Source organism: Cupriavidus sp. 05N39 (assembly GCF_056397325.1).
Window position 1 is genome coordinate 56,339 of sequence record NZ_JBFTNE010000007.1, and the last position, 56,307, is coordinate 112,645.

The 56,307-nt window shown below is 64.5% G+C and carries 56 protein-coding genes and 2 tRNA genes (1 of these 58 running past the window's edge); 37 read left to right on the plus strand and 21 right to left on the minus strand.

What is annotated here, in order from left to right:
• Both AC1DN0_RS05360 and serA read left to right on the plus strand, forming a co-directional pair.
• Positions 1–314, plus strand: the 3' end of a protein-coding gene (locus AC1DN0_RS05360) for a S1C family serine protease (RefSeq protein ID WP_441626674.1). The gene continues 946 nt to the left of window position 1, outside the view; only the last 314 of its 1,260 coding nucleotides appear in the window; its start codon lies off the left edge, out of view; the stop codon is at positions 312–314.
• A 229-nt stretch (positions 315–543) separates the two neighbouring features.
• Positions 544–1,755, plus strand: coding sequence for a phosphoglycerate dehydrogenase (serA, locus tag AC1DN0_RS05365; protein WP_477145585.1), 1,212 nt, complete (start codon positions 544–546; stop codon positions 1,753–1,755).
• Between the two features lie 29 nt (positions 1,756–1,784).
• Here the strand turns inward: serA and AC1DN0_RS05370 are convergent, their stop codons facing one another.
• On the minus strand, positions 1,785–2,051 hold the full coding sequence (locus AC1DN0_RS05370; RefSeq protein ID WP_441626778.1) for an H-NS family nucleoid-associated regulatory protein: 267 nt from the start codon (positions 2,049–2,051) through the stop codon (positions 1,785–1,787).
• Here AC1DN0_RS05370 and AC1DN0_RS05375 point away from each other — a divergent pair.
• The 5 genes from AC1DN0_RS05375 (at position 1,933) to AC1DN0_RS05395 (ending at position 5,931) form a co-directional block, all read left to right on the plus strand.
• Complete coding sequence (locus tag AC1DN0_RS05375; protein WP_441626780.1) at positions 1,933–2,616, plus strand: hypothetical protein; 684 nt, start codon at positions 1,933–1,935, stop codon at positions 2,614–2,616. The genes AC1DN0_RS05370 and AC1DN0_RS05375 overlap by 119 nt on opposite strands.
• 292 nt (positions 2,617–2,908) lie before the next feature.
• Complete coding sequence (locus AC1DN0_RS05380) at positions 2,909–3,631, plus strand: DUF4198 domain-containing protein (RefSeq protein ID WP_477102951.1); 723 nt, start codon at positions 2,909–2,911, stop codon at positions 3,629–3,631.
• Positions 3,632–3,644: 13 nt separating this feature from the next.
• Positions 3,645–3,935 carry a DUF3649 domain-containing protein gene (locus AC1DN0_RS05385; protein ID WP_276289088.1) on the plus strand — a complete coding sequence of 97 codons (291 nt, stop codon included), beginning with the start codon at positions 3,645–3,647 and terminating at the stop codon, positions 3,933–3,935.
• Entirely contained in the window at positions 3,932–5,578 is a 1,647-nt protein-coding gene (locus AC1DN0_RS05390; RefSeq protein WP_441626680.1) for a PepSY-associated TM helix domain-containing protein, read from the plus strand. Before AC1DN0_RS05385 ends, AC1DN0_RS05390 begins: the two co-directional genes overlap by 4 nt.
• Positions 5,575–5,931: a DUF3325 domain-containing protein gene (locus tag AC1DN0_RS05395; protein WP_441626682.1), complete on the plus strand. Its 357-nt coding sequence runs from the start codon at positions 5,575–5,577 to the stop codon at positions 5,929–5,931. The genes AC1DN0_RS05390 and AC1DN0_RS05395 overlap by 4 nt, the downstream gene beginning before the upstream one ends.
• A gap of 7 nt (positions 5,932–5,938) precedes the next feature.
• On the opposite strand, the gene AC1DN0_RS05400 is transcribed toward AC1DN0_RS05395, so the two are convergent.
• On the minus strand, positions 5,939–6,412 hold the full coding sequence (locus tag AC1DN0_RS05400; RefSeq protein ID WP_441626684.1) for a hypothetical protein: 474 nt from the start codon (positions 6,410–6,412) through the stop codon (positions 5,939–5,941).
• Between the two features lie 173 nt (positions 6,413–6,585).
• On the opposite strand from AC1DN0_RS05400, the gene AC1DN0_RS05405 reads away from it, so the two are divergent.
• Positions 6,586–7,008 carry a PaaI family thioesterase gene (locus AC1DN0_RS05405; RefSeq protein ID WP_477145586.1) on the plus strand — a complete coding sequence of 141 codons (423 nt, stop codon included), beginning with the start codon at positions 6,586–6,588 and terminating at the stop codon, positions 7,006–7,008.
• A gap of 132 nt (positions 7,009–7,140) precedes the next feature.
• Here the strand turns inward: AC1DN0_RS05405 and AC1DN0_RS05410 are convergent, their stop codons facing one another.
• Both AC1DN0_RS05410 and AC1DN0_RS05415 read right to left on the minus strand, forming a co-directional pair.
• Positions 7,141–7,482 (minus strand): endonuclease, encoded by a 342-nt coding sequence (locus AC1DN0_RS05410; RefSeq protein WP_441626688.1) that lies wholly within the window; start codon positions 7,480–7,482, stop codon positions 7,141–7,143.
• A 270-nt stretch (positions 7,483–7,752) separates the two neighbouring features.
• On the minus strand, positions 7,753–9,177 hold the full coding sequence (locus AC1DN0_RS05415; protein ID WP_441626690.1) for an MFS transporter: 1,425 nt from the start codon (positions 9,175–9,177) through the stop codon (positions 7,753–7,755).
• A 248-nt stretch (positions 9,178–9,425) separates the two neighbouring features.
• On the opposite strand from AC1DN0_RS05415, the gene AC1DN0_RS05420 reads away from it, so the two are divergent.
• The 7 genes from AC1DN0_RS05420 (at position 9,426) to AC1DN0_RS05450 (ending at position 13,595) form a co-directional block, all read left to right on the plus strand.
• Positions 9,426–9,827, plus strand: a complete 402-nt coding sequence (locus AC1DN0_RS05420) for a response regulator (protein WP_441626692.1) — start codon at positions 9,426–9,428, stop codon at positions 9,825–9,827.
• 135 nt (positions 9,828–9,962) lie between these two features.
• On the plus strand, positions 9,963–10,121 hold the full coding sequence (locus AC1DN0_RS05425; protein WP_160172310.1) for a hypothetical protein: 159 nt from the start codon (positions 9,963–9,965) through the stop codon (positions 10,119–10,121).
• Between the two features lie 189 nt (positions 10,122–10,310).
• Positions 10,311–10,949, plus strand: coding sequence for a hypothetical protein (locus AC1DN0_RS05430; RefSeq protein WP_441626694.1), 639 nt, complete (start codon positions 10,311–10,313; stop codon positions 10,947–10,949).
• 189 nt (positions 10,950–11,138) lie between these two features.
• Positions 11,139–11,369, plus strand: a complete 231-nt coding sequence (locus AC1DN0_RS05435) for a hypothetical protein (RefSeq protein ID WP_441626696.1) — start codon at positions 11,139–11,141, stop codon at positions 11,367–11,369.
• A 104-nt stretch (positions 11,370–11,473) separates the two neighbouring features.
• A complete protein-coding gene (locus AC1DN0_RS05440; protein ID WP_441626698.1) occupies positions 11,474–11,944 on the plus strand; it encodes an NHL repeat-containing protein in 471 nt (156 codons plus the stop codon).
• A 67-nt stretch (positions 11,945–12,011) separates the two neighbouring features.
• A complete protein-coding gene (locus AC1DN0_RS05445; RefSeq protein ID WP_477102957.1) occupies positions 12,012–13,088 on the plus strand; it encodes a methyltransferase in 1,077 nt (358 codons plus the stop codon).
• A 42-nt stretch (positions 13,089–13,130) separates the two neighbouring features.
• Positions 13,131–13,595, plus strand: coding sequence for a ferritin-like domain-containing protein (locus AC1DN0_RS05450; RefSeq protein WP_035873659.1), 465 nt, complete (start codon positions 13,131–13,133; stop codon positions 13,593–13,595).
• Positions 13,596–13,830: 235 nt separating this feature from the next.
• Here AC1DN0_RS05450 and AC1DN0_RS05455 read toward each other — a convergent pair whose 3' ends face one another.
• Complete coding sequence (locus AC1DN0_RS05455; RefSeq protein WP_441626702.1) at positions 13,831–13,959, minus strand: hypothetical protein; 129 nt, start codon at positions 13,957–13,959, stop codon at positions 13,831–13,833.
• Between the two features lie 157 nt (positions 13,960–14,116).
• On the opposite strand from AC1DN0_RS05455, the gene AC1DN0_RS05460 reads away from it, so the two are divergent.
• Positions 14,117–15,004, plus strand: a complete 888-nt coding sequence (locus tag AC1DN0_RS05460) for an NAD(P)-dependent oxidoreductase (protein ID WP_477111500.1) — start codon at positions 14,117–14,119, stop codon at positions 15,002–15,004.
• A gap of 106 nt (positions 15,005–15,110) precedes the next feature.
• On the opposite strand, the gene AC1DN0_RS05465 is transcribed toward AC1DN0_RS05460, so the two are convergent.
• Both AC1DN0_RS05465 and AC1DN0_RS05470 read right to left on the minus strand, forming a co-directional pair.
• Positions 15,111–15,404 (minus strand): hypothetical protein, encoded by a 294-nt coding sequence (locus tag AC1DN0_RS05465; protein WP_441626706.1) that lies wholly within the window; start codon positions 15,402–15,404, stop codon positions 15,111–15,113.
• A 78-nt stretch (positions 15,405–15,482) separates the two neighbouring features.
• Positions 15,483–16,202: a Crp/Fnr family transcriptional regulator gene (locus AC1DN0_RS05470; RefSeq protein WP_441626708.1), complete on the minus strand. Its 720-nt coding sequence runs from the start codon at positions 16,200–16,202 to the stop codon at positions 15,483–15,485.
• 428 nt (positions 16,203–16,630) lie between these two features.
• Between AC1DN0_RS05470 and AC1DN0_RS05475 the strand changes: the two genes are divergently transcribed.
• On the plus strand, positions 16,631–16,906 hold the full coding sequence (locus tag AC1DN0_RS05475; protein ID WP_441626710.1) for a hypothetical protein: 276 nt from the start codon (positions 16,631–16,633) through the stop codon (positions 16,904–16,906).
• 16 nt (positions 16,907–16,922) lie between these two features.
• Here AC1DN0_RS05475 and AC1DN0_RS05480 read toward each other — a convergent pair whose 3' ends face one another.
• Entirely contained in the window at positions 16,923–17,138 is a 216-nt protein-coding gene (locus tag AC1DN0_RS05480; RefSeq protein WP_441626712.1) for a hypothetical protein, read from the minus strand.
• Positions 17,139–17,288: 150 nt separating this feature from the next.
• Between AC1DN0_RS05480 and AC1DN0_RS05485 the strand changes: the two genes are divergently transcribed.
• From AC1DN0_RS05485 to AC1DN0_RS05505, 5 genes are all read left to right on the plus strand, one after another.
• Positions 17,289–17,768, plus strand: coding sequence for a hypothetical protein (locus AC1DN0_RS05485; RefSeq protein ID WP_441626714.1), 480 nt, complete (start codon positions 17,289–17,291; stop codon positions 17,766–17,768).
• Between the two features lie 498 nt (positions 17,769–18,266).
• Positions 18,267–19,631 (plus strand): TAXI family TRAP transporter solute-binding subunit, encoded by a 1,365-nt coding sequence (locus tag AC1DN0_RS05490; protein WP_477145587.1) that lies wholly within the window; start codon positions 18,267–18,269, stop codon positions 19,629–19,631.
• 236 nt (positions 19,632–19,867) lie between these two features.
• Positions 19,868–21,085 (plus strand): DUF4382 domain-containing protein, encoded by a 1,218-nt coding sequence (locus AC1DN0_RS05495; protein ID WP_441626718.1) that lies wholly within the window; start codon positions 19,868–19,870, stop codon positions 21,083–21,085.
• Between the two features lie 261 nt (positions 21,086–21,346).
• Complete coding sequence (locus AC1DN0_RS05500; protein ID WP_441626720.1) at positions 21,347–21,628, plus strand: hypothetical protein; 282 nt, start codon at positions 21,347–21,349, stop codon at positions 21,626–21,628.
• Positions 21,629–22,032: 404 nt separating this feature from the next.
• Complete coding sequence (locus AC1DN0_RS05505; RefSeq protein ID WP_441626721.1) at positions 22,033–22,539, plus strand: lipocalin-like domain-containing protein; 507 nt, start codon at positions 22,033–22,035, stop codon at positions 22,537–22,539.
• Between the two features lie 234 nt (positions 22,540–22,773).
• On the opposite strand, the gene AC1DN0_RS05510 is transcribed toward AC1DN0_RS05505, so the two are convergent.
• The 5 genes from AC1DN0_RS05510 to AC1DN0_RS05530 form a co-directional block, all read right to left on the minus strand.
• Positions 22,774–23,745: a quinone oxidoreductase family protein gene (locus AC1DN0_RS05510; RefSeq protein ID WP_441626722.1), complete on the minus strand. Its 972-nt coding sequence runs from the start codon at positions 23,743–23,745 to the stop codon at positions 22,774–22,776.
• 135 nt (positions 23,746–23,880) lie between these two features.
• Positions 23,881–24,873 (minus strand): Bug family tripartite tricarboxylate transporter substrate binding protein, encoded by a 993-nt coding sequence (locus AC1DN0_RS05515; protein ID WP_441626724.1) that lies wholly within the window; start codon positions 24,871–24,873, stop codon positions 23,881–23,883.
• Between the two features lie 88 nt (positions 24,874–24,961).
• The gene (locus AC1DN0_RS05520) at positions 24,962–26,020 is read right to left on the minus strand and encodes a beta-keto acid cleavage family enzyme (RefSeq protein WP_477145588.1); all 1,059 of its coding nucleotides are present in this window, start codon (positions 26,018–26,020) and stop codon (positions 24,962–24,964) included.
• 56 nt (positions 26,021–26,076) lie between these two features.
• Positions 26,077–26,925, minus strand: a complete 849-nt coding sequence (locus AC1DN0_RS05525) for a TauD/TfdA dioxygenase family protein (RefSeq protein WP_441626728.1) — start codon at positions 26,923–26,925, stop codon at positions 26,077–26,079.
• Positions 26,926–27,079: 154 nt separating this feature from the next.
• Positions 27,080–27,679 (minus strand): RBBP9/YdeN family alpha/beta hydrolase, encoded by a 600-nt coding sequence (locus AC1DN0_RS05530; protein ID WP_441626730.1) that lies wholly within the window; start codon positions 27,677–27,679, stop codon positions 27,080–27,082.
• Positions 27,680–27,892: 213 nt separating this feature from the next.
• On the opposite strand from AC1DN0_RS05530, the gene AC1DN0_RS05535 reads away from it, so the two are divergent.
• Entirely contained in the window at positions 27,893–28,930 is a 1,038-nt protein-coding gene (locus AC1DN0_RS05535; protein ID WP_441626732.1) for an AraC family transcriptional regulator, read from the plus strand.
• Positions 28,931–29,105: 175 nt separating this feature from the next.
• The gene (locus AC1DN0_RS05540; protein WP_441626734.1) at positions 29,106–30,158 is read left to right on the plus strand and encodes a phytoene/squalene synthase family protein; all 1,053 of its coding nucleotides are present in this window, start codon (positions 29,106–29,108) and stop codon (positions 30,156–30,158) included.
• A gap of 44 nt (positions 30,159–30,202) precedes the next feature.
• Here AC1DN0_RS05540 and AC1DN0_RS05545 read toward each other — a convergent pair whose 3' ends face one another.
• From AC1DN0_RS05545 to AC1DN0_RS05560, 4 genes are all read right to left on the minus strand, one after another.
• Entirely contained in the window at positions 30,203–31,627 is a 1,425-nt protein-coding gene (locus tag AC1DN0_RS05545; RefSeq protein WP_441626736.1) for an amidase, read from the minus strand.
• Between the two features lie 78 nt (positions 31,628–31,705).
• Positions 31,706–32,203 carry a MarR family winged helix-turn-helix transcriptional regulator gene (locus AC1DN0_RS05550; RefSeq protein WP_441626738.1) on the minus strand — a complete coding sequence of 166 codons (498 nt, stop codon included), beginning with the start codon at positions 32,201–32,203 and terminating at the stop codon, positions 31,706–31,708.
• Positions 32,204–32,398: 195 nt separating this feature from the next.
• Positions 32,399–32,485 (minus strand) — tRNA-Leu (locus AC1DN0_RS05555).
• Between the two features lie 214 nt (positions 32,486–32,699).
• A complete protein-coding gene (locus AC1DN0_RS05560) occupies positions 32,700–34,937 on the minus strand; it encodes an NADP-dependent isocitrate dehydrogenase (protein ID WP_441626740.1) in 2,238 nt (745 codons plus the stop codon).
• A 356-nt stretch (positions 34,938–35,293) separates the two neighbouring features.
• Here AC1DN0_RS05560 and AC1DN0_RS05565 point away from each other — a divergent pair, with 356 nt between their 5' ends.
• From AC1DN0_RS05565 to AC1DN0_RS05590, 6 genes are all read left to right on the plus strand, one after another.
• Positions 35,294–36,070 (plus strand): FadR/GntR family transcriptional regulator, encoded by a 777-nt coding sequence (locus tag AC1DN0_RS05565; protein ID WP_441626742.1) that lies wholly within the window; start codon positions 35,294–35,296, stop codon positions 36,068–36,070.
• A 111-nt stretch (positions 36,071–36,181) separates the two neighbouring features.
• Complete coding sequence (locus AC1DN0_RS05570; RefSeq protein WP_441626744.1) at positions 36,182–37,591, plus strand: amidase family protein; 1,410 nt, start codon at positions 36,182–36,184, stop codon at positions 37,589–37,591.
• A 30-nt stretch (positions 37,592–37,621) separates the two neighbouring features.
• Positions 37,622–38,626 (plus strand): Bug family tripartite tricarboxylate transporter substrate binding protein, encoded by a 1,005-nt coding sequence (locus AC1DN0_RS05575; RefSeq protein ID WP_477145589.1) that lies wholly within the window; start codon positions 37,622–37,624, stop codon positions 38,624–38,626.
• A gap of 479 nt (positions 38,627–39,105) precedes the next feature.
• Positions 39,106–40,515: an MFS transporter gene (locus tag AC1DN0_RS05580; RefSeq protein ID WP_441626748.1), complete on the plus strand. Its 1,410-nt coding sequence runs from the start codon at positions 39,106–39,108 to the stop codon at positions 40,513–40,515.
• Positions 40,516–40,623: 108 nt separating this feature from the next.
• The gene (locus AC1DN0_RS05585; protein WP_441626750.1) at positions 40,624–41,682 is read left to right on the plus strand and encodes a porin; all 1,059 of its coding nucleotides are present in this window, start codon (positions 40,624–40,626) and stop codon (positions 41,680–41,682) included.
• 148 nt (positions 41,683–41,830) lie between these two features.
• Complete coding sequence (locus tag AC1DN0_RS05590; protein WP_477143350.1) at positions 41,831–42,790, plus strand: AEC family transporter; 960 nt, start codon at positions 41,831–41,833, stop codon at positions 42,788–42,790.
• A 279-nt stretch (positions 42,791–43,069) separates the two neighbouring features.
• Here AC1DN0_RS05590 and AC1DN0_RS05595 read toward each other — a convergent pair whose 3' ends face one another.
• Positions 43,070–43,849: an IclR family transcriptional regulator gene (locus AC1DN0_RS05595; RefSeq protein ID WP_441626754.1), complete on the minus strand. Its 780-nt coding sequence runs from the start codon at positions 43,847–43,849 to the stop codon at positions 43,070–43,072.
• A gap of 206 nt (positions 43,850–44,055) precedes the next feature.
• Between AC1DN0_RS05595 and AC1DN0_RS05600 the strand changes: the two genes are divergently transcribed.
• The 4 genes from AC1DN0_RS05600 (at position 44,056) to AC1DN0_RS05615 (ending at position 49,294) form a co-directional block, all read left to right on the plus strand.
• Positions 44,056–45,426 (plus strand): MFS transporter, encoded by a 1,371-nt coding sequence (locus AC1DN0_RS05600; protein ID WP_441626756.1) that lies wholly within the window; start codon positions 44,056–44,058, stop codon positions 45,424–45,426.
• 39 nt (positions 45,427–45,465) lie between these two features.
• Positions 45,466–45,906 (plus strand): type II 3-dehydroquinate dehydratase, encoded by a 441-nt coding sequence (locus tag AC1DN0_RS05605; RefSeq protein ID WP_428180835.1) that lies wholly within the window; start codon positions 45,466–45,468, stop codon positions 45,904–45,906.
• A gap of 70 nt (positions 45,907–45,976) precedes the next feature.
• The gene (locus tag AC1DN0_RS05610; protein ID WP_441626758.1) at positions 45,977–46,396 is read left to right on the plus strand and encodes a hypothetical protein; all 420 of its coding nucleotides are present in this window, start codon (positions 45,977–45,979) and stop codon (positions 46,394–46,396) included.
• A 468-nt stretch (positions 46,397–46,864) separates the two neighbouring features.
• On the plus strand, positions 46,865–49,294 hold the full coding sequence (locus AC1DN0_RS05615; RefSeq protein WP_441626760.1) for a DUF3772 domain-containing protein: 2,430 nt from the start codon (positions 46,865–46,867) through the stop codon (positions 49,292–49,294).
• 37 nt (positions 49,295–49,331) lie between these two features.
• Here the strand turns inward: AC1DN0_RS05615 and fusA are convergent, their stop codons facing one another.
• The gene (gene fusA, locus AC1DN0_RS05620; protein WP_477102971.1) at positions 49,332–51,380 is read right to left on the minus strand and encodes an elongation factor G; all 2,049 of its coding nucleotides are present in this window, start codon (positions 51,378–51,380) and stop codon (positions 49,332–49,334) included.
• Positions 51,381–51,863: 483 nt separating this feature from the next.
• Between fusA and AC1DN0_RS05625 the strand changes: the two genes are divergently transcribed.
• Positions 51,864–51,940: transfer RNA gene (locus AC1DN0_RS05625), tRNA-Arg, on the plus strand.
• A 255-nt stretch (positions 51,941–52,195) separates the two neighbouring features.
• On the opposite strand, the gene AC1DN0_RS05630 is transcribed toward AC1DN0_RS05625, so the two are convergent.
• Together AC1DN0_RS05630 and AC1DN0_RS05635 are read right to left on the minus strand one after the other, a co-directional pair.
• The gene (locus AC1DN0_RS05630) at positions 52,196–53,197 is read right to left on the minus strand and encodes a lipase family protein (RefSeq protein WP_441626764.1); all 1,002 of its coding nucleotides are present in this window, start codon (positions 53,195–53,197) and stop codon (positions 52,196–52,198) included.
• 101 nt (positions 53,198–53,298) lie between these two features.
• Positions 53,299–54,000: a TetR/AcrR family transcriptional regulator gene (locus AC1DN0_RS05635; RefSeq protein ID WP_428180743.1), complete on the minus strand. Its 702-nt coding sequence runs from the start codon at positions 53,998–54,000 to the stop codon at positions 53,299–53,301.
• Positions 54,001–54,312: 312 nt separating this feature from the next.
• Between AC1DN0_RS05635 and AC1DN0_RS05640 the strand changes: the two genes are divergently transcribed.
• Entirely contained in the window at positions 54,313–56,037 is a 1,725-nt protein-coding gene (locus tag AC1DN0_RS05640) for an AMP-binding protein (RefSeq protein WP_477145590.1), read from the plus strand.
• A 73-nt stretch (positions 56,038–56,110) separates the two neighbouring features.
• A partial coding sequence (locus AC1DN0_RS05645; protein WP_477145591.1) for an acyl-CoA dehydrogenase family protein occupies positions 56,111–56,307 on the plus strand: 197 nt, incomplete at its 3' end.

Genomic DNA, 56,307 nt, shown 5'->3' on the forward strand with positions numbered 1-56,307 from the left:
AGGGCAGGCCACTGACCGGCGCCGAGCTGGCGAGCCACTTTGCGCACCTCGGCCGGGTCGACGTCATCGCGCCCTCCGGCGCCACGCTCCGGATGCAAGTCCGGGAAAGTGGCAGCCTCGACGTCACCAATGCCCTCAGCCGAAGCTCGTCGCCGGGCCGTTATCGCGTCGATGTACAAGCGAACCAGGTCTGCCTGGACCTGGCCAACCCGAAGTTCAGCGCAATGCAGGCGTGCTATGGCGTGACCGAGGCCAACGGGCGCTTCGTCATGCGCTCCGCCTCAAGCCCCTTTTACTTCTCATACACGAAATAGCCGGGCGTGGGCCACGCCGCCTGCTGCCGGATTGGCATTGGCGGCAATGTGGGTGTTCGGCTGGCTTGCGCTGCGTGCGTTACCATGTCGGCGTACGTTTCGCATTGCGCATGCCTGCGCGCCGCCACTTGCGCAGGTTTTCAGCCCGGAGCCGCCGCGGCACGGGCTTGCGCTTCATCGCACCCTCGCTGCACCCACGCCGCGCCATCGCCGTCATCACCCAATCGCCATGACCTCCGCACTACTGCTTGAAAATATCCATGACACCGCCGTCGAGCGCTTCAAGGAAGCACAAGTCACAGTGGAACGCCGCGCCGGCGCTCTCGCCGGCGACGAACTCCATCGCGCTCCCGAAGGCCACCAGATCCTGGGCATCCGCTCGGCCACGCACCTGGGCGCCGCTGAAATCGAGGCTGCCAGGCACCTCATCGCGATCGGCTGCTTCTGCATCGGCACCTCGCAGGTAGACCTGGACGCCGCGGCCCGCGCCGGCATGCCGGTGTTCAACGCACCGTTCTCCAATACGCGCTCGGTGGCCGAACTGGTGATCGCCGAAGCAATCCTGCTGCTGCGCCGCGTTCCGGAGAAGAACACCCTGGCGCATGCCGGCAAGTGGGCAAAGGGCGCCACCGGATCGTTCGAGGCACGCGGCAAGACCATCGCCATCATCGGCTACGGCAATATCGGCTCGCAGGTTGGCGTGCTGGCCGAAGCCATGGGCATGCGCGTCGTGTACTACGATGTGCAGGCCAGGCTGTCGCTCGGTTCGGCGCGCGCGGCGCGCTCGCTGGCGGATGCGGTATCGCATGCCGACATCGTGACGCTGCATGTGCCGGCCACCGCGCAGACCAGGAAGATGATCGATGCGGAGGTGCTCGGCCAGTTCCGGCGTGGCGCTATCCTGATCAATGCCTCGCGCGGCACGGTGGTGGACATCGACGCGCTGCGCGCGGCGTGCGACGCGAACCACATCGCCGGCCTCGCGATCGACGTGTTCCCCGAGGAGCCCAAGACCAACGCGGACCGCTTCACCAGCCCGCTGCAAGGCGTGCCCAACGCGATCCTGACGCCGCATATCGGCGGCAGCACCGAAGAGGCGCAGGAGAATATCGGCACCGAAGTCGCCACCAAGCTGATCGCCTTCCTGCGGACCGGCGACACCGTCGGCGCGGTGAATTTCCCCGAGGTCAGCCCCGGCCCCCTGACGTCGCCGGCACGGCTGCTCAACGTGCACGGCAATGCGCCGGGCGCGCTTGCCGCGCTCAACACGCTGCTGGCGCGCGACGGGGTCAACATCGTGGCACAGCATCTGCAAACCAGTGGGCAGATGGGCTATGTGGTGACCGATCTGGACAAGGTCCCATCGCCGGAACTGATTGCCGCGCTGGACGCGGAACCGGCGTTTATCCGCTGCCGCACCCYGCTCAACCCGCAGGCCTGAACAACGGCGGCGGCAACCAGCCGCTGCCGTCAACTCACCCGGAAGTGCTCCACCGACTGGCCCGCGTTCACCGCGCGCAGCAGCCAGGCCGGCATGGGGCCTTCGCCATCCCAGACCTGTCCCTCGGCGTTGCGATAGCGGCGCGCGGGGGCGGCCGCAGGCGTCTGTGAAGCCGCAATGGCCGGCGCCGGTGCCGGCATCGCGCGTGCCGATGTTGCCGGAGCAGATGCCGGAGCCGGAGCCGCAACTGGCGCCCGTTTCACGATTGTTCCCGCTTTCGACGCGGGCACGGACATCGTCACCCGCGCCGGCAACGGCAACGGCAATGGCAACTGCACCGCTGCCGGGGCAGTTGCCAGCGCCGAAGCGGAAACAGGCGGCGTCACCGAATCTGCCACCGCCATCGCCACCGACGTTGAATCAGGCGCGGGCACGGGCGTTGCGGCGGCGATAGCCGCCGGCGCGGCTGCCGGCTGCGTTTGTACTGGCGCGGGATCCCGGGCCGGCCCGCGTTTGTGGGCTGCCACTCTGCGCGATGGCTTCGGCGCTACCGCCGGCGGTGCCGTCACGGGGCCGGCAGGCAAGAGCGCCGGCGGCAGCACCGGCTCCGCCACCACCGTGGCCGGGACGGGCGCGGCGGCCGGGGCCGGAGCCACCACCCCGTCGAAACAACCTGCCGCGTCAAGTTCGTCCATGGAGATGCCGAGCCGCTCTATCTGGACGCGAATCCAGACAATGGCAGCGACTTTTCTGACGTCGGCGGGAACTGAAGAAGGCATGGCGGAAGACACAATAGATGCGGGTAATGGGGGCGGGAAAATGGTCGAGGATGCGATGCTGGCCGCACACCGGTCATCCTGAAGCTCGCACATGATAGCCGAGCGCGGACTCCAGCCCCGCAACCCTCCAGATCAGCATACTTCCAACAAGCCAAAAGCCCCACTCCGGCCCCCTTCCAGACGCTGCAAACCGGCCTCCGGAGCGCCGCCGCCCGGTATCGCATCCAACCCGGGCAATCCGTCGCCCTATTCCAAAATCCACACAATTCAAATGAGAACGATTATCATATGCGTCTTTCGCAAGGCGCTTTCCGGGCACCATGCGCAACTCGGCGCCGCCACGCACCGCCTTACCTTGAAAGGACGCATAGCCAATGCATCGCCTCATTACCTCCGCTCTCCTTTGCAGCGCCGCGCTTGCCGGCACCGCCCAGGCCCATCAGGTCTGGCTGGAACAGACGCCCGCGACAGCCCAGCTGTATTTCGGCGAGTTCAACGAGAACCTGCGCGAGGTTTCGCCGGGATTGCTTGACCGCTTCGTGCAGCCCACCGCCACCCTGGTGACCGCCAGGGGCGAGCAAGCGCTCAAGGCCGACAAGGCCGCCAACGGCTTCGTCCTGTCGGCGCGTGCCGGCGCTGGCGAGTCCATCGTCGCGCAGGATGCCGGCTATCCCGTGCGCGAACGCAAGGAGGGCGACAAGGTAATCCGCACCGCCTGGACGCCGGCGGCCCGCTTGCTCGGCGCCGGCAGCACCGCCGCGCTGGCCCCCAAGCTCGCGCTGGACATCGTGCCGACCGGCCGCGCCGGCGAGTACCAGGTGGTCTACGCCGGCCAGCCGCTGCCGAAGGCCAAGGTGGGCGTGGCGGTACAGTCGGGCTGGGGACGGGAGTTGCGCACCGACGACCGGGGGATCGTGCGCCTGGCGCAGCCGTGGCAGGGCACCTACGTGCTGGAAGTGCACCACGTCGACCAGACGCCCGGCGAGCGCAACGGCAAGCCGTATGACATCGCCAGCTACGTCACCACCCTGTCGCTGACGCAGACGGATGGCCTGGCCGCGCTACCCGCCGCACCGGCCGCCGCGCCGAACAAGTAAGGAAGGGGCCGACATGGGGCTGAGCCAGACCGGCCGCTATCGCCTGAGCGTTGTCTCGCGCGTGGTGGCCGCCATCGGGGGCGGTTACGTACTGGCGTCCGTAGCCACCGGCCTGCTGGCCGTGCTGCTGCCGCTGCCGCCCGCCGAGGCGGTGATGACCGCCACGCTGCTGTCGTTCTCGCTGTACGCGTGCGCGGTGCTATGGGTGTTCGCCGCCGGCAGCGCGTTGCGTGCATGGACCGGCGTGGCCGTGCCCGCGATCGTGTTTGGCGCGCTGCTGGCTGCCTTGCGGAGCGCATCGTGAAGGCCGGTTTGCGTCAGTCGATGGCATGGCTGCACAGCTGGTCCGGGCTGCTGGTGTGCTGGGTCCTGCTGCTGGTGTTCTGCGCCGGCACAGCGAGTTATTTCAAGGACGAGATCACGCTGTGGATGAAGCCTGAGCTGCATCGCCCGGCGGCCACGCCAGTGTCCAGCGCCGAAGCGGCGAGCCGCGCGGTGGCATTCCTGCAGCACAACGCAGCCGATTCGCCGCGCTGGCTCATCGACCTGCCGGACGAGCGCAACCCCGTGGTGCAGGTGCGCTGGATGCGTCCGCCCGGCGCCGCGGCCTCCGGCATCGCGGGCGGCCGCGGACGCTTCGAGAGCCGCACGCTGGACCCCGCCACCGGCGCCTTCCTGCAACAGGTGCGCGACACGCGCGGCGGCGAGTTCCTTTATCGCCTGCACTTCGACCTGTATTTCATGCAGGCGATCTGGGCGCGCTGGATCGTCGGCTTCTGCGCCATGTTCATGCTGGTCGCCATCCTCAGCGGCGTCATCACGCACCGGCGCATCTTCCAGGACTTCTTCACCTTCCGGCCGCGCAAGGGCCAGCGCTCCTGGCTCGACGCGCACAATGCCACGGCCGTGCTGGCCCTGCCCTTCCACCTGATGATCACCTACACCGGCCTGGTGACGCTGATGTTCATGTACATGCCGTGGGGCATCCAGACGGCATACCAGGGCAACCAGCAGGCCTTCTTCAACGATGCCTTCGGACGCGCGCCCCAGGCAAAGCCGAGCGGACAGGCGGCCCCGCTGGCACCGGTCGCGCCGCTGGTCGAGCGAGCCGCGCGCCACTGGGATGGCGCGCAGCCCGGCAGGATCGACATCACGCTGCCCGGCGACACAAATGCCGCCATCAGGGTGTCGCGCGGCGCGGGCAAATCACTGTCCTCCGACGAACCGTCGATGCGCTTCGATGGCGTCACGGGCGCCCTTGTCGCAACCGTAGGCGATACGCCCGCGGCCGCCAGCCAGACCCGCGGCGTGATGGTGGGCCTGCACGAGGCGCACTTCGCCGGCCCCCTGCTACGCGCGCTGTTCTTCCTGAGCGGCCTGGCGGGTTGCGCCATGGTCGCCACGGGCGCGCTGCTATGGGGCGTGAAGACGCGCCAGGGCCAGGCCAGGGCGCTGGCCGCGGGCGCGCGCCCAAGCTTCGGCCTGCGGCTGGTGGATGCACTCAACATTGGTGCCATCGCCGGCCTGCCGATCGCATTCGCCGCCTATTTCTGGGCCAACCGGCTGCTGCCGGTGTCGATGGCGCAGCGCCCCGACGCTGAGATCCATGCCTTCTTCATCGCCTGGGCCGCGGCCGCCGTGCTGGCACAGTTACGGCCAACGCGCGGAATGTGGCGTGCGCAACTGTGGGGCGGCGCGCTGATGCTCGCCGCCATACCGGTGCTCAACGCCGCCACCACCGATACCCACCTGGGCGTGACGCTGCTGCAAGGCCAGGGGCCCGCGGCCGTGGCGGGCTTCGACCTGACGGTACTGGCGCTGGGCATCGCGCTGGCCGCGGCAGCGTATATGCTGGGCCGCCGCTCGAAGGCGCGCACGCCCGCGCGGCGCGCGGCGCGAGCCGATGACGCGGGTCTGCAGGGCGGCGACGCGAAGGGGGTGGCATGAACGCCAGCCTTGGCTTTTTCACCGCGCTAGCCTTGACCTATAGCGGCTTCGCGGCGCTCAGCCAGACGCTTGACCGCCACTATGCCGATCACCATGGCCGCGGCAGTTCCCCTGGCGCATCGGAGCGGCTGCGGCTGCATGGGCTGGGCTGGGCCGCGCTGGCCCTCGCCCTGGCGGCTTGCGTGCGGCACGAAGGCTGGCCGATGGGCACCGTCTCCTGGCTCGGCACGCTGACGCTCGGCGCGCTGCTGCTGGTGTTGCTGCTTTCCTACGCGCCTGCAATCGCCGTACGCGCGGCCCTGTGGACGGGGGCGCTGGGCTGCGGGCTACTAGTCCTGAGCGTGGCGGCCTGAGCCATGGCTACCGGCATTTCTTGTACGGCGCATACTCCTTGCCGTTCCAGCGCCAGACCGGAAAGCAGGTGCCCGGACCGCCCACCGCGATGTCGGGAAAGCCGAGGTTCTTCGACTTCAACGCCTCCGGCTGCCCCGGAAAGCCGAACTGCGGCTTCCACTGTCCGTTGGCATCCTTGATGTACAACTGCATGAAGACCCCGGCCATGCCGCCCACGCAAGTGCCGTAGAGGTTGGTGAACACCTCCGGCTGGCCGTCGCCGTTCAGGTCGATCACGGTGGCGTCGTAATCCACGGATTCATTGCAGGCCTTGTCGAAGACCTTGCCCTTGAGCGCCTTGAGCTGGCCGTTGGTGGCCTCGACGACGATCCTGGCATCGGCGGTGGGCGCGGCCTGCGCCACTGCGGGCGGGCCAAGCGCCCCGGCCACGGCGAGCGCCACGCTCAGCATGCTGGCCAGGGACTGTGGATACCTGCGCATCGCGGTCTCCTTAGCTTAGGGGTGAGGGTATGCAACGCTGTTTCTACTTCCCCTTCACTCCGGAGCAGCGAACCTAGCCTTTCGATGATACGAAGAACCCGTGAAGGATGCCAGCCACGAATGCGGGGCTATCATTACGGCCATTCCAACTTATCGCCACCGGCCCGGTAGCCATGCCTGACAACACCCCCGCAAGCCAGCCCTACGCGCTGGAAAATCCCTTTCTCGAATCCCTGGATGTCGTCATCGAAGCGTGGCAGCCGGACCTGGTACGGATGTCGCTGGTGCCGCAGGCCGCGCACGTCAACAATACGGGCGTGGTACAAGGCGGCATCCTGGCCACGCTGCTGGACGCGGCGGGGGGCTACGCCGGCTTGTTCCCGGAGAACGGCGTGCGCCGCGCCGCCACGACCATCTCGCTGAACGTCAACTATGTCTCCTCCGCGCACGTGGAACCGCTGCTAGTGGTGGGCAGGCGCRTGGGCGGCGGGCGGCGGGTGTTCTTCTCCAACGCCGAGATCACGGATAGCCAGGGCAGGCTGATCGCCACCGCGCAGGCAGCATYCCGCCGGAAGGATACGGTCTCGGCATCCTAGACAACGTGAAACACTCCCGCGAAAGGGGACAGCGAGGCGAGCGCCACCCCCGCGCCCGCCCTGCAAGCGGTTCTCATGCCAGCCAGGACACGCTGGCGCGCACCGCGAGCGCCAAGGGAATCAACCTGGCGTTCAGGCGCCATCCAGGAAGGGGCTGCGCATGCCGAGGCGCGTACCGAGGCTCGGGCCGAGCCAGCGCGACCGGTCCATATAGGCGGCTGAACCTACTTCGGGCTCCGGTTGCGCCACGGCGAAATCCTGGCGCGTCGATTGGTTTGCGCCTTGCGTGTAGGAATCGAACTTGTCGGGGCTGCGCGCACCGCCCGCATAGGGATCGGTGAGGCCGGTCCCGGTATTCGTCGCCGCACCCTGGCTGTACGGGTCGCGCGCGCCGGGCGCGGGTTGCGCCTGGGCCGAGAAAGCCACGACAGCGGCGCTGGCCAGCAGCAGGTTCCTGGCAAGATGATGTTTCATGAATATCTCCTTGGACGCCCTGAGGCGCTGGGTTGAACATGGGACAGCCTGTTGTGCAAAGCTGGACGCCTGCCTTGTTCAAGCGAGACACGTGCCAGTCCGACAATATCCGACAAGCGCCCGCCCGAGGCCATGGCAGGCATGCAGCATGGCGCGCAAACCGTGCCACGCCGCGTGGCCGGGACCAGCGCGAATCTCCCCGATTCAATGCACGCCTTACATGCCGGCCTTACAAAACACGCAAGGATGCGGCGTTCGCGCTGGCGGCATTCACTGTTTGCGCGCCGACAGCGGTGGCGCTATGTCCTCCAGTGGCCGCTTTTCCGCGCTGACGGCATAGCGCAAGGCGAACAGGCCCGCGCCAATCACCATCGCCGCACCAATGCCATAGCCGCCGGCCACCGCCGCGCGACTGCCGGTTTCGATCAGTGCGCCGAACAGCAAAGGCCCGATAAACCCCCCGCTGCCCGTCCCCACAGCATAGAAGACGGAAATGGCCAGCGCGCGCGTCTCCAGCGGAAAGACCTCGCTAACCGTCAGGTAGGCAGAACTGGCCGCGGCGGACGCCAGGAAAAACACGGCCGACCAGCACAGCGCCTGGCTGCGCGCATCGAGCCAGCCCTGCACGAAGGCCCATCCGGTCAACCCCAGGCCCACGCCTGACAGCACATAGGTAAGCCCGATCATGCGGCGCCGTCCCACGTGATCGAACAGCGGCCCCAACAGCAGCGGACCGAGCACGTTGCCCAGCGCGAAGGGGAAGATGTACAACCCTACGCGGTTGTCAGGCACGCCGTGAAACCGCGTCAGTACCAATGCATAGGTGAAGAAGATGGCGTTATAGAAAAACGCCTGCGAAATCATCAGCGCCAGGGCCACCGCGCTGCGCAGCCGGTAGCGCTTTAACAGCACATGCGCAACCTCGCCAAGGGTCGCCGCGCCGCACCGGGAAAACGTAACCGTGCCGGTTGCCGGTGGCAGCGTCCCGTACTGCGCGGTCACCTGCGCCTCGATCGCGGTGAGGATATGGCCGGCTTCCTCRCCACGCCCGTGCGAAAGCAGCCAGCGCGGGCTTTCCGGCACATCCCGGCGCACCATCAGGATGGCCACCGCCAGCACCGCGCCGAGCAGGAACGCGGCACGCCAGCCCAGCGCCGGGCCCAGCACGCGCGGGTCCAGCAAGATCAGGCTCAGCCCCGCACCGAGCGCCGCGCCAACCCAGAAGCTGCCGTTGATGGCAAGATTGACTCGTCCGCGCAGGCGGGCCGGGATCAGTTCGTCGATCGCCGAGTTGATGGCCGCGTACTCTCCGCCTATGCCAACGCCCGTCAGGAAACGGCACACCGCGAAGAAGACAAAACCGGTAGAGAAAGCGGTGGCCAGGGTCGCGGCCATGTACACGGCAAGCGTCACCAGGAACAACGTCTTGCGGCCCAGGCGATCGGCGAGCCGGCCGAACACCAGCGCGCCCAGGACCGCCCCGCCCACATACAGAGATCCAAGCCATCCCACCTGCGACGCATCCAGCCCCAGCCCGTCCGGGCGCTCCAGCACGCCGCCCAGCGAGCCCACCAGCGTGACTTCCAGCCCGTCCAGCACCCACGCCACCCCTAGCGCGATCGCCACCCGCCAGTGCCAGCGCGACCACGGCAGGCGGTCCAGGCGGGCTGGGATATCGCTTTCGATGAGTGGCATAGGCAGTTCCCGGCCCCTGGAGCCGTGGGTGAGCAGGATGGCAGGCACGCCGCCGATGAGTCCGCTGCGGCGTGCAACATGGATGCCGCGGACGCCACAGGCGCAGACGCGCTCGATGGCGAGAACGCACCAGCACGGCCATGCAGGCGCGGCCCCCTTTATATTCCTTCTGGCCCGGCCCTTGCGTGCATCCGGATCACCTGTGCGCGCTTCAGGCTCGAAGCCCGCCTCCATCATAGGCAGATCCCGTGCAGAGTCGCGTACATACCATTCTCGTAGTTGACGACGAACCTGGCGTAGCGGACGCCCTGGCCTGCGCGCTTGAGCAAGAAGGCTATGCCGTGGAAAGGGCGTCCGACGGGCTCAGCGCCTTTGCCCTCGCGCAACGCGTGCATCCCAGCGTGGTGGTGACCGACTGGGTCATGCCGCACGCCGACGGCGCGCTGTTGTGCCATCTGCTGCTGGGCGAGCAAGCGCTCAGTGCTACGCCTGTCGTGATCTCGACCGGCGCAAGGCCGGAACCCGCGATTGCCAATGCCACGGTGCGCTACTGCCCCAAGCCCTGCCACCCCGACGAAGTGGTGCGGCTCGTGCATGCCCTGACCGGCGATGCCGACACCCTTCGTGTGGATGACGCACCGCCTGCTTGAAATTCTTACCGCTTGCTTGCGCGCCTGCGGCCCGCGGCCGCAGGGCGCACGCCGGGTCGGCCATTGATGCGTTCGCCGCCACTCGTCAAACCCGACAGGCCTACAATGAATCATGGCCACCTCAAAGGAGCCGCCATGACAACCTATATGCTCTTCCTCGGGGCAATCGTCCTGCTCTACGCTTTCATTATTCGCGCCGGCTTTTTCCACAAATCCCTGCTCTATCCGGAACACGCCCATCCCTTCCACTACTGGTGGGACCGCATCGTCCATCACCAGAAGAAGACTGGTTAGCGCCCTCGCAACACGGAAGGCTCGCAAAGGCCTCCCCGCCCGCCACCCGGCGGGTTTTTTCATGCGCGGACAGGGCGCGAAGTCCGGCACCAACGGCGGAAGGCGGATCCAAGCGCCCCTTGCTGCTCATGCCAGCAACCCAGATGCTAAACTCGCGGCCTTCTCAATCAAGGCCCTCTCCTCCTGTTCATGCGCCTCACCCTATTCGCGTCGCTGTCGCTCTCCCTGGCATGCGCTAGCGCGCTGGCAACCCCGGCGGCCCCCACGCCGGCCCAGGTCACCGCCGCCATCCAGCAGTTCGAAGCCGAGCGTATCAAGCATCTGGAACAGACCGATCCGGCCGCCGCCGAACGCGCCCGCTCACCGGTTGTGGCCTCGCTGGTCGCCTCGATCAAGGCCCATGCGGTCAAGGGCTGCCTGCCGGCCAGCGCCGGCGAGATCGTTTGCATCGTAGGCGTCCAGGCCGGCCTGCGCGACGGCTATCGCGCACTGGCCTTTCGCGACAACCCCGAGCCGTGGGTGCTGGTGCGGCGTGAAACGCCCGACGTGAACGGGCCCGATGCCGCCCAGGCCACCGCCGCGATGCGCGAATTCGCCCGTGCGGAACTGAAGAAGAATCCGGCCGGCGAGCATGCCGCGGAACTGACTTCGATGGCCGAATCGCTGGTGGTCAAGCAACTGAACCACTGCGGCCTGAGCCGCGACAGCGGCAATCTTGGCTGCGACGCCATGATTTCGGTTGGCGGCGCACCGGAAAAGCGCGTCACCGGATTCGCTTTCGCGCTGGAACCCGCGGGTTGGCGCTTTCTGCCCCGCTCCACGGACTGAGCGCGCCGAGCCGCCAATGGCGAGGCCTTGCGGGGGCACAAGAAGTGCCCCTTAGCACACTAAGGCCAAATCAATAGTCTTTCGCGATTACCCCGACACGGGGGATCGTTCGCGCGTCGCGCGGGTGCACAATGCGGCCAGCCCGCTACATGCGGATCTGCCTATACCGCAATACCGTAATACCCGCCTTTGACCCTGACGCTTATGTTCCAGAATCCGAACGCAGATATCGCTGCAGCCCGACGCGCAAATATCTCGAACGAGGCGGGCACCGGCACGCTGCCGGCGTTGTCGGCACAGCCCGCGCAGGCGGGAGAAGCCACCGCTCAACAACTGGCGGAACGCCGGACGCGCGCGCTTGCCGATACGCTTGAAGAAGCCATCCGCAGCCGGCCGTCACGCGCCAGGGCTTCGCGCTGACATTGCGCTTCGTGCGGTGGCGGATGCCGCCGAGCGGCGGGCTTGCCGGTTTGCGCGGCCTGGTTCGCGGTAATCACGTTGCGTCGACGCTGGCCGGAAGCACAATGCCGGGCTCGGCCGATGGCACTGGGACTGCCGCCTCGTTCTCCAGTCCGTACTCTGTGGCGGTCGATGCTGCCGGCAATGTCTACGTTGCCGAGTTCGGAAGCAACACGATCCGCCTTGTCACGCCCGCGGGGGTGGTGACGACGCTGGCAGGTTCCCCGGGAGTCGCGGGTTCGGTCGATGGTCCCGGTGCCACCGCGGCCTTCAATTCACCGCTAGGTGTCGCGGTCGACGCGAACGGCAATGTGTACGTGGTGGAGTTCCCGAACAATATGATCCGCAGGGTACGGGCGGCACCGCAAGCGATGGGGCGCACTGGCGTGCACTGGTGCTCTCCCCGTCCTGCTGTGCGCCGCGCCTGCCTGCCCCGGCGCGGCACGCATCGGCAAGCGCTGGACCCGGGGCCTGCACACCTGCCTGATCGCCGCCGGCCGCCGGAATCGCTGGATTTCGCCTCTTCCGACATCTAGAGTTACCAGCATCCTTCCCCACGCCCAGGCGCCCGGATGTCAGCCGGTGGCGGTGATGAGGTGACTTATGCAGAACGGAAAAGATGCCGCCCGCGACGCAACTGCCGCCAGCCCCTGGCAAGTGCCGGACCTGACGCCGGACCGGCTGTTGCAACTCGGCATGGGCTTCTGGGCCGCCAAGACACTCCTGAGCGCGGTGGAGCTTGGCGTGTTCACGCAACTGGCAAAGGCACCGCAGGACGCGGCGGCGCTGAGCGCCGTGCTTGGCCTGCATCCGCGTGGCGCGGTGGATTTTCTCGACGCGCTGGTGGCGTTGCACGCACTCGAACGCGAAGACGGCAAGACCGGCAATCTCTACCGCAACACGCCCGACGCCGGGCTGTTCCTCGACAAGGCCAAGCCCACCTACGTGGGCGGCTTGCTGGAAATGGCCAATGCGCGGCTGTACCCAAGCTGGGCGTCGCTCACCGACTCGCTGCGCTCCGGCCGCCCGCAAAGCGAGGCAGCCGAAGAGGGAGACCTCTTCGCGGCCATCTATCGCGACGAGCAGAGCCTGCGCGGATTCCTGCAAGCCATGACCGGCGTCAGCCTGGCCGCCGCCCAGGCCATGGCGCGCAAATTCCCGTGGGCGGAATGCCAGACCTTTGTCGACATCGGCGCCGCGCAGGGCGCGCTTCCGGTGCAGATCGCACTGGCCCACCCGCACCTGCGCGGCGGCGGCTTCGACCTGCCGGCGGTCGGCCCGGTGTTCCAGGAATATGTCGCCACGCACGGCCTGCAGGACCGCCTGCGCTTTTACCCCGGCGATTTCTTCACGGACCCTTGCCCGCAAGCGGATGTACTGATCATGGGCCACATCCTCCACGACTGGGATATCGAACAGAAGCTTTACCTGCTGGAGAAGTGCTACTCGGCACTGCCGGCCGGTGGGCGCCTGATTGTCTACGACGCCATGATCGACGATGCGCGCCGGCAAAATGCCTTCGGTTTGCTGATGAGCCTGAACATGCTGATCGAAACGCCGGGCGGCTTCGATTACACCGGCGCGCAGTGCTGCGCATGGGCCCGGCAGGTGGGTTTTGCGCAGGCGCGCGTGGAGCCGCTCAGCGGGCCGGATTCCATGATGATCGCAACCCGGCAATAGCAGCGCAGCATCGCAATGCCGACACGACGGGAAGGACCTGCCATGGCTGAAATGGAAAAAGACAAGGTGGTAAGCGTGCTCAACCGGATCCTCGAAGCCGAGCTTGCCGGGGTGGTCCGCTACACCCATTACTCGCTGCTGGTGTTCGGCTTTGGCCGCATCCCGATCGTTTCCTGGCTGCGCGAGCAGGCCGACGAATCGCTGCTGCATGCGCAGCAGGCCGGGGAATGGATCACCACGCTCGGCGCCTATCCGTCGCTGGCCATCGGCAAGCTGCTCGACAGCCATACCTTCGATACCGCGGCCATGCTGCGCGAATCGCTGGAGGCGGAGAACGCCGCCCTCAAGCTGTATCGCGAGTTGCTGGCGCTGGTGGAAGACCGCTCGGTGGCGCTGGAGGAGTTCGCGCGCCAGATGATCCAGATCGAAGAACTGCATGCGGGCGAGGTAGACAAGATGCTGCGCAAGCCAGGGCAATCCGCGGCCTTCGCGCCGCCACCTGCCTGACGCATCCGCCGGCCAGCGGTGAGTCGCTGGCCGACCTGCGGTGCCTCACCGGCGTGCCGACGTCGGGCGCAGTACTTTGCCCAGACCGCCCCGCGCCAGGCGCTGCGCGGCTATCCGGCCATTGCCGGCCCGGAAGCCCTGGCCCGCTTGCCCGATACGCTCTACCGTATTCTTCCTATGCCATGAGGCCGCCTTGCGCGCGCCGTCAGGGTCGCGCGCCTGGATGGCACATGGCCTAGCGCACCACCGTACCGCTCAAGCCGTATTTCTCGGTCATGAATTTCTCGATGGGCAGGCGCGCATCGATGGGGTAGGTGCCCTTGCGGATCCGGCTTGCGGGCAACTCGGTGATACGATCTGCCACGGCCATCGCGCTTGGCGGCTTCCCGGGCGCTGCGGCGCGCTTTGGCGCCCCCGCCGGTCAGGCCTTCCCGCGCCAGCGACTACCTGGAAATCAAAGACATCTGCGCCGGCGGCCCCGGCAAGCGCGCCGCAATACCCGGCACAAGAACGGAGACAGCATGAAGACAATCGGCATGATCGGCATCGGCATGATGGGCCATGGCATCGCCACCAATATCGCAAGGCACGGCCATCCGATGGTGCTGCTGGACCATCCCGGCAACCAGCCGCTGGACAACCTGCTGGCTGCCGGCGCCACCACGGCTGCCAGCCCGGCCGCGCTGGCGCGCGCGGTGGAGGTCGTGATCCTGTGTGTCACCGGCACGCCGGAAGTGGAAGACGTGCTGTTCCGCCCGGATGGCGTGATCGCCGGCCTGCGCCCGGGCGCCGTGGTGATCGACTGCTCCACCGCGATCCCCTCCTCCACCGAGCGCATTGCCGCCGCGGTGGCTGAGGCCGGCGGGCGCTTCCTCGATGCCCCCATGACGCGCACACCAAAGGAAGCCGCCGAAGGCCGCCTCAACCTGATCGTCGGCGGCGACCGCGCGCTGTTCGACGAATGCCGGCCACTGCTGGCCTGCTTCGCCGAGAACATCGTCTACGCCGGGCCGGCCGGCTCAGGCCACCGGCTAAAGCTGCTGCACAACTATGTATCGCTGGGCTTTTCCGCGGTGCTGGCCGAAGCCGCCGCCTGTGCCGAGCGCTCCGGCGTGGACCCGGCCGTGCTGGTGGAAGTGCTCGCCAAGGGCGGCGGCGACGGCGTCATCCTGAACCGCCTGCGCCCCTACATCGAGTCGCGGGACGACTCGGGCTTCCGTTTTTCGATCGCCAATGCGCTCAAGGACATGGGCTACTACACGACCATGGCGCGGGAACTGGGCGCGGCAAGCGCAACGGCAGAGGCAGTCCGGGATACTTACGAGCGCGCCAGCCGCAGCGAGCGGGCGCAGCCCACGGTGCCGGAGCTGATATCCATCCTGGGTGATCCGGCAGGAAAATCGCACTGAACTAAGCCCTGTCCTGGCCCCGGCCGAGGCGCCAGCAAAAAAACGCTGCAGGGCGGCAATCGATGCCACCCTGCACTGTTCGGCTTCGGGCCTTCAGCGCATGCGGTCAGATGCCAAGGATCTTCTTGGCCTCGCCGAGCGACTTCATCGACTCATCATGCTTGCCGGCCTTGTGATAGGCCTCGCCGTCGGCGCGCAGCTTGGCTACCTTGGCGGCGTCTTCCGGCGATAGCGCGGGCTTGGTGGCCAGCTTGGCGTCGATCGCCTTCATCTCGTTCGGGCAATTGTGGGCCAGCGCCAGGCTGCTTGTGCCTAGCAGGACAAGCGCGGCGAGAATGGAAAGGAACTTGCGCACGTCGGTCTCCTTCACGATGCAGGGCAAGTATTCAGCATAGTTCATCGGGAGCGTCGCGCGGCAGCGCTTGTCCGCCCACGATCAGCGTCCTGCCCGGGCTGGACGCCATCCGCCGTGCAGCGTCTAGATCGCCCGCAGGTCGGGCAACAGGCGATCGCACTCCCGCTTCACCACGGCATAGCACTCGCACACGCGCTGCTCCAGCCCTGGCCGGTCAAGGACTTCGATATGCCCGTGCCGGTAGCGAATCAGGCCGGCATTCTGCAGTTTCAGCGCCGCCTCCGTCACCCCGGACCTTCGCACGCCGAGCATATTGGCGATCAGTTCCTGCGTCATCCGGAGTTCGTTGGTTGGCAAGCGGTCCATGCTCAGCAACAGCCAGCGGCAAAGCTGCTGCTCAATGGAATGATGCCGGTTGCAGACGGCGGTCTGCGCCATTTGCGTGATCAGGGCCTGCGTATAGCGCAGCAGAAGCCGCTGCATGGGGCCGGCCCGATTGAATTCTTCCTTCATCGCAACGCTGCTCAACCGATAGGCCCTACCGGCGCTTTGCACGATCGCGCGGCTTGGGGTGGTTTCGCCCCCCATGAACAGGGCGATCCCGACTATCCCTTCGTTACCGACGATGGCGATCTCGGCGGACGCGCCGTTCTCCATCACATAAAGCAGCGAGATAATCGACGTGGTTGGAAAATACACATGCTCGAGCCGGTCGCCCGACTCGTAGATAATCTGCCCCAGCGGCAAGTCGACTGGCACCAGTTGTGGCGTCAGGCGAGCCCATTCCGCTTCGGGCAGCACCGCCAACAGATGATTTGCCTTGGGATTTTCCTGCTTCTGCATGCGTCTGCCCTCTGGAATTCAGGATCTGCCTCCTGCAGGGCTTGCGACCGGCAAATTGCTGGTCAGGACCGCGCTCTGAGCCATAGTGTAAGCCAGCCGCGCGACGCCCATTCCGAAGCCCCTTCAATCCAGGGCCCGCCCGCCCGAGGGTGGAAAGAAATTCCAACACACTTGCACGTTAGCGTACCGACTTGCCCCGGGCGATCGCCTATTGTCGGGGCGGTTGTGGATTCACCAGACAGCAGGGTTCAGCGGTCAAGAGAAAGACCGGCAACCGATCATCACCACGCCGCGAAGCATACATCACACGGCCACAGGACTGATGTGCAGTGCGTGTTCTACCGCGGTCACCGTAAGCCTCCCCCTTGAGACGCACGGTAGGTAGTGGCAGTTAAGCCACTTATTGGCGAACGTTTTTTGGAGGGCTCATGCAAGCCCCACGCAATGGTCACAGTGTGATCGTCTATCCCGACATGATCGGTGGATGGTATTTCGCGGAAATCGACGGGAGAGCCGTCTATCGCTTCGGGCCACTCGAATCGCACAAGCTCCTCAGGGAGCTTGTCGGGATATTGTTTCCGGATATCCCCGTACTCGAACTCGTAGAACCGTCGTCGCTAATGGATGACAGCACCCTGATGATTCTGGGCAACGCGGAGCGAGTGGCAAAGATCACCGAAGAGCAGAAAACTGCCTGGCAGTAGACGCGGCTGCAAACTATTACAAAGGGTCAAGCAGCCGACCAGCGACGGCGGCGAAAGCAAGCTGCGCTGAAGCGTTACCACTTTTTGCCCTCGCCTTCGGGCCGAGGGCATTTTTTTCGTCATGCGCCATCGTGACTGGCGAAAACGGGCTCATCGCGCCGGGCACGCCAGGCGGCTTGCCGCCTGTTTTCGTGTCCGCCACCGTACCGACGTTGCGGCACATTGATGTCATTCTGGTTCCGTCGCGGCGCCGGCGCGCTCAACGAAGGCTGGCCGGAGTCTGGGCCTGGCCTCGGGGAGCCAAGGCAAACGCCATCATGCGCAGCCAGCTCTCTTCCCCCGGCTCCCGGCCCGAGCAACGCAACGATAGCGAGGTGACATCATGCGTAGCATCCTGTATTTCCGGCTCAGCGACATCGCTGCCGCAAGAAGCATTCAATCGAGGATGCGAGAGTTGCCCGTTTCCCCCGTGCATATCGGAGGGCCCTGGTTCATCCAGCGTGACGGCCAGCCCATGCAGGGCTTGCCTAATGCCGAGACCCGACAAACCACGTATCGCAACGAGTGTGCAATAGCAGGCGCTTTATGCGGCGCCGTGCTGGCAGTCTTTGCCACTTTGCACTTTGGCACCTCGGCCGGTACGTTCGCCAGCGCGCTGGCCTGCCTGGCTGGCGGCGCCTTTGGCGCCCTGGCCGGGTGGTGGCTGGGGGGAAAGCTTGGCGGGCACATCCAGCGAGGCAAGGTCGCCCGGCAACGCGCACAGCTTGCGCAGGGAGAAATGCTGCTGGTCGCAAGCTGCTCCAAGGGGACCAGGGATTCCGTGCGGCTCATGGTCAGTGAATTGGGCGGTGTCAGCGTTTAGGAACACGGTGCCGTCCGGACCGGTTCCGCGCCTTGTCCAGTAGCGTAGCGACGCGCGGCCCTGGACGGCGCGATGATTGCTCAGCACCAACTGCTTGCCTGATTTATGTTCCGCCACCCTTGTTGATGCCCCGGAACGGCCGCCACGGCCTGTCCGTCTGCAGCGCGTCGCGCCTGCCGGCGATCGCGGACAGATGTACACCCCCGATCGCACGGGCGATAGCCGGGAGCGCGATTACTCACTGAGGAATGGATGGATGCAATGAGGTGGTCTGACGGCGGGGCCAACCCACAGCCCTGACACGCGGATTCACTATGCAGGAGAGTGGCTGGAGCGGACAGCCCGAATCACGTTCCGGACGTGACCGGCAGACAACCCAGCAGGGGCGTTACCAGCACTTCGCGCTCGGCAGCACCGCCGCCCGCCACCCCGCATGGAAAAATATGGCCTCGCGCGGGTGCTATCATCCAGCGGCTCTACCCTTCCGCAATCGTGCCGATGACGCCCGACCCCACGCCAGAAAGACCCAAGACAACCACTGCACTCCCCGATATCCACCRCTTGCGCGCCCGTTTTGTCGCGATTTCCTGGCGCGACCTGGCCGTGTCCTTTGGTCCCGCGCTTGTATTCAGCCTGGCGGCGCTGTGGCTGGCGGTCTGGCTGGTGCAGCCGGCGCCGCCGAATACCATCTCCATCAGCGCAGGCCCCAAGGGCAGTTCCTTCCATGACGCGGCCGAGAAGTATGCAAAGATCCTTGCGCGCAATGGCATCACCTTGAATGTGCTGGCCTCCGAGGGCTCGCTGGACAATGTGCGGCGGCTGTCCGACGGCAAGCAGGCAGTCGACCTGGCACTGGTGCAGAGCGGCATCTCCAGCGAGGTGGACAAGGATGGACTGGTTTCGCTGGGCGGCGTGTTCTATGCCCCGATCTCCGTGCTGTACCGTGGCAAGGAAATGCACAAGCTGTCCGACTTCCGCAAGTCGCGCATCGCCATCGGCCGCGAAGGCAGCGGCGCCCGCGTGCTGGCCCTGGCCTTGCTCAAGGCAAACGGCATCGAGCCTGGCGGCAGCGCCAGCCTCATCGCATACGATGGCGACGACGCCGCGCAAGCGCTGGTCGACGGCGAGATCGACGTGGCCATGCTCACCGGCGATTCCGCCACGGGCCCGACCATGCGCAAGCTGTTCCGCACGCCAGGAATCCGGCTGCTGGATTTCGCGCAGGCCGATGCGTATACCCGGCGCTTCCTTTACCTGCAGAAGCTGGTGCTGCCCACCGGCGTGTTCGACCTCGGCAAGAACCTGCCGGCGCATCCCATCCGTCTGATCAGCCCGACGGTGGAACTGGTGGCGCGCGACACCCTGCACCCCGCGCTGTCCGACCTGCTGATCGAAGCCGCGCGCGAGGTCCATGGCAAAGCCGGCCTGATGCAGAATGCCGGACAGTTTCCCTCCGCGACCGCGCATGAGTTCCCGCTGAGCGACGATGCCACCCGCTACTACGCATCGGGCAAGGGCTTCCTCTACCGGCATCTCCCGTTCTGGCTGGCGAGCCTGCTTGACCGCGCCCTGGTGGTGCTGGTGCCCATTATCGTGATCCTGATTCCGGCCTTCCGGCTGGTGCCGTCGCTGTACAGCTGGCGCGTCAAATCCCGCATCTATCGCTGGTACGGCGCCTTGATAGAAATCGAGCGCGTCGCGCTGGTGAACCCCACCGACGAGGAGAAGACGGAGCTGGCCGCGCGCCTCGACCAGATCGAGGAGGCGGTGAACAAGATGAAGATGCCACTCGCCTACGCCGACCAGTTCTACGTACTGCGCGAGCATATTGTCTTCGTCCGGCGCAGGCTGACCGGATCGTAATCAAGGTTATTCACCGGCTCGATCGATTCGATCGCGACCATGAAGCGCCGAATCTGGCTGTGCCTGGCAGGGCGATTTCTGGGACGCGCATTTGGTTTAAGACATAGCATTGCTTCGTTGTCTGGCGCCTGTTGTAATTCGTTCTCGCGTCAGCCGGACATTAACAAAGTTTTACAACGAGACAGAGCGATCCAAACTATGCTCGCCACGCCAAGAGATTTACGAGGGGACATATCATGAACGCGACAACAATCGTCTCATCGCCATTGCGACTGCTTGCATTGAGCAGTGCACTCGCTCTTGCCGCCTGCGGCGGGGGCGGCGACGGCTCATCGAACAGCACCACCAGCAACAGTGCAGGCACCTTGAGTGTGTCGATGACCGATGCACCCGCCTGTGGCTTTGATCATGTCTTTGTCACGGTTGACAAAGTTCGGGTCCACACAGATCCCAACGCGGACATCAACGGCACCGGCTGGGTCGACGTCACTGTGAGCCCGGCACGGCGAATTGATCTGCTATCGCTTACAAATGGCGTACTCACCACTCTCGGTCAGACTCCGCTTCCGGCCGGCACTTACCAGCAGATCCGCCTGGTGCTCGTGGCCAATGGCGCCGGCGCGCTTGCCAATTCGGTGGTACCCACTGGCGCTGCCGAGCAAGCGCTCGACACACCCAGCGCCGTCCAGACCGGCATCAAGATCAACCGCCCCTTCACCGTGGCCCCTGATACGTTGACCGATCTGGTGCTGGACTTCGATGCTTGCAAGTCGATCGTCACACGCGGCAACAAAACCTATGGGCTCAAGCCGGTGGTTACCGCTTTACCAACGGTGGTGAGCGGCACTGTCGCCGGTGTGGTGGCCTCCGCGCCAGGCGCCCAGGTATTTGCTGAACGCAACGGCGTCGTGGTCAAGGCGACCGTGGCTGACGCCAGCGGCAATTTCACGCTGTCGCCGATCGAGCAGAGCAGTACCGCCGGCAATGTGGACGTTGTGGTTGTGCCGACCTCGGCCACCGGGCGCGGCACCGGCATCGTGCGAGGCGTGCCGGTCGTGGCACGCAGCAGCACTGTCGTCGCGACGGCTGCTGCACCGCTCAACCTGCCGGCCTCAACGTTTGGCAGAGTCTCCGGTACGATCACCCCCATCACTGCGGCGGGAACCGTCCGTGCCTTGCAGCAAACTGGCGGCGGTACCTTCGAGATTGCCGCCACCGCGGCGGCGTCGGATTCGGGGGCCTACAGCTTGTTCCTGACGCAGCCGGCATTGCCGCTGGCTGGACCTGCGGTTGGCACATACCAGACCCCGCTGCCGGCTGGGGGGATCCTGCTCACGCAGGATGGCACTGTGGCAGGCAAGTACAGTATCCAGGCTACGAGTGCCAGCGGGTCGGTCATCACTCAGCCAGTCACCGTGACCACAACAGGCGTGTCCCAGAACTTCGCATTCTGACGTGCGGGTGCCACTGCCGCGCCGACACTCAAACCCAATAAGAGAGTAGCAACAGATGAAATTCCTATTCGGAGCCGTGCTGACCGCCACGCTCATGGCCGGCTGCGCCGTCTACACACCCGGCGCGGCCGTTGTTGTCCCGGCCGGAGTGGTCGTCGACTCGGGGCCGGGTCCCGGCTTCTGCCCACCCGGGCAGGCAAAGAAAGGGCGTTGCTGAGCACGCGGCGTTTTCCTGAGCAACTTCGGACGTAGGAGAATCGCATGAACAAGATCCGCTTGTTTTCCCTGATCGCAACTTCCATCCTGGCGGCGACCTCGGTAGCCGCTCACGCGCAGCATGGCGGCGGCATGGGCGGGGCGGCTCGAGCCGGCGGTGATTTCGGTGGCCGCTCGGGCAGTCAGATCAGTAGCCGTGGCCTGATCAATAGCAATGGCCCAAATGCGGGTGACCGGGACAAGGGCCGATCGCGCGCTGAGGACCGCAGCGAAATGCGCACGGGTGACCGGCACGGAAAGGTGCATTCGAGCAGCCGCAAACATTAGCCACCGATGGCCTCCGCTGTGAGGCGGCGGCCATCGCCCAAAATGAGGTCGGCATTAGGCGCACAAGCAGACGCCGGCCTTCTTCAAAACTTCTTGTTAGCGGCTAGCCCGCGACCACCCTGCTTCAATTCGAAATGTGACGGGAGAAAGTTCCGATCCATTAGCTGCAATGGGGCGAAGAGTACCAAAGCTGATTTCAGGACGGCAAGTATCCCTAACCGTTTGCGCCGCCCTGGAGTCGCCGCTCGCCGGCAGTTAGCGCTGTGCCGATGCAAAAACCACCTTTCTGCCAAGGCGAGCCATCACCTATGCTTGGCAGAGAACCGCAGTTCCAATGTACGCCAGCTGACAGACATCCGGGGACGCGCCGGGAACGATTCATCCTTTGACCTTGGAGGAGTCGAATGAACAGCATCCTTGGGAAGTACTCTCCGATGGTGGCGATATGTCTGGGCGCTGCGCTCCCAGCGACCGGCGTGTTTGCTCAAGAAGCCTACGATATAGTCGGAACGTGGACGCTTGTCTCATCAGTTCTCGATAAGGACGGAAAGAAGATCGATCAGTTCGGTCCAGGGGCGAAAGGGATGATGATTCTGGATGCCCAAGGCCGGTTTATGCTAACCATCATTGGGGCGGATCTGCCAAAATTTGCCTCCGGTAATCGCGCTGCTGGTTCGCTAGAGGAAAACAAGGCGGTAATCGGCAAGAGCGTTGCCCTCTTCGGCACCTACGCCTTAAATCCGGAAGGCAAGAGCCTCACTCTCAATATCGATAAATCGACCTTTCCAAACTGGGACGCAACCGAACAGAAGCGCTCCGTGGTCGCGCTCAGCCGAGACGATCTTCAATACATGACTGCGCAAGCGTCCGGGGGCGGCTCCGCGACGGTAACCTGGAAGCGCGCAAGATAGACGGGCGTAATGGCGAATGCCAAGGATCGGCTCCGATCGACCTGGATTGGGGAGCTAAAAGGAGCGACCGTTCAAGGCAGATTCTGTCCGCACGGACTTCCCTCAAGAGTCAATATCGGGACAATCCGATCTGCGGCGTTTGCGCATGCAAGCGCCGAGATGGCGGTGACAAAGCGATATCGTCTTCATCACGCCATCTCGGGCGATCGCTTCGGCAACGTGACAATGCCTCTGTCAGGGCACCAGGACGGTGGACCCTACTGTCTTGCGGGACTCGAGCGCCCGGTGCGCGTCGGCGGCATCGGCCAGGGCAAAGGTCTGCTGGGGTTCGCTCACGATGCGGCCGGCCAGCACGTGGTCGAACAATTCCCTGGCCATGTCCAGCATGTGTGCGCGCGGCTGGATATAGTGCATCATGGCGGGCCGCGTGAACCAGATCGATCCCTTCGCGGCCAGCATCTGGGAGTCGACAATCACGGCTCCCGACGAGGTGCCGTTGCTGATCAGCGAGCCCCGCGGCTGCAGGCAGTCCAGTGAGGCTTCCAGCGTGTCCTTGCCCACCGAGTCATAGACCACCGGAACACCCTTGCCGTCGGTGATCTCCTTGACGCGCTGCACGATGTTCTCGCGCGAGGTCACGACGGTGTGCGCACAGCCGTTGGCCTTGGCGATCGCGGCTTTCTCGTCGGTACTCACGGTTCCGATCATGGTGACGCCCATCGCCCGCGCCCACTGGCATGCGATCAGCCCCACGCCACCCGCAGCCGCGTGGTAGAGGATGGTCTCGCCACCCTGGAGCGGGTAGACCTGACGGAACAGGTATTGCGCCGTCATGCCCTTCATCATCAGCGTGGCGGCGGTGCGGTCGGAGATGCCATCGGGCAGCGGGATCAGCACCGCCGCCGGCATCACGCGCACCTGGGAGTAAGCGCCCTGCGGCCCGATCAGGTAGCCGACGCGGTCACCCACGCGGATGTCCGTCACGCCGGAACCCACGGCCTCGACCACACCGACCGCGTCGGAGCCCAGCCCGTTGGGCAGCGCCAGCGGGTAGCGGCCGGTGCGGAAATAGATATCGATGAAGTTCAGCGCGATGTAGCTGTGGCGCACGCGGGCCTCGCCGGGGCCGGGCTCGCCGACCTCGACGTCCTCGAACTTCAGCACTTCCGGGCCGCCGGTTTCATAGAAGCGAATGGCTTTTGACATGTTTGTATTCCTGTGTATGTTCCGAGGGGTCCCACGCGGCCGACTCAGTTGGTCGCTGACAGTCAGGCGATGGGTTCGTGGCCAGGCCAGGCACTGAATGCATCAACGCGCCGGGGCATGGCCAAGCCCGATCGCTCACTGGTTGAACTTGATGTTGTACGCCTTGACGATCTGCGCGTTGCGCTCGTACTCGGCATGCGTCATTCTGGCCAGCGCTTCGGGGTTTTCGCTGACCATCGGAGAGAAGCTGAGCCCCATCAGCTTCTCGCGTACTTTTGGCGTCGAGGCTACCTTGGTGACCACGGCATTGATCCTGTTCACGATGTCGTCGGGCACCTTGGACGATACGATGACGCCCACCCAGTTCGAGAAATCGATGATCTCGGGGAAGCCCTGCTCCGCCATCGTTGGCACATCGGGCAGTTGCGCCAGCCGCATCGTGGTCCCGACACCGAAGGCCTTGAGCTTGCCTGCCTTGATCAGGGGCAGCGAGGTCACGGCACCGTCGAACATGATGTCGACCTGGCCGCCCATCACGTTCTGCAGCGCGGGTGGCGAGCCCGGGAAGGGCACGTGCTGCAGGTCCAGCCCGGACTTGCTGGCGAAGATGGCGCCTGCGTAGTGCGAGCTGGTTCCCGCGGTGTAGGACGCATAGCTTCCCTGGCCACCCTTGGCGGTCTTGAGGTAGCCGATCAACCCTTTCAGGTCCTTGGCCGGCACCGTCGGCGTTGCCACCAGGACCATGGCGGAGCGGGCCACCATCGTCACCGGCTTCACGTCCTTGACCGGATCGAAACCCGTCTTCATCACCAGCGGAATTTCGGTCAGGATGTTGCTTGCAATGACCATGATCGTCTGGCCATCCGGTGGCGCGAGATTCAGTCCCTGCACACCGATGGCGCCACCGGCGCCCGGCTTGTTGTCGACGATCACCGGTTGGCCGATCTCGGTCGAGATGGCCTCGGACAGCACCCGCGCCACGACGTCCATCGTGCCGCCGGCGGGCGCCGGCACCACGACCCTGACCGGCTTTTGCGACCATGCGTTTGCCGCCAGAGGCGCCGCGCACAGGGCGATGGCGACCCCGAGAAGCGTCGCGCGCTGGCGGTACCTGGTTGCTTGCTTCATCCTTGTCTCCTCGTTGTAGTTGTAGTTGTAGTTGTAGTTGTAGTTGTAGTTGTTGTCGTTGTCGTTGTTGGCCAGGGCGTGGCGACGCTCAGGCGATCTTGCGCAGGTGGCCCTGCTGGCGACCGATGCGGTTTGGCGCGAAGCCGTTGGCCGCCAGGGACTCCTCCACGGTGTCGTAGAACACGCCGATCTTGGAAATCTCGCGCGCCTGCTGCGCAGTGGCGATCGGACGGCCGAACTCGCGTGAAATGCGCACCAGTTGCTCGATCTGCTGGACCGTGCTGAACTTCCTGGTGCGCTGCTGGTTCCAGAGGTTGTCCTCGATGCCGCAGCGCACATGCAGGCCCATGGCGATGCCCATCATGTTGATCGGCAGCACGTTGAGCACGGAGCTTTCCACCGTCAGCACGGCGCCATCGGGCACGGCGCGCACAATGTTGGCCATGTTGTAGATGTTGGGCGCGTCCATGCCGCCGCTGATAGCCACCCAGTTCATGACCAGCGGGCCTTTGTAGATGCCCCTGCGCATCAGGCGCTCGACCGACTCGAAGCTGTTGATGTTGTAGCACTGGAAAGCGCTTTGGATGCCGGCGGCCGACAGGCGGCGGATGTGCTCCTCGACCCAGCCAGGCTGCGAGGGCACCGTCATTTCCTTGTACGCCTGAAAGGTGGCCGGATCTTCCATCGACGTGCCGCGCAGGTCTTCGTAATCGAAGTGCTCCAGCACATTCATCTGCGAGGTGTTCACGGTCACCGTGACCTGGTCGGGCTTGGGATCGAGATCGGCGAGCATGTGGCGCGTATCGTCGGATAGCCACTTGGCGGCGGCGCCATCGGTCTCCGGCGCGAAGGAGATCGAACCACCCACCTGGATGATCATCTCGGGCACGGCCTTGCGCACGCCGGCGACCAGCTCGTTGAATTTGGACAGCCGCTTGGAGCCGCGGCCGTCGAGTTCGCGCACGTGCAGGTGCAGCACCGTGGCGCCCGCGTTGTAGCAGTCCACCGCCTTCTGGATCTGCGYCTCCATCGTCACCGGGATGTCCTCGGGAAAATCAGAAGGGACATAGGACGGCGCGTAGGGTGCTGCCGTGATGATGAGCGGCTGCTGGTTTTCGGGGAACAGGTGTCCGTCGAGAAAGTTCATGGCGTGTCTCCTGGGTGGGAAAGGAAGAAAGGCGATAGGGTTGGCGGGAGTGAGAGTCAGAACACCTTGTCGCCGACGATGCCGGCGCGCTCCATCTTGCGATGGCAGGGCGGGTAGTCCATCACGGCGTAGTGCTGCGTCGAGCGGTTGTCCCAGATGGCGATGCTGTTCGGCTTCCAGCGCCAGCGCACCTGGTACTCGGGGATCAAGGCCTGGCCGATCAGGTACTGCAGCAGCGCCGATCCGCCTTGCGTGAAGTCCTGGCCGTAGCGCACGTTGGCCGACGTGTGGAAGTTCGAGAAATGGGTGGCGAAGCCGTTGACGAACAGCACCTTCTCGCCGGTCTCGGGATGGGTGCGCACCACGGGATGTTCGGCATCCGGGTACTGGGCCTTGAGTGCCAGGCGCTTCTCGATCGGCATGGCCGCACCGAACGTGGCTTCGATGCTGTGCCGCGCACGCAGGCCAGCGATCTGGATCTTGACCTGCTCGGGCAGCTTGTCGTAGGCCAGCGCCATATTGGCCCACATGGTGTCTCCGCCCACCGGCGGGCATTCCACGCAGCGCAGCACGCAGCCCATTGGCGGCGACTCGCGCCACGTGGCGTCGCAGTGCCAGCCGTTCTCGTAGCGGTCGTTGGGGGCGTCCGGCGACTTGTAGATGCGCACCAGGCCCGGGTGATCCGGGTCGCTGCCGGCCACGGGGTGGTCCTCGAGTTCGCCGAAGCGGCGCGCGAAGCCCACATGCTCATCGCGCGTGATGTCCTGGTCGCGCAGGAACAGCACCTTGTGCCTGAGCAGCGCGGCCCTGATCTCGGCGAACAGGCCATCGTCGTGCACGGCGTCTGCCAGGTTCACGTTTACGAGCTCGGCACCTATGGCGCATGTCAACGGTTCGATATGCATGGCTTGTCTCCTTGTTTTCTTGTTCAGATCACCAGGACGAACGATCCCGTGGTCTTGCGGGACTCGAGGTCGCGGTGAGCATGGCCGCTACATGCGGCGCGTAGCACTGGTCGGGCCGCTCTTGCGTTGAGAGCTGCCGCTGATGCTTGCCTGGTCAGCGGTACAACGTGGACTCGGCGCTGTTCGAGAGACGCCCGGCGTCAAGCCGCTCGATCAACTGCGTGGCCATCGGCCAGGGGCCATAGCCAGATGCCGGGTTCAGATGACCGACCTCGCCCAGGTCCACCGTGTCACTGCCCCAGGCCCGCGCGAGTTCGATCACCCTCGGCAGTTCGCCCAGCGGATCGTTCTGGCTGGTAGCAACCAGGCTGGGAAACGGAAGCCGCTGGCGTGGGACCGGGAGCCAGCCACTAGCGTGGATCGCGGACAATGTCGGGTAGCCTTCCGGCATGGGGCGCTCAAAGTCAGGCGGACACGCCAGCAATGCGCCCTGGATGCGTGCCGCGTGTGCGGTTGTCAGGGCCCAGTGGGCAAGCATGATGCAGCCCCCGCTGTGGGCGACCAGCAGTACAGGACCGCCAATGTCTGCCACCGCCTGCTCAATGGCCGCGACACGGCGAGAGCAGTCCAGGTTTTCGCGCCCCATTGGCGGCACTGTGCGGGCATTGGGCAGTCGCTCGGCCAGCAATGTCTGCCAATGCCCGGCAACCTGGTCACGCAGGCCGGGGACGATAAGCACAGTGGATGTTGTCATGATCGAATTCGATTTGAGGTGATGCTGCGACTCGGGTCTGTCAACAGCTGGCTTTTGCGCATGAGGTCCGGCGTAAAGACTGAAGCCACGCTGCGCTCCATTGACCCCGCCCCGCCGGGCATCGGGGATCAGATGCACATCAGAAGACTATCGCTGCAAGATCGAATGTGATGTATTATTTGGGACATTCAATATCTAAATTGGGACATCCCCATGCCCAGTTACACGCCCTTGATCCGAAGCGCCAGTCTTACCGGCTACACGGAACTGGCGCGCCACCATGGACTCAACCCTGAGGCGATGCTGCGCAAGGTGGGGTTGAGTCCCCGGAGCCTTCTCGACCCCGATATGCCGGTCAGTACCATGGCGGTACGCCAGCTGCTTGAGGACAGTGCTTTGATGGCAGGCGTGGAAGACTTCGGCTTGCAACTGGCCATGGACCGGCGGCTGGCCAACCTGGGCCCGATCAGTTTCGTGATGCGCGAAGCGCCGAATGCCCGGCAGGCGCTGGACAACCTGTGTCGCTATATGCGCCTGATCAATGCGTCGCTGTTGACTCGCATCGAAGACTTCGGCGACGCCGTATTGATTCGCGAAGAGATCCTGGCCACCGGCAAGCACCCGGTGCGGCAGTCCATTGAAATGGCCGTGGGCGTGCTATACCGCACGATCCAGGAACTATTGGGGCCAGCCTGGCGGCCCCGAAGCGTCTGTTTCGAGCATCGTCAACCGCACGGTGCCACGTGTCACAAAGCGTTGTTCGGCGCGGCGGTTGAGTTCAATGCAAGTTTCAATGGCATCGTCTGTGCCGCAAAGGACCTCGCCGCGCCCATGCCGGCCAATGACTACCGCATGACGCCATATGTCCGTCGCTTTCTCGATCAGGCCCTGTCTGGATCCGATGAAAGTGCGACGCACACCGTACGGCAGGTCGTGGTTGCCATGTTGCCCGGGGGCAGGTGTACATCGGACCAGGTGGCAAAGCACCTTGGCGTGGATCGCCGGACTTTGCATCGCCATCTCGCCGCGGAAGGCACGGGCTTTTTGTCGCTGCTCCAGTCGGTCCGGTCTGAACTCGCCGCCCGCCAGATCCTCGACAGCGATCGTTCCCTCGCCGAACTCGCCGATCTGCTCGGCTTCTCGAGTCCCAGCGCTTTCGCTTTCTGGTTCAGGAAACATTTTGGCATGACGGTTTCGAGCTGGAAGCAAACTTCACAGGCTGCCGCAAATGCACCGCCGCAACGTGGCTGATCTGTGTCCCCTCACTGCCATCTCCGCACCGAGGCAATTGACGGCGCAGAGAGTCGATGAGAAAAAGCGCCGATCCGCCTTGGATGGCCACTCGATACGCATCACCGCCGCGGCATCGTTGCCGGATACAATTCGGCAGCGCCTGACCTGTCCAATACCGACCTGACCCCAATCCATGCCTAACCCCACCCGGGCCTTCCTCCTCGGCCCGCTACTGAAAGGCGTTTCACGTTCTTTCTACCTGACGCTGCGCGTGCTGCCCGCCGGGATGCGCGATCCCGTTGGCCTGGCGTATCTGCTGGCCCGCGCCGCGGACACGATCGCCGACACTTCGCTCATTCCGCCGCGGCAACGGCTGGATCTGCTCCTGTCGCTGCGCGATCAGGTCAACGGCGCCGCGGACGACGGGACGTTCCTGCGACGCATGGCGGTGGAAGTCGCGGGGCAGCAGACGCAGTCCGACGAGAAGGTCCTGCTCGAGTCGCTGGGGCCCGCGCTGTCGATATTGTCCCAGTTGAGCGAGTCCGACCGGGCGGCGGTACGCGAGATCGTGACGACCCTGACGACGGGCATGGAGTTTGATCTCCGTACCTTCCCCGACGAATGCTCCGGGCAGATCGTCGCGCTTCGCGAACCGGAAGAGCTTGACCGGTACACCTACCTGGTTGCGGGATGCGTGGGGGAATTCTGGACCAAGATGACCTATGCGCACATGCCGGGAACACTCAAGGGTAGCCCGGAGACCATGCTGCACCGTGGCGTGCGCTTCGGAAAGGCACTGCAGTTGACGAACGTCCTGCGTGACTGCGGCAAGGACCTGCGCATTGGCCGCTGCTATCTGCCAGCCACGATGCTGGACCGGTTTGGATTGACGCCGCAAGATCTCTTGCTGCCGGCCAACGCCCTGCGCGCCCAACCGCTGCTGTTCGAGCTGATCCGCGAAACGCTGGATCACTTCCGGGAGGCGGTTGAATACACGCTCGCCATCCCGGCGTTCTCCATCCGGTTGCGGCTGGCGTGCCTGTGGCCGGTCCTCATCGGCCTGGAAACCCTGCTGCTGCTCGTCAACAACGACGATTGGCTCGACCCCGGAAAAGTCTCCAAGGTACGACGCAACAAGGTGTACCAGATCGTGGCGGCATCGGTGCCGCTGGTGGTCTCCGACAAACTGCTGCGTTCCTGGGTTGACGGGCTGACCGGAAAGATCGAAGCCCGGCTGGGTAGCTGACGGAACGCCGCCTCACCGGGCGACGTCCTCGCTGCCCGACGCGCTCAGGCTGCCGTCCGCGGCGGTTGCGGCCAGGGCCGCTGCGCGGGACGCATCTCCTCCCAGGCCCTGGCCATCTGCAGGACGCCCAGATCGTCGAAACGCCGTCCGGCAATCTGCAGGCCGATGGGCATGCCCTCCGCCGCGTACCCGCAATTGACGGATGCCGCGGGCTGCTCGGAGAAGTTGTAGACGATCGTGAAGCTTGCCTGGTGAATCGGCTCGACGCCCTCGTATTCCACATGCGTCTGTTCCGCGCCAAACGCAGGCTGCGGGAAAACGGGCGAGAACACATAGTCGAAATCGCGCGTGGCGGCCACGGTCGCCGCGCGCAGCGCCAGGCCTTGGGCGTGCGCCTTGTATAGCTGCTCGGCGCTGACCTCCTGGCTCTTTTGCACCGCCCACTGGATAGCTGGCGACGCCTTTCCGCGCCGCGCTTCGGGCAGCGCGGAAAGGTCCATGCGTGTGCGCATGGCCCAGAAGCGGCTGATACCTTCGAGCATGCCCGGCTCGATCCACGGCCGGATCGGTTCGACGACCGCGCCGGCCGCTTCGAATGCCCTGGCCGCCCTCTCCACCGCTTCGCGCACATCCGGATCGAGCGGGATGCCGCAGTCGAGCTCAAGCCACAAGCCGATGCGCAGGCCCTTGAGGCTGCGATCCAGCCGGTTCCACTCGATAGCCTGGTAGGGCAAGCTCATATGGTCGCGCGCATCGGGCTGCGACAGCACGCGCATCATGAGCGCGGCATCCGCCACGGTGCGCGTCATCGGACCGGCGGCGCGCGCCGCATAAGGCGGATCGATCGGAATGCGGCCAAGGCTCGGCTTGAGCCCGAAGATGCCGCAGAAACCGGCCGGCCCGCGCACCGAGCCACCGATGTCCGTGCCGACATGCAGGGGACCATAGCCGGCCGCCGCTGCCGCGCCCGCGCCCGAACTGGAGCCGCCCGTATTCCGGCTGAGGTCCCATGGATTGCGCGTCAGCGGGTGAAAGCTGGACATGGCCGCGCCAAGCATGCCGAGGTCCGGCATCGTGGTCTTGCAGAGGAACACAGCCCCGGCTTCACGCAAGCGCGCCGCCGGGGGCGCATCCTTCGCGGCCGGGACCAGCTCGGTCGCGGCGCAGCCCAGCGGGACGGGCACCCCTTGCGTGGCGATGTTCTCCTTGATCGTCACCGGCACGCCGTCCAGCGCCCCTTGCGGCGCGCCGCGCTGCCAGCGCGCCTCGGACTCGCGTGCCATCGCCAGCGCGCGCTGCGTGTCGAGGGCATAGGCCGCATGGATATGCGGCTCCCATGCTTCCATTTGCGACAGCACGGCCTGGGTCACCTCCACTGGCGATAACGCCTTGCGGGCATAGAGGTCGAGCAGCGTCGTGGCGCTCAGCGCATTAAGGGCGGTTGTCTCGTTTGTCTCGTTGATTGTCATTGGGTCATCCATCGGTGAAGGTGCATCAGTGCATCAGCCAGCACCGGATTCGCAACCCCGGCACGGGAAACCAAGAATCTATGCGGCCCGCTTGGGCTTGACCCTGGCCGCGCCTTCATGGCCGGCGTCCCTCGCACGGTGCTCGAGCGTATCGGTCAGCTTGTCGATGCAGCGATTGAACGTCTTGAGCTCCGCCTCGGTCAGCGTGGCCAGCAATGCCTTCTCCAGCGTATTGCCGCGCTCGTAGGTTCGCTTCACCATGCTCTCGCCCTCCGCGCTCAGGAACAGATTGATCTGCCGGGCATCGAGTTCGCCGATCTGCCGGCTCAGCAGCCCTTGCCGCACCAGCGCGCTGACCAGCTTCGACACCTGTGTCTTTTCGAGCAAGGTGAGTTCGATGAGCCGGCTCAGGGTCAGCCCCGGCTCCAGCGCAACCAGGCGAAGCACGCGCAGGTCCCGCACCGTGACGCCGAACTCGTTTTCGTAGAACTGCGAACCCGCCGCCTTGCTCAGCTCGCTCAGCCGATCGAGCCGGAACGACAGGTATTCGAGGATGGGGTGGTCGGAGGATGGCATGGCAGGCTTCGGAGAATTAGTCGATATCGACAACAGATTCTCGTTGCAATAGTTGCTTCGTGCAACTAAGCAAAAATACCTAGGCCTTTGCCTTGACGCGACAAGGGGTCGCCTTTCACCTCTCGCCTCTCGCCTTTCGACGCGAAGCACCAAAGCAAAAGGCCTGCACGAATGCAGGCCTTTTGCTTTCTATCTTGGTGCCCAGGAGAGGACTCGAACCTCCACAGTGTTGCCACCGCTAGGACCTGAACCTAGTGCGTCTACCAATTTCGCCACCTGGGCTAGGTGAGGAGGCGCATTTTACCTAACGGATCGGAATTTGCAAGTGCTCCGCATAGCGAACCGGAAGAAAAACATCGCCTTGCCCCGAAGCGCATCGTGCAACTGCTGCCATCAACGGGACGATCAGCAAAATCCCTCCCGGCCCTGGGCCGGAAGGGAGCGGTCAGGGATAGCGCAGGTACAACCCGCCCCGACCGGAGGCAGCGGAACTTCCTTAAGCCTGCGCAGCCGCCAGCGCCGCGTTCAGCGTCTTGCTCGGGCGCATCACGGCATCCAGCTTCGCGAAGTCGGGCTTGTAGTAACCGCCGATGTCCGCTTCCTTGCCTTGCACGGCCGACAGTTCCGCCACGATGGCCTGCTCGTTGTCGGTCAGTTGCTTGGCCAGCGGCGCGAACTGCGCGGCCAGGGCTGCATCTTCGGTTTGCGCCGCGAGTTGCTGGGCCCAGTACATGGCCAGGTAGAACTGGCTGCCGCGGTTGTCCAGTTGCCCGGTCTTGGGCGACGGGTTCTTGTTGTTCTCCAGCAGCTGGCCGGTGGCGGCATCCAGCGTCTTGGCCAGGATCTTGGCCTTGGCGTTGCTGGTCTTGATGCCCAGGTCTTCAAGCGACACGGCCAGCGCCAGGAATTCACCCAGCGAGTCCCAGCGCAGGTGGTTTTCTTCCACCAGTTGCTTGACGTGCTTGGGCGCCGAGCCGCCCGCACCGGTTTCGTACATGCCGCCACCGGCCATCAGCGGGACGATGGAGAGCATCTTGGCGCTGGTGCCCAGTTCCATGATGGGGAACAGGTCGGTCAGGTAGTCGCGCAGGATGTTGCCGGTGACCGAGATGGTGTCCAGGCCGCGGATGACGCGTTCCAGCGTGTAGCGCATGGCGCGCACCTGCGACATGATCTGGATGTCCAGGCCGGTGGTGTCGTGATCCTTCAGGTAGGTCTCGACCTTCTTGATCATCTCGGCTTCGTGCGGACGGTACGGGTCCAGCCAGAAGATCGCCGGCATGCCGGAGTTGCGGGCGCGGGTAACGGCCAGCTTGACCCAGTCGCGGATCGGCGCGTCCTTGACCTGGCACATGCGCCAGATGTCGCCCTCTTCCACGTTCTGCACCAGCAGCACTTCGCCCGTGGCGATGTCCACGATGCGGGCTTCGCCGGCTTCGGGCACTTCAAAGGTCTTGTCGTGCGAGCCGTATTCCTCGGCCTGCTGGGCCATCAGGCCGACGTTGGGCACGGTGCCCATGGTGACCGGGTCGAAGTTGCCGTTGGTCTTGCAGAAATTGATGATTTCCTGGTAGATGCGGGCGAACGTGCTTTCCGGGATCACAGCCTTGGTGTCCTTCGGGCGGCCGTCGGCGCCCCACATCTTGCCGCCGATACGGATCATGGCCGGCATCGAGGCGTCCACGATCACGTCATTGGGGGCGTGCAGGTTGGAGATGCCCTTGGCCGAATCCACCATCGCCAGTTCCGGGCGATGCTCGTGGCAGGCGTGCATGTCGCGGATGATTTCCTCGCGCTTGGAGCTGGGCAGGCTTTCCAGCTTGTCGTACAGGTTGACCAGGCCGTTGTTGACGTTCACGCCCAGTTCGTCGAACAGCGCGCCGTGCTTGGCAAAGGCTTCCTTGTAGAAGATCTTCACGGCGTGGCCGAACACGATGGGGTGCGAGACCTTCATCATCGTGGCCTTCACGTGCAGCGACAGCATGACGCCGGTCTTGCGCGCGTCTTCCATCTGCTCTTCGTAGAAGTCGCACAGCGCCTTCTTGCTCATGAACATGCTGTCGATGATCTCGCCGTCCAGCAGCGAAACCTTGGGCTTCAGCACGATGGTCTTGCCGCTCTTGGTGACCAGCTCCATCTTCACGTCGCGGGCGCGGTCCAGGGTCATGGACTTTTCACCGTGGTAGAAGTCGCCGTGCTTCATGTGCGCCACGTGGGTACGCGAAGCCATGCTCCACTCGCCCATGCTGTGCGGGTTCTTGCGGGCGTAATTCTTCACGGCGGCCGGTGCGCGGCGATCCGAGTTGCCTTCGCGCAGCACGGGGTTCACGGCGCTTCCCAGGCACTTGGAGTAGCGCTGGCGGATGGCCTTCTCGGCATCGGTCTTCGGGTCTTCCGGGAAGTCAGGCACGTTGTAGCCCTTGGCCTGGAGTTCCTTGATGGCGCCGACCAGCTGGTGCACCGAAGCACTGATGTTGGGCAGCTTGATGATGTTGGTGTCCGGCAGCAGGGTCAGGCGGCCCAGTTCAGCCAGGTTGTCCGGGACGCGCTGCGCTTCGGTCAGGAATTCCGGGAATTCGCCCAGGATACGGCCCGCCACCGAAATATCGCTGGTGGTGACGTCGATCCCGGCCGGCGCGGTAAAGGTGCGGATGATCGGCAGGAAGGCGCTGGTCGCCAGCAGCGGCGCCTCGTCGGTCAGCGTGTAGATGATGGTGGGTTGCTGGGTACTCATTGCTTCTCTCAGGGTCAAGAAATGGGTTGGAGAACGCCACCGGCTGGGTCGCAGCCCGGCAGTAACGTCGAATTTTGCCTGATTTTGCTTCAGGGGGCTCAAACACGGGATGGCTTTTTGCATTATGAAATGCACAAAACACGCTTTGCCTGCCCGGCTGGTATCCCGCTACGGCCTATCCCGGCTGCCTTGCGCGCCGCCAGGGGACTCGCCATCGGCCTTCGGCCAGCCAGCCCCCTCCTGCGCCGCCTCCACGAAGGCGCGATGCCCGCAAGCCACCGCCCCGGGAATACCCGCATAGGAAAAATCGGGCCGCTGACCAATTATGATAATTATGATCATAAATAGAGTCAGCAATGCCTCACGCCCCCAAGCCCGGGTTATCCGGCAGCAAGCGCGTAAAGCGCGTCGATCAGGTAGTCAACGGTATCAAGCGCTGGATTGTCCAGACGCACCAGAAAGTGGGCGGCAAGTTGCCGCAGGAGGCGGCGCTGATCGAGCAGATGGGCGTCGGCCGCGGAACGGTGCGCGAAGCGCTGACCGCCTTGCAGGTGCAGGGCCTGGTCACCGTCACTACCGGGCCCAACGGAGGCGCCACGCTGACGCAGCCCTCCTACGTCCAGTGCCTGGAGGCTGTCTCCAACTTCCTCTACTTCCAGCCGGTCGATATCGCGACGCTATATGCCTTGCGCCGCGCGGTTGAGCCCGAACTGGCAGCCAATGTGGCATTGCGCCTGACCGAGGCCGACCTGGCCGATCTCGATGCGCTGATCGGCCTGAGCCATCCGGCGCATGGCGGCAGCGAGGACTGGAACGAGCGCCGCGAAGCGGATCTGCTCTTTCACGACCGGCTCGCCGATGCCTGCAGCAGCCCCATGCTGGCGCTGTTCTGCCGCCTGCTCAACGACATCATTCGCCGCGTGATCGTGGTACGCAACGCACAAGAGAGTTTCGACCGCTTCGACGACGAGATCGTCCACAGCCACACGGCCCTGATGGATGCATTCCGCGCGCGCGACGCCGACCGTGCCCGGGCACTCATGCAAGAGCATATGGCGCACGCCGAAGCCCTGGCCCTCGAAGCCGAGTCGCGGGTCGACCGGAGCAGCCTGCTGATCAGTCCGGGCGACTGACCTTGGCCGCGTGGGTCTCGCCCGCCGGCACCGCCCCCTCCCCGCCATACTCCCATCAGCCGTCGGCCAATGGGGGCGGGATCGTTTTTGCTCTAATTTTTGGAGTCCCACGTGAAACCCCATGAAACGCTGTGGCGCTGGAGCGCCGTCGACATTGCCGCCGCGGTACGGCGGCGCGAGATATCCTGCCGCGAGGCCACGGCCAGCGCACTCGCTCGCATCGAACAGCTCAACCCGAGCCTCAACGCCCTGGCTGAAGTGCTGGCCGAGCAGGCCCTGGCCAGCGCCGATGCGGCCGACCAGATGACCGCGAGCGGAGCGCAACTCGGGCCGCTTCACGGCGTGCCCGTCACGATCAAGATCAATGTGGACCAGGCGGGCCATGCCACTACCAACGGCGTCATCCCGTTGCGGGAGAATATCGCGCGCGAAGACGCCCCGGTGGTTGCCAACTGGCGCAATGCCGGCGCCATCATCGTCGGGCGCAGCAACACGGCCACCTACTCGTCGCGCTGGTTCACCGACAACGGTCTGCACGGGCGCACGCTGAATCCCTGGAACCCGGATATCACGCCTGGTGGGTCCAGCGGTGGCGCCGCTGCCGCGGTGGCCTGCGGCATGGGCGCACTGGCACATGGCAATGACATCGGTGGCTCCATCCGTTATCCGGCGTATGCCTGCGGCGTGCCTGGCCTGCGGCCCACGACAGGCCGGGTACCCGCGTACAACCCCACTGCCAGCGTCGAGCGCGGCATCACACCGCAACTCATGTCGGTGCAGGGACCATTGGCACGCAACATGGCCGACCTGCGGCTTGGATATCACGCGATGGCGCGCCATGACGCGCGTGACCCCAGTTGGGTGCCGGTACCGCTGGAACTGCCGCCGCCAACGGGCCCTATCCGCGTGGCGCTGTTCAAACGCTGCCCCGGCATCCCCATCGATCCAGCAATCAGCGAAGCGTTGGACAGCGCGGCGCATTGGCTGCAGCAGGCCGGCTACGCCGTCGAGGAAGCCGCGCTGCCGGACTTTGTGGAAGCTGCCGCCCTGTGGCGCACGCTGACGACTGACGACAGCCGCCGGAATATCGTCGCGGGCGTGGAACAACATGGCGACGACGCCATGCGGCGCAGCCAGCGCAACATGCTGGCGGGCATGCCGGAGACCGACCGCGACGGCTTCCTCGATGCACTGGCCCGGCGCCAGGCACTGGGCCGCAACTGGTCGGTCTTTCTGCATGAATATCCGCTGGTGTTGATGCCGGTGTCATGGCAGCGCCCATGCCCGCAGGACGCCGATATCGGCACGCTGGAACAAACCCACGCCCTGCTTGACGCCCAAAGCCCGCTGCTAGCCACTGCCATGCTGGGCGTGCCGGGCCTCTCGGTGCCCACAGGCATGGCCGGCGGCGTACCCGTCGGCGTGCAACTGCTGGCCTGGCGCTTCCGGGAGGATCTGCTGCTGCAGGCAGGCCAGGTCATAGAAGACGCCGCGCGCTTCACCCCGTTCACCGCCCGATAACAACCCCCGCAATCAAAACAGGAGACTCCCATGAACGAACGCAACCCGACTTCCCCTGCGCGGTTTTCGCGCCGGGCCATGCTGGCCGGCACCGCCGCCGCCCTGTGCACCGGCAGCCTGATCTCGCGCGCCGCATGGGGGCAATCCGTGTCTCGCATCATCGTGCCATTCCCGGCCGGGGGACCAGCCGATTTCATGGGCCGTCTGCTGGCCGAGAAACTCAAGGAAACGCTTGGCCGGACCGTCATCGTCGACAACCGGCCCGGTGCCGGCACCCGCGTGGCGGCGGAGGTATTGAAGAACGCTCCGGCAGACGGCCATACCGTGCTGCTGGCGCCGGTCGATCCGATGTTCATCGGCCCGTTGATCTATAACAATATGCGTTTCAATCCCGCCACCGATTTCAGGGCGATCACCGACGTGGCCGGCGTTCAGTTTGGCCTGGCGGTCAATGCAAACTCTCCGGCCAGGACACTGGCCGAGTTTGTCCAGGCGGYCAGAGCCCGTCCCGCTGACCATTCGATCGGCATCAGCACGGTTGGTACCCTGCTCCACTTCCTCGCCGGGGAATTCGTGGCCCAGTCCCGTACCGGCAGCACCCTGGTGCCCTATCGCGGAGGCGGCGCCCTGGTGACGGACTTGATGGGAAACCAGATTGCGGCGGGCATGGACGCGACGACCTCGTTCATGGAGTACCACCGCGCCGGCAAGCTCCGCGTGCTGGCGGTGGCCGGCGACAAGCGCGCGGATGCCCTCCCCGACGTGCCCACCTTTGCGGAATCCGGATTTCCAAACCTGGTGACCTCGTCGCGCTACCTGCTGTACGTGCGCGCCAACACCGCGCCCGAGGTGTCCGCGCAGTGGTACCAGGCCGCGCGCAAGGTGCTGGCCATGCCCGATGTCCGCGAGAAGCTGGGCCGCACCGGTTATGACTTGCTGCCTGGCGGTACGGCTGACGAAGTCGCCAAGTATGCGAACGCGCTTGCCGCTCGCTGGACGCCGGTCATCAAGGCATCCGGCTTCAAAGGCGACTAAGTCCTGGAGACGCCAGCGCGAGCCAGGGGCACGCGCTGGCGGCTATCCGTTGCGGAAAGCGGCGGTAGCGACAAGCGTGCCTCGCAGCCGGACACGCCTTTCCGCGATCACATTGACAATGAACGTGTTCGCGGTTTCTTCCCCCCTTTCACCGACGCTTCCCCGCCCACGGCGCATCGGCATCAGCCTCCAACTTGCCGCGCTTGATCTCCCGCCTCGCAGATACCGCGCAGCCAGCGGTTGGCGGCACCGTGGCGATCAGGTCGCTCGACTGGCGCTCAAGTGCTGTGCACACCTTGCCAGCGCTGTCGCCGCAGTTGACGCCGACGCATGTCCCGGAAAACCCCTCACGCTAGTAAAAACCCGACTTTCGGTCGTCTAACGCGCAAGTAGCGCGATTAGCGCGCAAATTGCGCGAATTGAGCTTGTCCGGGGCATGGCGATCGCTTAATTTTCAGGCACCAAATACAGGAGACAACATGGCTACCACCATCGACCGTGACACACACGGCGCACGCCAGACGAAGAAGGCGACCGCGAGCGGCTGGATCGGATCGGCGCTCGAATACTATGACTTCTTCATCTATGCGACGGCCGCGTCCCTGATCTTCCCGCAGATCTTCTTCCCCTCGGGCAACCCCAAGATCGCGATCGTCGCGTCGCTGGCAACTTACGGCGTCGGCTACATCGCACGGCCAATCGGCGCATTCTTCCTGGGCCACTGGGGCGACACCCACGGGCGCAAGACCGTGCTGGTCCTGTGCATGTTCCTGATGGGTTTCTCGACGATGGCGGTCGGCCTGCTGCCGACGTATCAGCAGGTCGGCATGCTTGCCCCTGTGCTGCTGGTCGTCCTTCGCCTCATCCAGGGTTTCGCGGTGGCCGGCGAGATTTCCGGCGCCAGTTCGATGATTCTCGAGCACGCCCCGTTCGGCCGACGCGGCTACTACGCCAGTTTCACGCTCCAGGGCGTGCAGGCCGGCCAGATCCTCGCCGCCGCGGTATTCCTGCCGCTGGCGTACTACATGCCCGCCGATGCCTTCAACGCATGGGGCTGGCGCATTCCCTTCCTGCTGAGCGCCTTCGTGCTTGTCGCCGGCTTTATCATCCGCCGCGAAGTCAATGAAACGCCTGCATTTGCCCAGGAAGCGAAGGGCAGCGCCGTGCCTCGCTCGCCGATCATCGAAGCCTTCAAATACAGCTGGAAGGACATGATCCGGGTGGTATGCGTTGCCCTGATGAACGTCATCCCGGTGGTCGCCACGGTGTTCGGCGCGGCTTACGCGGTGCAACCGGCTTATGGCATTGGCTTTGAAAAGAGCCTTTATCTGTGGATTCCGGTCGCGGGCAATATCCTCGCCGTGCTGGTCATTCCGTTTGTCGGCAACCTGTCCGACAAGATCGGCCGCCGGCCGCCGATCATCGTCGGAGCGCTGGGCTCGGGGCTGCTCTCGTTCGCTTACCTTTACGCCATCAGCATCCATAACGTGCCGCTGGCGATCGTCTCGTCGCTGCTGATGTGGGGCGTGGTCTACCAAGGCTATAACGCGGTGTTCCCGAGCTTCTACCCGGAGCTGTTCCCGACGCGCTCCCGCGTCTCGGCCATGGCTATTGCCCAAAACGCCGGCACCGCCATCACCGCCCTGCTTCCGGCGCTATTCGCCATGGCAGCGCCTCCGGGATCGGCCAATATCCCGCTCACCGTTGGCGCGATCACCCTGACCGTCACGATCATCGCGGCAATCGCCGCATGGAGCGCACGGGAAACCCATCGCATCCGCATGAGCGACCTCGGCGAGCCCGGCGCGGTCCCCATGGACAAGCGGGACTATGACCGCTTGCGGGAAGAGGCCATGGGCGAAGCGAAAGTGATCAAGGCACTCGCCTGAGGCAGCCTGCGACCCGCACTGCGGCGACTTATCAAGATGGATTAAAAGATATCAATAGATATTTATTGATATCAATAAATATCAAAAGCCAACCGGAGGAGTATCAATATGAAAAAAGCCGCCGCCCTGCTTATCCTGGGGAGCGCAGCATGGCCAGCATTCGCGCAGCAATCCGGCGTCATCCTGTATGGCCTGATCGACACCACGATTCGTTTCTCCACCCACGAGAACGCTGCCGGCAACAGCAAATGGCAAATGACCGACGGCGAACTGACCGGCAGCCGCTGGGGCCTGCGCGGCACCGAAGACCTGGGCAACAACCTGAAGGCCTTCTTCATCCTGGAGTCGGGCTTTAACCCCGATACCGGCATCAGCCAGCAAGGCGGCCGCCTCTTCGGACGCACAGCCGTGGTGGGACTGGATGGCGATTACGGCAAGCTCGCGCTGGGGCGGCAGTACACCCTCGCGCACGAGATCCTGTCCTCCTACGAGGCCATGGCCTTCGCCAACAACTCCATCGTCGGGTACCAGGGCGGCAATTACACCGGCCTGCGCTACGACAACACCATCAAGTACATCAAGTCCTTCGGCGGCCTGCAGGTGGCCGGCGCCTACACCTTCGGCGAAGTCGCCGGCAGTACCTCGGCCAGCAACGCCGCAGCCGGCTCGCTGGTCTACAGTTCCGGTCCCTTTGAGGTTGGCGCCGTCTACCAGGTCACGCACGATGTCTCCTCCGCCTTCTTTGGCGCCGTGCCCGCTTCGCAAGCCAGCAAGCAGACCGTCTGGGGCCTGGGCGGCACCTGGAAGGCCGCGCGCGCGCAGTATTACCTGGGCTATACCAACAACCGCCTCGATGTCGCGGACTACCGCAACAACGTCGGCTATGTGGGCACCCGCGTCAACCTCACCGAAGCCCTGAGCCTGATCGGAACCTTCCAGTACGACTGGCTCAAGCACGCCGGCGAAAGCGGCAAGCGCCTGACCACCGCGGCGATGCTGGACTACAACTTCAGCAAGCGGACCGACGTCTATATGGCAGTCGATTACACCCACCTGAGCGGCGCATGGATTCCGCTGAACAGTTCCCCCACCTTCATCAACAGCGGCAATACGTTCGGCAACAGCACACGGCTGGGCGTCATGGCCGGGATACGCCACAAGTTCTGAGCGCGGCCAGTGGCCCCTGCAGTTGCAAGAACAATAGCCGCAACGCCGCCAACCTGCCGTGGTTGCCCTCCCCGGCACCGCGGCATGATGGCCGCGTTGCGCGCGCCAGCGCACCAGCCTTGACGGACGTTTTTTCGGAAGCCACCTAATGCTCGACATCCTGGCCATCATCGCCCCGATCTATATCGCCATCCTGATCGGATACTCGATGACCCGCTCGGGGATCTTCGCCAAAGCCGACATGCGCGTTTTCGGCAGGTTCGTGATCAATCTGGCGTTGCCGGCGCTGCTGTTCCGGACGTTGTCGCAGCGGCAGCTTGGGGAGATCCTGAATGTCAGCTACCTGCTCGCCTATTGCCTCGGATCATGGGCAATGGTCGGCCTGGGCTATTTCTGGTGCCGGCGGGCTTCCGGGCTGAATCCGGCCACCAGCGCCTTCTACGCGATGGGCATGTCGTGCTCGAACAGCGGTTATGTCGGCTATCCCATCCTGCTGCTCACCCTTGCCCCTGTGGCCGGGGTATCGCTTGCGCTCAACATGACAGTGGAGAACCTGCTGGTCATCCCTTTCCTGCTCTGCATGGCCGAGAGCAGGCAAGGCAGCGCCGGGCAATGGCGTGCATTGGGCAAATCGCTGATGCGGATGGCCTATAACCCGCTGATTATCGGCTTGCTCGCGGGGCTCACCGTGTCGGTACTCGGATTGAAACTGCCCGGGCCGGTGATACGCACGGTCGATATGCTGGCAACTGCCTGTAGTGCCCTGTCCCTGTTTGTCATTGGCGGCACGCTGGTCGGGCTTCCCATGCGCGGACACGGCTCACGGATTGCGCCGATTGTTCTTGGCAAGCTGGTGCTGCATCCGTTGCTGGTTTTCGTGGCGATCACGATGGTGCCGATGCTCGGGCTTGGGGAGATCGAGCCTTCGCTGCGGATGGCGGCTGTGTTGATGGCGGCTATGCCAATGATGGGCATCTATGCGACGTTGGGGCAGGTCTATGGGCAGGAAGATTTCAGCGCAGTGACTTTGCTGGTGACCACGATCGTGTCGTTCTTTACGCTGAGCGGGTTGCTTTGGGCACTAGGAAAATACTGGAGCCTGGCGTGAAGACCGGATGGATGCCGGACCGTCGAGCCTGATATGGGGCAAGATCGATGGCATACGAGCGTTTGCGATGGGCAGCCTGATCGAGCAGTCAGCCGCCGTCGCGACATGCATAGGGGACGACGCCTGGGCCACGACATCCCAAGCGAAGAGGATATCGTCGAGGCTACGGATCGTCGCGATCCGTTCACGGACGGCACGCACAACTGAAACACTGCGCGAAGCGCAGGCGGCTTGATGGAAAACGGCGGGCTGCGGCCCGCCCCGTTTGCGCTTGCCCGGCTAGGAAGTCCGATTGAAAAGCGCGGAGGCGTGGCTAGCCGCGGCCAGTTCCGCAGCGGCACTAAGCAGTGCCGGGCCCAGCTCTTTCATGCGTGCCTCGCTGAGCCTGCTAAGGGGGCCCGCAATGCTGATCACCCCAATTGCGGGATACCCCCGGCGCTGGACGGGCGCCGCCATGGCCGACATTGCCGGTGCGAACACTTCATTGATGGTGGCATAGCCGCGCTCCCGTGCCTTGTGGATGAAGCCCAGCAAGGCTTTGACGGTGGTTGGCGCATTGGGGCCATATTGTCTGGGCTGGCCGAAGCCTTGCTTCAGCACCAGTTCAAGGGCGCGTTCATCCGTCATGGTCTGCATCCAGGCATGTCCGGTTGCGCTGCAGGAAAGAATGGTGTCCATGCCCATGTCGGGGTCATACCGCAGCCCCCTCAGCGCCCCTTGCGCCTTGGCCACCCAGGTGAGGCGGTCCCCGTCGACGATGGCCAGGCGAACGAGTTCACCCGACGTCTCCGCCAGCCGGTCCAGCCTTGTCTGGGCAATATCGACGATGCCGGAAGTCGCGAGAAAGCCCAGTCCCATCCCCACCAGCTTGGTCGTCAGTATGTAGTCGCCGTGGTCCCGCAACTGGCGCACATAGCCCGCGTTCTTGAGATCGACCAGCAGGCGATGGCACGCGCTGCGCGGGATATCGAGATCATCGGCGATGGCGGCCAGGGGAACGGCCTCGACTTGGGTACAAAGGTATTCGAGGATTCCAAGTGTGCGCAGTACGCCTGACATGGCGAGTTCCCTGCCAATGAAATATATAGTTTTTTACTATTCAACAAAAATACCAATACGTCAAGTTCGGAATGGCATTCCCAAACCGCTGCTAGCATGCATTCACCGCTCCAACCGGCACGAAGGGCAACGTTGTTGGACGGATTCAAACGGCACCGGATGGCAGCGCTGCATGCCATCCCCAGCAAGAGACGCTAGGAGACAAAATGACTGAAGAGACACCGCGCCACGCCGATGCGGCAATGCGCACGCGCGCCGTCGCAGCCGCCACCATTGGCACCGCACTAGAGTGGTTTGACTTCACGCTGTATGGGGCGTTGGCGGCTACGATTCTGCCCAAGCTGTTCTTTCCCGCGATGGAGCCGACATCCGCGCTCCTCGCATCGCTGGCCACGTTCGGTGTCGGCCTGGCGGCGCGGCCTCTGGGGGCGATCATTTGCGGCCATCTCGGCGATAAGCTGGGGCGCCGCAATCTGCTGCTGGGCACCGTCACGATCATGGGACTGTCCTCCGTGCTGATGGGCTTGCTGCCCACCTACACACAGATCGGCGTTTGGGCACCGGTGTTGCTGGTGCTGCTGCGCGTTCTGCAGGGCTTCGCGCTCGGCGGCGAATCGACCGGCGCTCAACTGATGGCAATCGAGCACGCCAGTCCGGACCGGCGCGGCAAGTATTCCGGTTTGCTGGGCCTGTGCTCGCCATTGAGCCAGATCCTTGCCAACGGCGTATTGCTTCTCCTCGCCTCCACGATGTCAGCGGAATCCTTCGAGTCCTACGGATGGCGCGTGCCGTTCCTGCTGAGCTTCGTCCTGGTGATCGTCGGCGTGTATATCCGCCTGAAGGTCAATGAAACGCCGGCATTCGTGGAACTCAGCAAGAACAGGGTGGCGCAAGCCGGCAATCCGCTGCGCGACGCGTTCCGGTTCCATTCAAAAACGGTGCTGCGCTGGATGCTCTTCTTTTGCGGACCCGCGGCGATTTTCTATCTCATTGTGGTGTTCTCGCTGAGCTACATCACCAAGACGCTCGCCGTGCCCAAGCAGACCGGCTTCCTGCTGCTGATGGGTGCCAACGTCTGCGCGATTTTCGGTGCACTGGCGGGCGGCATGCTTAGCGACAAGATCGGCCGCAAGAAGGCGCTGGCCATTGGCTCCGTTGCGACGCTGCTGATTCTGTTCGTCTACTTCCAGATCCTCGACACCAAGAGCTTCCTGCCGATGCTTGCCATCATGGGGCTTTTCCTCGGCTTCACCCAGTTCCAGAGCGGCATTCAGCCGGTCGCGTTCGCCGAAGCATTCCCGACCAATGTCCGCTACTCGGGATCCGCACTTGCCTACACGGGGGCAAACCTGATTGCCGGCGGTCCGATGCCCGTCGTTGCGGTGTGGCTCCTGTCAGTCTGCAACGGATCACCGTGGGGCGTCGTTGCGGTGTGCGTCGCGTTCAACCTCATCTCGCTGGCCATGATTCTGACGGCGCCCGAAACGCGTGGCATCGACCTGAACCGCGCGGAAGCGCCGAACGACATGGCCGATGGCGCTCCTTTCCTCTCAGTTGGCACCAGCCAGTCCCGCTAACCCACGACGCGCGCAGCCCCTGGCCGCGCGGCACAGACCATGACCGAACTCGTATATCTGCTGAACGGCTCCAATCTCAACATGCTGGGCAAGCGCGAGCCGCATCTGTATGGCACGACCACGCTTGCCGAGGTGCAACAACGCGTCGCCGGGCTGGCTGACGAATTGCGGATCGACTGCGATTTTCGTCAGACCAACAGCGAAGCCACGATGGTGGACTGGCTCCAGGAAGCCTTTGAAAAGAATGCCGCCGTGATCATCAATCCGGCCGGGTTTTCCTTTGCATCCGTACCTGTGCTTGATGCCGTCAAGCTGATTCAGCGGCCGGTCATTGAACTGCACATCACGAATATCCACGCGCGCGAAGAGACCCATCGCCATTCGATCATCTCGCGGGCGGCCACGGGCGTGATCTGCGGGCTTGGCGTTGCCGGCTACACATTGGCGCTTCGCGCCATGGCCGACGCATTGCGGAGCTAGTCCCCGGACTGGACATCGTGTTGCCGCGCCGCCATGATTCCATTGCGGCCAACCTCCACGGGAGCCAGCCATGACGTCCACGCTCCGACATGCCCTGTGCTTACTTCTCGGCACCTGCTGCCTCATCGTCGCCGCGTGCGGCGGGGGCGGCGAGGTCGAAGTGACCGCCGGTGACGGCAAGCCCGGCACCCTCTCCATCATCATCTCGGGCCTGCCTGCGGGAACGCCCGCCAACGTCACGGTCACCGGCCCCGGCGGCTACCGGCAGACTGTGGGGCAATCGACGACCCTGGGGAACCTGCAAGCGGGCACCTATACCGTGACAGCGGCCAGTGTCACTAAAGGTTCGGTCTCGTTCAGGGCGCAACAACCCGTCCAGACGATGATGGTGGCGGCAGGTACCGCGCCTGTGGCTGGCGTGGTCTACGGCTCATCCGAAGTCACTCCCATGGCGCTGGACCAGATGGCCGACGGCCTTGTCATGCAGTGATTCCTGGCGAGCCAATATGCTGTTTGGCAAGCTCCGTTCCTGCGGACACCGGAAAAAACCGCACGATCGGGAGCGCCGGCATGCCTATGTATAATGCAGCTTCTTTAGGTCAAACCCCGGCCCACCGCCACCACCAGACTGGTCAGCGCGATGTGGCCTGCGCAAGCGATGAGTAAGCCAGTTCGGCCGCCAATCCGGCCCTGCTGCAGCGGCTTACCGCCCGCACGGCATCGTATCGCAGCGTCCCGCACTGACCGCCCAGTACCGGGCGTCCTCTCCGCCAGAGCAAGAGCACGCCACCGAAATCGCGCCCCAGCCGTCTGATCGACTTCCCGTTTGATCGGCGCCGCGGCCGTCCAACATCCCGATCGTCGAGCCTGGCAACGCGCCGTCTGGCGAACCAGGGCCATCCACGGAAAAGTGCCCGATTGCTTGCCCGGCTAGCCGATCTGTAGCTTTTTTTGTCTTATGAGCAAACTCCCCAAGCTCGCGCTGAGCCTTGTGCTGATTGCGCTATTCCACCTGAGCCCGGCCGCGCTGCCGACAGCCGCCGCCGCCGATACCGTAAAAAGTACGGACGCCCAGCTCGCAACATCACTTTCGCACGCCGAGGCCGTCGCTGAACTGAAGAGGCTCCAGACAGAACAGGACCGTATCAAGCAGCTGGCGTCGGCCGCCACGAGCAGCACGCAGCTCGAAGGGCTTGACAATGACATCAAGCAACTGGCGGGCGACGTCGACAAGCTGACCGCGGCACTGCTGCCCGAGCGTGCGCAGTTGCAGGCACAGCTCGATGTGCTCGGCCCGGCGCCCGCCGCCGGAACGACGCCGGAAGCACCTGCCGTCGCGCAGCAGCGGGCCGAACTCAACGCGCGCAAGACGCAGCTGGACAACGGACTGAAACAGGCGGCCGACGACAAGGAGAACGTAGCCAACCTGACCGGGCAGATCGCCAAGCTGCAGCGCAGCCTGCTGAAGAACCAGCTGGCGCTGCGCTCGGACAGCATCCTGAGCGCGCAGTTCTGGATGCCGTTGTTCAAGCCGACACCGGAAGACCAGCAAAGGCTAAGTGCGTTCAGGGAGCAGGTCGTCCCGTTGTGGCAACTGGCCTGGCAGCCGGGTCAGCAGGCTGTCACCACCCTCCTCGTACTCCTTGCGCTGGCTGTCTGGCTGATCGGCCGCCGGCTCATCGAGCGGGCTCTCGCGTGGTTCTGCCTGACGCGATTGCCGGAGTCCCGCCTGCGGCGCAGCGCGCTCGCACTGGCGACAGCCCTCGCGACCGTCGTGACGACGGCGGTCGCGGTACAGATCGTCTGCTTCGCCTTCACCCGATACTACGAGCCGCCGCCCCAGTTGCAAGACCTGATCAGCGAACTCGGAAAGCTGACGCTGACCAGCGCGCTGATTTCCGGCCTCGGCCGGGCGCTGCTATGCACGCGTCATCCGTCATGGCGCCTGCCGGCACTCGCCGATCGGGTCGCGCTGGCGATGAGCCCGTTCCCCGCTGTCCTCGCCGGCCTGTTACTGCTGGCCGGCACGCTCGAGCAACTGAACCGGAGCGCCGATACCAGCCTGCAAGTCACGCTGTCGGGCCGCGGCCTTGTGTCGCTTGTCGTGGTCCTGGCAATCGGCGCGGCGTTGCTGCGCGCCAACCGCGTGCGCACCCTGCTCTGCGCGGCGGGAGAGCAGCCCGAGGCGCGCTCCACGCTGGCCGGCATGATCCACGCTGGCGTGACGATTACGGTGATCGCATCGTTGTTCGCCCTGCTTATCGGCTATATCACTTTCGCGCGCTTCCTGACCTACGAACTCGTCTGGGTCGATATCGTCCTGTGTAGCCTGTATCTGCTGACGCAACTGACACGCGACGTCTGCGAGTGCGTTTTCTCGTTGCATCATTCGAGCGGCAAAGTCATCAAGCAGCTGTTCGGCCTGGGCGACAGCCATCTCGAGCAGGCGTCGACGGTGGTGTCGGGCATCGGCACGAGCCTGCTGCTGCTGGTCGCGGTCATTGCCTTGCTGACCGGCGGCTTCGGCACGACACCGAGCGATCTGTTGAACAGCCTGCTCACGGTGCTCGGCGGAGAAAAGCTGCGCCGCCTCAATATCATGCCCGATCGGATCCTCAGCGCCGCCATAGCGCTGTCGGTTGGCATCTACCTGCTGCGCTCGGTACGGCGCTGGCTGGATGCGGAGCTGTTGCCCAAGGTATGCATGGAGCCGGGCTTGCGGGTCTCGCTCGTTACGCTGTTCAGCAATATCGGCTACGTACTGATCGTATTGCTGACCTTGTCGCTGCTGGGCGTCAAATGGGACAACCTCGCGTGGATCGTCAGYGCGCTGTCGGTSGGKATYGGYTTCGGCCTGCAGGAGATCGTSAAGAACTTCGTSTCGGGSCTSATCCTKTTGACCGAGCGKCCGGTAAAGGTSGGCGACATGGTGAGCATCGGCGGCGTCGAGGGCGACATCCGGCGCATCAACGTGCGCGCGACGGAAATCCAGTTAGGCGACCGCTCCACCGTGATCGTGCCGAACTCGCAGCTGATATCGCAGAACCTGCGCAACGTGACGATGAGCAATAGCACGCAAGGTGTGGCGACGCTGCAGCTGACGTTCCCGTTGAACATCGACCCCGAGCATGTGCGCGATCTGCTGCTGGAGGCTTACCGCGAAAACATGGCGATACTCGAGAAGCCCGCGCCGTCCGTCACGTTCAGCCAGCTGGCATCGAACGGGATCACGCTGAGCGTGACGGGCTACGTAGGCAGCCCGCGGATCGCCACGGAAACAAAGAGCGACCTGCTGTTCGAGATCCTGAAGCGGCTGCGCGCGGCCGAGATCTCACTGTCGGTGCCACAAACGCTGAGAGTGCAAAACCTGCCCGCGCTGAACGCCTGATACCGCCGGCGCCATCGGCCATCGGCCTGCCGCACCGTCAGGCCGCGCCCTCCCCATGCGACTTGTGCTGCGAAGCCATCTGTTCCTGCTGGGCGGGCGGCACGGGTTCATAGTGACTGAGCTGGATCGTGTAGTTGCCGTGTCCGCCCGTGATGCTGTTCAGGCGTGACTGGTAGTCGTTGAGCTCGGACAGCGGCACCTGCCCCGCCACGACGACGCTGTTGCCGGCCGCCGTACGCGTGCCGCGCACCTGTCCGCGCTTGGCGGAGAGGTCGCTGATGATGTCGCCCATCGCCGTTTCGGGCATCGTCACCTCGATATCCACGATCGGCTCCAGCACACTCGGCCGCGCCTTGAGCACAGCATCGATAAAGGCCTTGCGCCCGGCGGCCGCGAACGCCACTTCCTTCGAATCGACCGAATGGCTCTTGCCATCGAACACGGTAACGCGCACGTCCTGCATCGGAAAGCCGGCCAGCGGCCCGCTTTCGAGAACCTGGCGGATACCCTTTTCAACGGCGGGAATGAACTGCCCCGGAATCGCACCGCCCTTGACCGCGTCGACAAATTCGAAGCCCGTGCCGCGCGGCAGCGGCTCCACGCGGAGCAACACCTCGCCGAACTGGCCGGCACCGCCGGTCTGTTTCTTGTGGCGGTGGTGCCCCTCGGCCTTGCCGCCGATGGTTTCGCGATAGGCGATCTTGGGCGGCCGCGTCACCACCTCGAGCTTGTACTGGTCGGTCAGGCGTTCGAGCGCGCAGCGCAACTGGAGTTCGCCAAGGCCAAGCACGACGGTTTCATTGGTGCCGGCCGGATGCTCGATGCGCAGGCACGGGTCTTCCGCGCCGAGTTTCTGCAGGACTTCCGACAGGCGCTGCTCGTTGCCGCGCCGCGCCGGTTCGATCGCCAGGCCATAGATCGGCCTCGGAAAATCGAGCGGGACCAGGTGGATGTTGCCGTCCTCGCTGGCATCGTGCAGCACGGCATCGAAGGCGATCTCGTCGATCTTGGCCACCGCGCAGATATCGCCGGGTCCGGCCTGCGGCACTTCGACGCGCTCCTTGCCCTGCAGCATCAGCAGATGCGCGATCTTGAAGGGCTGGCGGCCGTCGCCGATATAGAGCTGGCTGTCGCGCGAGACGGTACCCTGGTGGATGCGAAACACGGCCATTTTGCCGAGATACGGGTCCATCGTGATCTTGAAGACATGCGCCAGCACATGCTTGTCGGGCACCGGCTCGGCGCGAACGGCGACGCGGCGCTCGCCCGCGTCACGGTAGAAAAGCGGCGGATTGCCTTCGGTCGGGTTAGGCAGCAGGCGCACAAACACGTCGAGCAGTTCCCTGATGCCGGCGCCGCTGGCCGCCGACGTGAAACAGATCGGCACCAGGTGGCCTTCGCGCAGCGCCCGCTCGAACGGCGCATGCAACTGCTCCGGCGCGATCGCCTGGCCCTGCTCCAGATAGAGCTCCATCAACTCGGGATCGATCTCCACGACCTGATCGACGAGCGCGTCGTGAGCCGAAGCCACGGACAGGAAGTCCGCCTCGCCGGCGGGACTGAAAAAGCAGTCGGCGACCTCGCCGGCGCGCCCCGCCGGGAGATTGATCGGCAAGCACTCTTTGCCGAAGGCCTCCTGGATGTCGGCCAGCAGCGCGGGCAGATCCGTCTTTTCCTTGTCGATGCCGTTGACGATGATCATCCTGCACAGCTTGCGATCCTGCGCCCAGGCCATCATGCGCCGGGTCGTCATCTCGATGCCCGTCTGCGCGTTGATGACGATGGCGGCAGTCTCGACTGCCGGGAGGACACTCATCGACAGGCCGGAGAAATCGGGATAGCCGGGCGTATCGAGCAGGTAGATGCGGGTGTCGCGATAGTGCAGGTGCGCGACCGCGGAGGTGAGGGAGTGGCGATATTTGCGCTCGAGAGGATCGGAATCGCAGACCGTTGTGCCGCGCTCGATACTGCCCGGGAGATGCAGCGCGCCTCCCTTGTGCAGCAGCGCTTCTACCAGCGAGGTCTTGCCGCACCCCGCGTGCCCCAGCAGGGCAATCGTACGAATTGCATCGGGACTATAAAGCATGGCGCGCCCTCGTCCGGCAATGTCAGTTAGACCATTATTGGCGATAGGGGCCGGGAACACCATATGGGGTGATACCCGCGCCGGGCCGGCGCGGTGGCGAGGCAAGCCGCGCAGTGGAATCGGCCGGCGGCGCGAGTGCCGCACGCCTCACCCGAAGCGTATTGGACGGTACGCCCACACCCCACGACACGCAAAAATGGGGATTACCCGGCGCAAAATTTCCCATTTCCGTAGGGGCGCCTGAGTTGTGTGCGGTCGGGCACGGCATTTGGCGCGCAACGCAGGTTCGCGTCCGCGGGAAACGGCAATAAGGAGAGGGGCCATGCGTTGGTTCAGTTCGAGATATTCTGAACCCGCTCGTCGCGCGGCTTTATTCGCGCCATTGGCTGGGGTACGACAAGAGCCCGCCGCACATTCCGTGCATGCATTAACCAAAAATAGATTGCATTTTCCCACGATTGCGATATAGTTCTGCCCTCGCGTGCGGCTGTAGCTCAGTTGGATAGAGTACTTGGCTACGAACCAAGGGGTCGTGGGTTCGAATCCTGCCAGCCGCACCACCTATTTGTTTGAAGGGCTTCCAGTTATGGGAGCCCTTTTTCATTTGGGCTGCTGTGTGGCTACTGTGGGACTGCGCCGCGACCGAACCTGCCAACCCTTCAGCGCCTTGCATTCTGGCGACCATCCTGCCAGCGCTGGTGGTGTAGCCTGCAATCGCGGCGAACCGTGCCAGCAAATTCAATCGCGCCAGTCGCCGGGTATTTCGCTTCCGAACGTCGCTTCCGAACGGAACGCCGCAGCAGGCCGGACCTGGCCTATGCCCCGCGCAGGCGGTCCAGATTCTGCTGCGCGAGGAGTACGTCCGTCACGACACAGTTCATCTCGTCATGGTTTGCCGTGAGCAGGCTGGCCCAGGAAACCTTGCCGGGCGCGACTCCCGCGTCCGCGGTGTAGGCGCCCAGGGCGCCAGGCGCCACCAGCGCCGCGTAGCAGACTGCGTGGTGATGGCAGAGAAGATCATCCCTGATCGTCGGGCCAACAGGCGGAATGTTCGGGTTGGGGAATGTCAACACGTCCCGGAGCGATCTGAAGCCGGCAATCTCTTTCGGCAGCTTTGGCACGGCGTCAAGCGCGTGGTTGATCACAATGTAGTTATCAACCCTGCTCTGGAAGTCATCCGCGAAGCCCTGGTCCCCAGGCCGCGGCGACGCAAAGAGACAGGCCGCCAGCTTGTCACCGCCGATACCCGCCTTCGCCAGGCCTAGCGTGAGATAGCTTGCGATGGCCGCCCCCAGGCTATGCCCCGTGACGACCAGCTTGTTGCCGTTTGCCACGTTCATGAGACTCGGAAGCAGCGGTTGGGCGTCCCCCGTGTTATCGGCGGCCAGGAACTGCATGGAAGTGAATATGCTCGAGAATCCCAGCTCGACCTTCCCGGCGGTCGTGACGGACGGTACCCCGACCAGTTCGCACTCTGCGTTGACCAGCCACTCAAGCAGACTGGCCGTACCCCGGACGACGACGAAGTCCGTGCCGGCACCGAATGGCTCCTTCAGCACGACACCGTAGCAGACCCTCTCGGCCAGTATGTGCATGCGCCGGTCCAGCCCGAGCAGCACATCGCTTGCCACCAGGTAGCCGGCCACGGCCTGCGTCGCAACCAGCCGGGCAAACAGGGAATCCTCAAGCCCCGATGGCCTGAGACTGGCCTTGCTTGCGCGGCAAGCGTTGAACACGTCCGCGATCAGCAGCGCAAGCTCGCCGACCCTGTCGATCCGCAGGCCACACTCCTGAAAGATGATCTCTTCGTCAGTCATTGTGGTACTCCCCGTTGCGGACTATCTCTAGCGTAGCCTACGGAACGGGCGGCATTGGTGGCGAGTGTGGAGTCCTTGTCCAAGGCGCGGAACACCTGGCCCTATACCGGCCCGCCGCCCGCCCGCCGAAAAGCCGCCCCCACCTCCCCATAAAACTCCCGCAACGCCACTACCTCCAGATCCGGCGGCAACAAGGCCGGCCAGAGCAACGCAACGATGTCCCTGGCGGTCCGCTCGATATCCACCGGCCGCTGCCTGGCGATCGCATCCCAGAGAATGTGCTCCATCGGCCCAAAAATCGCCGAACGCAGCAAACTCAGCGGCAAATCGGTGCGGATCTCCCCATTCTCCCTGGCCCGCGCCAGCATATCCATCAGCGGCGCCGTGTAGCGCCGTTGCAGCGGCACGAATACCTCGCCCAGCCCGGGGCCCTTGGCGCGGCCCTCGGAAAGAACCAGCGCGCACAGGCCGGTGCCCTGGATCAGGAACAGCCGTAAATGGGTCCGCACAAAGAACTCGAGCTGAGCCTTGGTGGTCTGGTCACGCGGCATGCCCTCTTCCACCGCCGCGATGATCTCGTCGTACCAGTCCTCGATCACCCTTACGCATAGCTCGCGCTTGCCGTGGAAGTAGGTGAACACGGTGGCCTCGGAGATGCCGAGGCGCTGGGCGATCTCGGTCGTGGTGGTCCGCTCGTACCCCATCTCGGCAAAGACTTCGCGGCTCACGCGGAGGATGTCGCGGATGCGTTGTTCCGCCTTGGCGCCCGCGGGAATGCGGCGCCGCACCATGATGTCGTCCATCGACGTGTTACCTCGCTTGCCGGAAGCCGGCGATTATAGTGCGGCGCCGCATGAAAACGTGCGCCCGGGCGTGCCTGTGCGCCGCCTCGGCCCTGTCATCGCATTGTAATTGATCTTTACTCAAGTCTAGGTTGCAATTTTCCGGTCTAGCGTGTACTTTTCCACTCAACGCTACTGGTCCGGCGCGTGGATGGCAGGCCCAGGGACGAGATAATATGCGCACCCCGAGACTTGAGCCTCGCTCAACAAAGTTGAATAAAGCTCAAGAAATCACGTTACAGACATGATTGCGACAGCGCTTTGGAGACAAGTATGACCACACAGGGTGCCGCTAGCCCAACCACATTGCCCATTGGCGGGCTCTCCCACGTACGGGGCCGGACCGACATCCCCCTGTCCGAACTGACGGTGCCGGCCTTGCTCGCGGAAACCGTGGCGCGTTTCCCGRACCGCGAGGCGGTGGTGTTCCGCGAGCAGGGAATCCGCTGGAGCTGGCGCGAGTTCGCGCAGGTGGTGGATGCCATGGCCGGCGGCTTGCGCCTGCTGGGCCTGGAGCGCGGGGACCGGATCGGTATCTGGTCACCGAACCGCGTGGAATGGCTGGTGACCCAGTTCGCGACGGCGCGCCTGGGACTGGTGCTGGTGAATATCAATCCGGCCTACCGTTTGTCGGAGCTGGAATACGCGCTGAACAAGGTAGGCTGCAAGGCGATCGTGGCGGCGGAGTCGTTCAAGACGTCGCGTTACCTGGAAATGCTGCAGACCCTGGCGCCGGAGCTGCAAAGCTGCGAGCCGGGCGCGTTGCAGGCGGCGCGCCTGCCCACGCTGCGCTGGGTGATCCGCATGGGCGGCGAGCGGACACCGGGCATGCTGAACTACGATGCGCTGCTGGCACATGGCACTCACGCCATCACCGGGGAGCTGGACGCGATCACCGCGCAACTGGATCGCAACGACCCGATCAATATCCAGTTCACCAGCGGGACCACCGGCGCACCGAAGGGCGCCACGCTGACGCACCGGAACATCGTCAATAACGGACGCTTCATCGCCATGGCGATGCGGTTCTCCGAGCAGGACAAGCTTTGCATCCCGGTGCCGTTCTATCACTGCTTCGGCATGGTGCTGGCCGTGCTGGCCAGCGTGTCCACCGGCGCCTGCATGGTGTTCCCTGGCGAGGCGTTCGAACCGGCAGCCACCATGGCGGCGGTCAGCGAGGAGCGCTGCACGGCGCTGCATGGCGTGCCGACCATGTTTATCGCGCAGCTGGATCACCCGGATTTCGGGAAATACGACTTCTCCACGCTGCGCACCGGCATCATGGCTGGCTCGCCCTGCCCCATCGAGACGATGAAGCGCGTGATCTCGCAAATGCACATGGCGGAAGTGACGATCGCCTATGGCATGACCGAGACCAGCCCGGTTTCCTTCCAGAGCTCCACCACCGACCCGCTGGAAAAGCGCGTGACCACGGTCGGGCTGATCCAGCCACACCTTGAGGTCAAGCTGGTCGACGGCGCGGGCGAGATCGTGCCCGTTGGCGAGAAGGGCGAGCTGTGCACCCGCGGCTATTCGGTGATGCAGGGCTACTGGGACGATGAACCGCGCACCCGCGAGGCGATCCGCGATGGCTGGATGCATACCGGCGACCTCGCCACCATCGATGAAGAGGGTTACTGCAATATCGTCGGCCGCGTGAAGGACATGCTGATCCGTGGCGGCGAGAACGTCTACCCGCGAGAGATCGAGGAATTCCTGTTCCGCCACCCCAAGGTGCAGGCGGTGCAGGTGTTCGGCGTGCCCGATCCCAAGTACGGCGAGGAAGTGTGCGCATGGATCGTGCTGAAGCCGGGCGAGACCGCCACGGAGGACGATATCCGCGCCTTCTGCCGCGACCAGATCGCGCACTACAAGATTCCGCGCTATATCCGCTTCGTGAGCGAGATGCCCATGACCATTACCGGCAAGGTGCAAAAGTTCGTGATGCGCGACCGCATGACACAGGAACTCGGACTCGACGAGACCAAGACCGCCTGACTCCGGCCCGGCTTCCACCTGACATCGGGCTGCGCTTCCCGCAGCCCCACTGAACAACATAACGAGCACTCCTATGAACGAACTTCCAGGCCTCAATTTCCACCTCGGCGAAGAYATCGASATGCTGCGCGAGTCCGTGCGCAACTGGGCGCAGGCCGAACTCGCTCCGCGCGCCGCGGAGATCGACCGCACCGACCAGTTCCCGATGGACGCCTGGAAGAAGATGGGCGATCTCGGCGTGCTCGGCATCACCGTGGCGGAGGAGTACGG

Bases quoted from the DNA above. Each gene is read 5' to 3' on its own strand.
- AC1DN0_RS05375 (WP_441626780.1), top strand. From the start codon at position 1,933: ATGGCCGGCGCCGGTGCCGGCATCGCGCGTGCCGATGTTGCCGGAGCA.
- AC1DN0_RS05370 (WP_441626778.1), bottom strand. From the start codon at position 2,051: ATGTCCGTGCCCGCGTCGAAAGCGGGAACAATCGTGAAACGGGCGCCA.
- AC1DN0_RS05380 (WP_477102951.1), top strand. From the start codon at position 2,909: ATGCATCGCCTCATTACCTCCGCTCTCCTTTGCAGCGCCGCGCTTGCC.
- AC1DN0_RS05385 (WP_276289088.1), top strand. From the start codon at position 3,645: ATGGGGCTGAGCCAGACCGGCCGCTATCGCCTGAGCGTTGTCTCGCGC.
- AC1DN0_RS05395 (WP_441626682.1), top strand. From the start codon at position 5,575: ATGAACGCCAGCCTTGGCTTTTTCACCGCGCTAGCCTTGACCTATAGC.
- AC1DN0_RS05400 (WP_441626684.1), bottom strand. From the start codon at position 6,412: ATGCGCAGGTATCCACAGTCCCTGGCCAGCATGCTGAGCGTGGCGCTC.
- AC1DN0_RS05410 (WP_441626688.1), bottom strand. From the start codon at position 7,482: ATGAAACATCATCTTGCCAGGAACCTGCTGCTGGCCAGCGCCGCTGTC.
- AC1DN0_RS05425 (WP_160172310.1), top strand. From the start codon at position 9,963: ATGACAACCTATATGCTCTTCCTCGGGGCAATCGTCCTGCTCTACGCT.
- AC1DN0_RS05430 (WP_441626694.1), top strand. From the start codon at position 10,311: ATGCGCCTCACCCTATTCGCGTCGCTGTCGCTCTCCCTGGCATGCGCT.
- AC1DN0_RS05440 (WP_441626698.1), top strand. From the start codon at position 11,474: ATGCCGGGCTCGGCCGATGGCACTGGGACTGCCGCCTCGTTCTCCAGT.
- AC1DN0_RS05445 (WP_477102957.1), top strand. From the start codon at position 12,012: ATGCAGAACGGAAAAGATGCCGCCCGCGACGCAACTGCCGCCAGCCCC.
- AC1DN0_RS05450 (WP_035873659.1), top strand. From the start codon at position 13,131: ATGGCTGAAATGGAAAAAGACAAGGTGGTAAGCGTGCTCAACCGGATC.
- AC1DN0_RS05460 (WP_477111500.1), top strand. From the start codon at position 14,117: ATGAAGACAATCGGCATGATCGGCATCGGCATGATGGGCCATGGCATC.
- AC1DN0_RS05465 (WP_441626706.1), bottom strand. From the start codon at position 15,404: ATGAACTATGCTGAATACTTGCCCTGCATCGTGAAGGAGACCGACGTG.
- AC1DN0_RS05470 (WP_441626708.1), bottom strand. From the start codon at position 16,202: ATGCAGAAGCAGGAAAATCCCAAGGCAAATCATCTGTTGGCGGTGCTG.
- AC1DN0_RS05475 (WP_441626710.1), top strand. From the start codon at position 16,631: ATGCAAGCCCCACGCAATGGTCACAGTGTGATCGTCTATCCCGACATG.
- AC1DN0_RS05480 (WP_441626712.1), bottom strand. From the start codon at position 17,138: ATGACATCAATGTGCCGCAACGTCGGTACGGTGGCGGACACGAAAACA.
- AC1DN0_RS05485 (WP_441626714.1), top strand. From the start codon at position 17,289: ATGCGTAGCATCCTGTATTTCCGGCTCAGCGACATCGCTGCCGCAAGA.
- AC1DN0_RS05495 (WP_441626718.1), top strand. From the start codon at position 19,868: ATGAACGCGACAACAATCGTCTCATCGCCATTGCGACTGCTTGCATTG.
- AC1DN0_RS05500 (WP_441626720.1), top strand. From the start codon at position 21,347: ATGAACAAGATCCGCTTGTTTTCCCTGATCGCAACTTCCATCCTGGCG.
- AC1DN0_RS05505 (WP_441626721.1), top strand. From the start codon at position 22,033: ATGAACAGCATCCTTGGGAAGTACTCTCCGATGGTGGCGATATGTCTG.
- AC1DN0_RS05510 (WP_441626722.1), bottom strand. From the start codon at position 23,745: ATGTCAAAAGCCATTCGCTTCTATGAAACCGGCGGCCCGGAAGTGCTG.
- AC1DN0_RS05515 (WP_441626724.1), bottom strand. From the start codon at position 24,873: ATGAAGCAAGCAACCAGGTACCGCCAGCGCGCGACGCTTCTCGGGGTC.
- AC1DN0_RS05525 (WP_441626728.1), bottom strand. From the start codon at position 26,925: ATGCATATCGAACCGTTGACATGCGCCATAGGTGCCGAGCTCGTAAAC.
- AC1DN0_RS05530 (WP_441626730.1), bottom strand. From the start codon at position 27,679: ATGACAACATCCACTGTGCTTATCGTCCCCGGCCTGCGTGACCAGGTT.
- AC1DN0_RS05535 (WP_441626732.1), top strand. From the start codon at position 27,893: ATGCCCAGTTACACGCCCTTGATCCGAAGCGCCAGTCTTACCGGCTAC.
- AC1DN0_RS05540 (WP_441626734.1), top strand. From the start codon at position 29,106: ATGCCTAACCCCACCCGGGCCTTCCTCCTCGGCCCGCTACTGAAAGGC.
- AC1DN0_RS05545 (WP_441626736.1), bottom strand. From the start codon at position 31,627: ATGACAATCAACGAGACAAACGAGACAACCGCCCTTAATGCGCTGAGC.
- AC1DN0_RS05550 (WP_441626738.1), bottom strand. From the start codon at position 32,203: ATGCCATCCTCCGACCACCCCATCCTCGAATACCTGTCGTTCCGGCTC.
- AC1DN0_RS05560 (WP_441626740.1), bottom strand. From the start codon at position 34,937: ATGAGTACCCAGCAACCCACCATCATCTACACGCTGACCGACGAGGCG.
- AC1DN0_RS05565 (WP_441626742.1), top strand. From the start codon at position 35,294: ATGCCTCACGCCCCCAAGCCCGGGTTATCCGGCAGCAAGCGCGTAAAG.
- AC1DN0_RS05580 (WP_441626748.1), top strand. From the start codon at position 39,106: ATGGCTACCACCATCGACCGTGACACACACGGCGCACGCCAGACGAAG.
- AC1DN0_RS05585 (WP_441626750.1), top strand. From the start codon at position 40,624: ATGAAAAAAGCCGCCGCCCTGCTTATCCTGGGGAGCGCAGCATGGCCA.
- AC1DN0_RS05590 (WP_477143350.1), top strand. From the start codon at position 41,831: ATGCTCGACATCCTGGCCATCATCGCCCCGATCTATATCGCCATCCTG.
- AC1DN0_RS05595 (WP_441626754.1), bottom strand. From the start codon at position 43,849: ATGTCAGGCGTACTGCGCACACTTGGAATCCTCGAATACCTTTGTACC.
- AC1DN0_RS05600 (WP_441626756.1), top strand. From the start codon at position 44,056: ATGACTGAAGAGACACCGCGCCACGCCGATGCGGCAATGCGCACGCGC.
- AC1DN0_RS05605 (WP_428180835.1), top strand. From the start codon at position 45,466: ATGACCGAACTCGTATATCTGCTGAACGGCTCCAATCTCAACATGCTG.
- AC1DN0_RS05610 (WP_441626758.1), top strand. From the start codon at position 45,977: ATGACGTCCACGCTCCGACATGCCCTGTGCTTACTTCTCGGCACCTGC.
- fusA (WP_477102971.1), bottom strand. From the start codon at position 51,380: ATGCTTTATAGTCCCGATGCAATTCGTACGATTGCCCTGCTGGGGCAC.
- AC1DN0_RS05630 (WP_441626764.1), bottom strand. From the start codon at position 53,197: ATGACTGACGAAGAGATCATCTTTCAGGAGTGTGGCCTGCGGATCGAC.
- AC1DN0_RS05635 (WP_428180743.1), bottom strand. From the start codon at position 54,000: ATGGACGACATCATGGTGCGGCGCCGCATTCCCGCGGGCGCCAAGGCG.